Origin of the sequence: Fibrobacter sp. UBA3629 (assembly GCF_002374005.1) — a bacterium.
Lineage (GTDB): Bacteria > Fibrobacterota > Fibrobacteria > Fibrobacterales > Fibrobacteraceae > Fibrobacter.
The window spans coordinates 45,106-102,776 of record NZ_DFLC01000007.1 but is presented as its reverse complement, the minus strand read 5'-3'; the positions used below and the strand labels follow the sequence as shown (position 1 = coordinate 102,776).

General features: G+C 54.6%; 50 protein-coding genes and 1 tRNA gene (1 of these 51 running past the window's edge). 18 read left to right on the top strand and 33 right to left on the bottom strand.

What is annotated here, in order from left to right; translation table 11 throughout:
* The 7 genes from B2310_RS02575 to tyrS form a co-directional block, all read right to left on the bottom strand.
* On the bottom strand, nt 1-2,181 hold the 5' portion of the coding sequence (locus B2310_RS02575) for a tetratricopeptide repeat protein (RefSeq protein ID WP_173381877.1). Its footprint begins 66 nt before the window's first position; only the first 2,181 of its 2,247 coding nucleotides appear in the window; its start codon is at nt 2,179-2,181; its stop codon lies off the left edge, out of view.
* Between the two features lie 11 nt (nt 2,182-2,192).
* Nucleotides 2,193-3,710 (bottom strand): OmpA family protein, encoded by a 1,518-nt coding sequence (locus tag B2310_RS02570; protein WP_290726240.1) that lies wholly within the window; start codon nt 3,708-3,710, stop codon nt 2,193-2,195.
* A 185-nt stretch (nt 3,711-3,895) separates the two neighbouring features.
* Nucleotides 3,896-4,096 (bottom strand): hypothetical protein, encoded by a 201-nt coding sequence (locus B2310_RS02565; RefSeq protein ID WP_173366609.1) that lies wholly within the window; start codon nt 4,094-4,096, stop codon nt 3,896-3,898.
* Between the two features lie 126 nt (nt 4,097-4,222).
* The gene (locus tag B2310_RS02560) at nt 4,223-5,038 is read right to left on the bottom strand and encodes a 1,4-dihydroxy-6-naphthoate synthase (protein ID WP_290728452.1); all 816 of its coding nucleotides are present in this window, start codon (nt 5,036-5,038) and stop codon (nt 4,223-4,225) included.
* A gap of 47 nt (nt 5,039-5,085) precedes the next feature.
* Nucleotides 5,086-5,733, bottom strand: coding sequence for a futalosine hydrolase (gene mqnB / locus B2310_RS02555; protein ID WP_173381880.1), 648 nt, complete (start codon nt 5,731-5,733; stop codon nt 5,086-5,088).
* Nucleotides 5,734-5,744: 11 nt separating this feature from the next.
* The gene (locus tag B2310_RS02550; protein ID WP_173381881.1) at nt 5,745-6,701 is read right to left on the bottom strand and encodes a 1-phosphofructokinase family hexose kinase; all 957 of its coding nucleotides are present in this window, start codon (nt 6,699-6,701) and stop codon (nt 5,745-5,747) included.
* An 8-nt stretch (nt 6,702-6,709) separates the two neighbouring features.
* Complete coding sequence (gene tyrS, locus B2310_RS02545; RefSeq protein WP_290726233.1) at nt 6,710-7,927, bottom strand: tyrosine--tRNA ligase; 1,218 nt, start codon at nt 7,925-7,927, stop codon at nt 6,710-6,712.
* A gap of 250 nt (nt 7,928-8,177) precedes the next feature.
* Here tyrS and B2310_RS02540 point away from each other — a divergent pair, with 250 nt between their 5' ends.
* Entirely contained in the window at nt 8,178-8,804 is a 627-nt protein-coding gene (locus tag B2310_RS02540) for a hypothetical protein (RefSeq protein ID WP_290728450.1), read from the top strand.
* A 17-nt stretch (nt 8,805-8,821) separates the two neighbouring features.
* Here the strand turns inward: B2310_RS02540 and B2310_RS02535 are convergent, their stop codons facing one another.
* The 3 genes from B2310_RS02535 to B2310_RS02525 are packed head-to-tail and all read right to left on the bottom strand — an operon-like array spanning nt 8,822 to nt 11,699.
* The gene (locus B2310_RS02535) at nt 8,822-10,351 is read right to left on the bottom strand and encodes a sigma-54 interaction domain-containing protein (protein ID WP_290728448.1); all 1,530 of its coding nucleotides are present in this window, start codon (nt 10,349-10,351) and stop codon (nt 8,822-8,824) included.
* Nucleotides 10,352-10,363: 12 nt separating this feature from the next.
* Nucleotides 10,364-11,092, bottom strand: coding sequence for a hypothetical protein (locus B2310_RS02530; RefSeq protein ID WP_290728446.1), 729 nt, complete (start codon nt 11,090-11,092; stop codon nt 10,364-10,366).
* Nucleotides 11,093-11,141: 49 nt separating this feature from the next.
* Nucleotides 11,142-11,699: a phospholipase D family protein gene (locus B2310_RS02525; protein ID WP_173382859.1), complete on the bottom strand. Its 558-nt coding sequence runs from the start codon at nt 11,697-11,699 to the stop codon at nt 11,142-11,144.
* 289 nt (nt 11,700-11,988) lie between these two features.
* Here B2310_RS02525 and B2310_RS02520 point away from each other — a divergent pair, with 289 nt between their 5' ends.
* Nucleotides 11,989-13,026 (top strand): PD-(D/E)XK nuclease family transposase, encoded by a 1,038-nt coding sequence (locus tag B2310_RS02520; protein WP_290728444.1) that lies wholly within the window; start codon nt 11,989-11,991, stop codon nt 13,024-13,026.
* 148 nt (nt 13,027-13,174) lie between these two features.
* On the opposite strand, the gene B2310_RS02515 is transcribed toward B2310_RS02520, so the two are convergent.
* Together B2310_RS02515 and rpsU are read right to left on the bottom strand one after the other, a co-directional pair.
* The gene (locus tag B2310_RS02515) at nt 13,175-13,645 is read right to left on the bottom strand and encodes a GatB/YqeY domain-containing protein (protein ID WP_173366552.1); all 471 of its coding nucleotides are present in this window, start codon (nt 13,643-13,645) and stop codon (nt 13,175-13,177) included.
* A 162-nt stretch (nt 13,646-13,807) separates the two neighbouring features.
* Complete coding sequence (gene rpsU / locus B2310_RS02510) at nt 13,808-14,017, bottom strand: 30S ribosomal protein S21 (RefSeq protein WP_173366553.1); 210 nt, start codon at nt 14,015-14,017, stop codon at nt 13,808-13,810.
* Nucleotides 14,018-14,251: 234 nt separating this feature from the next.
* Between rpsU and B2310_RS02505 the strand changes: the two genes are divergently transcribed.
* From B2310_RS02505 to B2310_RS02495, 3 genes are all read left to right on the top strand, one after another.
* Complete coding sequence (locus tag B2310_RS02505) at nt 14,252-15,088, top strand: SPOR domain-containing protein (RefSeq protein WP_173366554.1); 837 nt, start codon at nt 14,252-14,254, stop codon at nt 15,086-15,088.
* 78 nt (nt 15,089-15,166) lie between these two features.
* Nucleotides 15,167-16,480, top strand: coding sequence for a 30S ribosomal protein S12 methylthiotransferase RimO (gene rimO, locus B2310_RS02500; RefSeq protein WP_290728442.1), 1,314 nt, complete (start codon nt 15,167-15,169; stop codon nt 16,478-16,480).
* 66 nt (nt 16,481-16,546) lie between these two features.
* Nucleotides 16,547-16,618 (top strand) — tRNA-Arg (locus B2310_RS02495).
* 58 nt (nt 16,619-16,676) lie between these two features.
* On the opposite strand, the gene B2310_RS02490 is transcribed toward B2310_RS02495, so the two are convergent.
* The 4 genes from B2310_RS02490 to B2310_RS02475 form a co-directional block, all read right to left on the bottom strand.
* Nucleotides 16,677-16,994, bottom strand: a complete 318-nt coding sequence (locus B2310_RS02490) for an AzlD domain-containing protein (RefSeq protein ID WP_072807790.1) — start codon at nt 16,992-16,994, stop codon at nt 16,677-16,679.
* The gene (locus B2310_RS02485) at nt 16,991-17,764 is read right to left on the bottom strand and encodes an AzlC family ABC transporter permease (RefSeq protein WP_290728440.1); all 774 of its coding nucleotides are present in this window, start codon (nt 17,762-17,764) and stop codon (nt 16,991-16,993) included. The genes B2310_RS02490 and B2310_RS02485 overlap by 4 nt, the downstream gene beginning before the upstream one ends.
* Nucleotides 17,765-17,914: 150 nt before the next feature.
* Nucleotides 17,915-21,352, bottom strand: coding sequence for a CIA30 family protein (locus B2310_RS02480; protein ID WP_290728438.1), 3,438 nt, complete (start codon nt 21,350-21,352; stop codon nt 17,915-17,917).
* Between the two features lie 184 nt (nt 21,353-21,536).
* Nucleotides 21,537-21,974, bottom strand: coding sequence for a hypothetical protein (locus tag B2310_RS02475; protein ID WP_072807991.1), 438 nt, complete (start codon nt 21,972-21,974; stop codon nt 21,537-21,539).
* A 97-nt stretch (nt 21,975-22,071) separates the two neighbouring features.
* On the opposite strand from B2310_RS02475, the gene mltG reads away from it, so the two are divergent.
* Nucleotides 22,072-23,082 carry an endolytic transglycosylase MltG gene (mltG, locus tag B2310_RS02470; RefSeq protein ID WP_290726213.1) on the top strand — a complete coding sequence of 337 codons (1,011 nt, stop codon included), beginning with the start codon at nt 22,072-22,074 and terminating at the stop codon, nt 23,080-23,082.
* 18 nt (nt 23,083-23,100) lie between these two features.
* On the opposite strand, the gene B2310_RS02465 is transcribed toward mltG, so the two are convergent.
* From B2310_RS02465 to B2310_RS02430, 8 genes are all read right to left on the bottom strand, one after another.
* Complete coding sequence (locus B2310_RS02465; protein WP_290728435.1) at nt 23,101-25,443, bottom strand: patatin-like phospholipase family protein; 2,343 nt, start codon at nt 25,441-25,443, stop codon at nt 23,101-23,103.
* Nucleotides 25,415-26,419, bottom strand: a complete 1,005-nt coding sequence (locus B2310_RS02460; RefSeq protein ID WP_173365200.1) for an ATPase, T2SS/T4P/T4SS family — start codon at nt 26,417-26,419, stop codon at nt 25,415-25,417. Before B2310_RS02460 ends, B2310_RS02465 begins: the two co-directional genes overlap by 29 nt.
* Nucleotides 26,420-26,431: 12 nt before the next feature.
* A complete protein-coding gene (locus B2310_RS02455) occupies nt 26,432-28,030 on the bottom strand; it encodes a type IV pilus twitching motility protein PilT (protein ID WP_290728433.1) in 1,599 nt (532 codons plus the stop codon).
* Entirely contained in the window at nt 28,027-28,830 is an 804-nt protein-coding gene (locus tag B2310_RS02450; RefSeq protein WP_173365202.1) for an ABC transporter permease, read from the bottom strand. The genes B2310_RS02455 and B2310_RS02450 overlap by 4 nt, the downstream gene beginning before the upstream one ends.
* Nucleotides 28,817-29,728 (bottom strand): ABC transporter ATP-binding protein, encoded by a 912-nt coding sequence (locus B2310_RS02445; protein ID WP_173382566.1) that lies wholly within the window; start codon nt 29,726-29,728, stop codon nt 28,817-28,819. The genes B2310_RS02450 and B2310_RS02445 overlap by 14 nt, the downstream gene beginning before the upstream one ends.
* A 19-nt stretch (nt 29,729-29,747) precedes the next feature.
* On the bottom strand, nt 29,748-30,044 hold the full coding sequence (locus B2310_RS02440) for a hypothetical protein (RefSeq protein WP_173365204.1): 297 nt from the start codon (nt 30,042-30,044) through the stop codon (nt 29,748-29,750).
* Nucleotides 30,045-30,155: 111 nt separating this feature from the next.
* Nucleotides 30,156-31,835 (bottom strand): putative transporter, encoded by a 1,680-nt coding sequence (locus B2310_RS02435; protein ID WP_173365205.1) that lies wholly within the window; start codon nt 31,833-31,835, stop codon nt 30,156-30,158.
* Nucleotides 31,836-31,870: 35 nt separating this feature from the next.
* Nucleotides 31,871-32,425 carry an FISUMP domain-containing protein gene (locus B2310_RS02430; protein WP_290728429.1) on the bottom strand — a complete coding sequence of 185 codons (555 nt, stop codon included), beginning with the start codon at nt 32,423-32,425 and terminating at the stop codon, nt 31,871-31,873.
* A gap of 176 nt (nt 32,426-32,601) precedes the next feature.
* Here B2310_RS02430 and B2310_RS02425 point away from each other — a divergent pair, with 176 nt between their 5' ends.
* Entirely contained in the window at nt 32,602-33,489 is an 888-nt protein-coding gene (locus B2310_RS02425) for a LysR family transcriptional regulator (protein ID WP_290728428.1), read from the top strand.
* 70 nt (nt 33,490-33,559) lie between these two features.
* Nucleotides 33,560-35,221, top strand: a complete 1,662-nt coding sequence (locus tag B2310_RS02420; RefSeq protein WP_290728426.1) for a right-handed parallel beta-helix repeat-containing protein — start codon at nt 33,560-33,562, stop codon at nt 35,219-35,221.
* A 7-nt stretch (nt 35,222-35,228) separates the two neighbouring features.
* On the opposite strand, the gene B2310_RS02415 is transcribed toward B2310_RS02420, so the two are convergent.
* The 9 genes from B2310_RS02415 to B2310_RS02375 all read right to left on the bottom strand — a co-directional run bounded on the left by B2310_RS02415 (nt 35,229) and on the right by B2310_RS02375 (nt 49,569).
* Nucleotides 35,229-37,907, bottom strand: coding sequence for a beta-L-arabinofuranosidase domain-containing protein (locus B2310_RS02415; protein ID WP_290728424.1), 2,679 nt, complete (start codon nt 37,905-37,907; stop codon nt 35,229-35,231).
* A gap of 147 nt (nt 37,908-38,054) precedes the next feature.
* Entirely contained in the window at nt 38,055-39,260 is a 1,206-nt protein-coding gene (locus B2310_RS02410; protein WP_290726194.1) for a hypothetical protein, read from the bottom strand.
* The gene (locus B2310_RS02405) at nt 39,257-40,120 is read right to left on the bottom strand and encodes a DUF4423 domain-containing protein (protein WP_173382563.1); all 864 of its coding nucleotides are present in this window, start codon (nt 40,118-40,120) and stop codon (nt 39,257-39,259) included. The genes B2310_RS02410 and B2310_RS02405 overlap by 4 nt, the downstream gene beginning before the upstream one ends.
* A gap of 157 nt (nt 40,121-40,277) precedes the next feature.
* Nucleotides 40,278-40,457: a hypothetical protein gene (locus tag B2310_RS02400; protein WP_173365212.1), complete on the bottom strand. Its 180-nt coding sequence runs from the start codon at nt 40,455-40,457 to the stop codon at nt 40,278-40,280.
* A 68-nt stretch (nt 40,458-40,525) separates the two neighbouring features.
* Entirely contained in the window at nt 40,526-42,361 is a 1,836-nt protein-coding gene (locus B2310_RS02395) for a carbohydrate-binding protein (protein ID WP_349679637.1), read from the bottom strand.
* Between the two features lie 154 nt (nt 42,362-42,515).
* Nucleotides 42,516-44,027 carry a carbohydrate binding domain-containing protein gene (locus B2310_RS02390; RefSeq protein ID WP_290728422.1) on the bottom strand — a complete coding sequence of 504 codons (1,512 nt, stop codon included), beginning with the start codon at nt 44,025-44,027 and terminating at the stop codon, nt 42,516-42,518.
* Nucleotides 44,028-44,135: 108 nt separating this feature from the next.
* Nucleotides 44,136-46,469 (bottom strand): family 43 glycosylhydrolase, encoded by a 2,334-nt coding sequence (locus B2310_RS02385; RefSeq protein WP_290728420.1) that lies wholly within the window; start codon nt 46,467-46,469, stop codon nt 44,136-44,138.
* Between the two features lie 234 nt (nt 46,470-46,703).
* A complete protein-coding gene (locus tag B2310_RS02380) occupies nt 46,704-48,365 on the bottom strand; it encodes a sialate O-acetylesterase (RefSeq protein ID WP_290728418.1) in 1,662 nt (553 codons plus the stop codon).
* A gap of 184 nt (nt 48,366-48,549) precedes the next feature.
* The gene (locus B2310_RS02375) at nt 48,550-49,569 is read right to left on the bottom strand and encodes a hypothetical protein (RefSeq protein ID WP_290728416.1); all 1,020 of its coding nucleotides are present in this window, start codon (nt 49,567-49,569) and stop codon (nt 48,550-48,552) included.
* A 93-nt stretch (nt 49,570-49,662) separates the two neighbouring features.
* On the opposite strand from B2310_RS02375, the gene hisE reads away from it, so the two are divergent.
* The 10 genes from hisE to B2310_RS02325 all read left to right on the top strand — a co-directional run.
* A complete protein-coding gene (gene hisE, locus B2310_RS02370) occupies nt 49,663-49,923 on the top strand; it encodes a phosphoribosyl-ATP diphosphatase (protein WP_072812962.1) in 261 nt (86 codons plus the stop codon).
* Complete coding sequence (hisG, locus tag B2310_RS02365) at nt 49,920-50,759, top strand: ATP phosphoribosyltransferase (RefSeq protein WP_290726182.1); 840 nt, start codon at nt 49,920-49,922, stop codon at nt 50,757-50,759. The genes hisE and hisG overlap by 4 nt, the downstream gene beginning before the upstream one ends.
* 3 nt (nt 50,760-50,762) lie before the next feature.
* On the top strand, nt 50,763-51,998 hold the full coding sequence (locus B2310_RS02360) for an EAL and HDOD domain-containing protein (protein ID WP_290728414.1): 1,236 nt from the start codon (nt 50,763-50,765) through the stop codon (nt 51,996-51,998).
* Nucleotides 51,988-52,584, top strand: a complete 597-nt coding sequence (gene recR, locus B2310_RS02355; protein ID WP_173366323.1) for a recombination mediator RecR — start codon at nt 51,988-51,990, stop codon at nt 52,582-52,584. Before B2310_RS02360 ends, recR begins: the two co-directional genes overlap by 11 nt.
* On the top strand, nt 52,581-53,210 hold the full coding sequence (yihA, locus tag B2310_RS02350; protein WP_290728412.1) for a ribosome biogenesis GTP-binding protein YihA/YsxC: 630 nt from the start codon (nt 52,581-52,583) through the stop codon (nt 53,208-53,210). Before recR ends, yihA begins: the two co-directional genes overlap by 4 nt.
* A complete protein-coding gene (locus B2310_RS02345) occupies nt 53,197-54,066 on the top strand; it encodes an MlaE family ABC transporter permease (protein WP_290728410.1) in 870 nt (289 codons plus the stop codon). Before yihA ends, B2310_RS02345 begins: the two co-directional genes overlap by 14 nt.
* On the top strand, nt 54,066-54,881 hold the full coding sequence (locus tag B2310_RS02340) for an ABC transporter ATP-binding protein (RefSeq protein ID WP_173382202.1): 816 nt from the start codon (nt 54,066-54,068) through the stop codon (nt 54,879-54,881). The genes B2310_RS02345 and B2310_RS02340 overlap by 1 nt, the downstream gene beginning before the upstream one ends.
* 99 nt (nt 54,882-54,980) lie before the next feature.
* A complete protein-coding gene (pyrC, locus tag B2310_RS02335; RefSeq protein WP_290728408.1) occupies nt 54,981-55,988 on the top strand; it encodes a dihydroorotase in 1,008 nt (335 codons plus the stop codon).
* Nucleotides 55,989-56,123: 135 nt separating this feature from the next.
* Nucleotides 56,124-56,885, top strand: a complete 762-nt coding sequence (locus B2310_RS02330; RefSeq protein WP_290728406.1) for a lysophospholipid acyltransferase family protein — start codon at nt 56,124-56,126, stop codon at nt 56,883-56,885.
* 1 nt (nt 56,886) lies between these two features.
* Nucleotides 56,887-57,671, top strand: a 785-nt coding sequence (locus tag B2310_RS02325) for an RNB domain-containing ribonuclease (RefSeq protein WP_290728404.1), incomplete at its 3' end; no start/stop codon positions are given.

Here is a 57,671-nt window from a genome sequence, read left to right as displayed (position 1 = left end):
CTTGGTCCTCACAGTAGCGAGAGTGAAGCCGGCGTCTTCGAGGATGCGCTTACGGTTAGATTCGAAGCGGTCACTCTGAAGAGCTCTTTGGGTAAATGCTGCATAATCTTCGATAGCCTGGTTCGCCTTGTCGAAAGTCGGACGCAGGGCTTCGCGCTTGCTCTGCACACGCGGAGTCGGCAACTGGCGGGCAAGGTCAAGAGCCTGGACCTGCACGGAGTCGAACTCACCCTGCATGGCATCGTAGGCCTGGCGGGCGCTGTCGCGGGATGCAACAGAGACTGCGGGCTTTTCGGTCTTCTTTTCGGCCTGTTCGAGAGAAGCGGCGGCCTTCTTGTATTCCTTCTTCATGAAGTAGCAGTAACCCTGAACGAGGTAAGCTTCGGACACGAGGAAGGATTCCGGAAGGTTAGAGATGATCCACTGAGCCGGCTTCATCGCTTCATCGGGCTTGTTCACCTTGAGGAAGGACCATGCAATGCCGAGCATCGCTTCGTCATACACCGGGGATCCGGCCTGCACCTGTCCGTACATCTGAGCGGCGGCGGCAATGTCAGCCTTTTCGCCAGAGAAGTAGATGTGGCCGAGCTTCACACGGGCGGCATCCTGCAAATCCTGTTCGGACTGGTTGGAGTACTGCTGCTCGGTAATGTCGCGGAAGCAGTTTTCAGCTTCTTCCCACTTGCCGAGACGGCTGTAGGCGATACCCATGGTGTAACGGGCGTAGAAGTAGTTCGCGTTACCCGGAAGGATGGCGGCGAGCAGGTCAACAGATTCCTGGTAGAGACCCTGTTCGAACTTAATCTGGCCGGCAATGTAGTCAGCGTCAGCCTTCACGTCGCTTTCACCGAACTTCTGGGCGATGTTCTGGTACTTGGCCATGGCTTCGGTATACTTGCCTTCCTTGTAGTCGATGTTCATCAACTGGAAGTGGTACTTGGCCTTCTGGTCACTCTGCGGATAGCGCTTGATAGCGTCTTCGTACACGGACTTTGCAGCCTTGTGCATACGGAGGTTTTCGAAGGACTTCGCCTTGTAGAACGCAGCCTGGTCCACCAAGTGGAATGCCGGGTACTTGGTCTGAACCTTACCGAAAGCATAAGCGGCTTCGAGGAACTGACGGTTCAAGTACAGACGCATTGCAGCGCGGTAGTCGTTTTCAGGCTCGATCTTCAAGCGACGGTAACGTTCTTCACCGATTTTCTCTTCACGGGTATCACCGAAGCGAGAAGTAATCTTCACAGCCCAGATGAAGCCACGGTTCTTCTTGGCATAGAGGTCGTCGTGCGACATTTCGAGGTCAAGAGAGAGGTAACGGAAGATGCTCACGTCCTTGACATTCACCGTTGCTCCAGCGACGAAGTAGCCTTCCTTGGTGAAGCGGCCACGCACGCCCAAGTGCGGAGAGAGGTAATAGGTCAAGGTGAAGCTTGTTTCGAGGTTGAAGCCTTCACCACCTTCCGCGTCGTTGTGGAAGATATCGATGAAGGAGAATTCGATCTTCGCTTCGAGGCTCCTGTTGAGGCCACGATAGAAGAGGGAGACGTTCAGGTTGGCCGGGATGATGTAGGCATCATCGCGGTCGGCACCGAAGAATCCCGGAGTAACGAACGAGAATCCGCCGTCACCGTTCTCGGTGCTAACACCCGGCTGAACGACATTCTGCAAGGCAACACCGATAAGGAGGTAGCCAAGCTTCGAAGAAGCGAGCGGGTTGAAGCTGACACCGACATCGGTACCGACAGTCAACTGCTTCACATCATCGAACTGGTTGATATAGAGCACGGAGAGGTCTACACCCAAGGAGACGAGCTGGAACAAGTTGTAGGCGTAGCCGAACATGAAGGCATATTCGCCATAGGACTTGCCTCCGTCAATGGATGCACCGTTTTCGAAGAAGGAGAAACCGAGCGTATGCTTGTAATCCATCGGGAAAGTCAAGCTCACGTATTCCTGGCTCGCTTCACCGCTGATGGAACTGAAGAATGCCGCACTGAATTCGAGCTGGTCAGTTTCCGCAATGCTTGCCGGGTTCACGTACATGGACGTGTTGCCGCCGAATTCGGCGAACCAGTCGTTCTGCTGATACTTGTGTGGAGCGTAGGTGGCTTCTGCAAACAGAGAGCTCGCAGCCACAGTAAGTCCGAGGACTGACGTTTTGATGAAACTAGTATGCATCATCACCTACTCCTTTACTTGATATCCGTGCGGATGAACTCGATACGACGGTTCTGCGCACGCCCTTCAGGGGTTTTGTTGGAGGCCACCGGCTTGGCATCGCCCATACCTTCGGTCTCAATTCGACTTTCGGAAATGCCGTTTTCAACGAGGAAGTTCTTCACGGCAGCGGCGCGGTCTGCAGAAAGCTGTTTGTTCTTATCCTTGGAACCAACGTTGTCTGTATGGCCGACAATCTTGAATGTAGCTTCGGTAAAGGTTTCCATGATGTCCACCACCTTCATGAGGGAGATGTGGGAATCAGGAGTAATAGTAGCCTTGCCGGATTCGAAGTTCACGCCTTCGAGAACGAACACCTTCTTGGGCGGCTGCGGGACTTCATCCGGGCATCCGTCTTCATCCTTATAGCTGTTCGTAGTTTCAGCCTGTTCGGGGCAGAGGTCAACGCCCTTGCACACATGAGCAAAGTTGGGGAGCAAGCCCTTGGCTTCGACCCACGGATCGCAGAGACCGTCGCGGTCGTTGTCCGCATCCGGGCAGCCGTCGTCATCCTGGTAACCGTCGAAGTCTTCAGCTTCTTCGGGGCAGTTGTCGACGCCCGTGCAGACACTTGCGTATTTATCCGTAACGCCATCTTCGGAAACCCACGGATCGCAGAGGCCATCGGCATCGGTATCCGGGTTACGAGTTTCCTCGACCTGTTCTTCTTCCTTCACGACCTCGACCGTAGTAAGACCGATATCCAGTTTGCCCTTGCCGCGCTTCAGCATCGGCGAGGTGGACTGGCAGTAGTAGTTCGGCTTCGAAGCGGAGTGGTTCATGAACTTCGGATCGAGCGAAACGTTCGTGCGGTTCACCTTGATGAACTGGTTGAACGGGTAGTAGTTCTTGTAGATGTTGTTGTACTCCACCTTCGTCTGGCCGGCGGCCGGGTCGGCGAACACACCGTAGTAGTGGTTTTCCATGAAGATGTTGTTACGGGCAATCACGTTCGTCGGTCCCTTCAGGGCAAGGCCCGAATAGCCGTTGCGGAGCACGACGTTGTGCTCGATGAAGGCGTCGAGGGACTTAGCACCCCAAGCGAGGATGCCGGACCAGCGGTTGCCGAACACCACGTTGTTACGGAGATGCGGGAGCGAAATGAACGCACCGATACCCGTAGCATGGTTGTCCACCACATAGCAGTGGTGAATGTAAGGAGCAGCGTTTTCACAAAGAATACCTTCAAGGCCGTTCCTCACAGTGAAGTGCGACATTTCCGCGCCCGAGGTTCCCATGACAGTCGGACCATTACGGCCACCGTCGATAATAGTTGTCAGCGGATCTTCGCCTTTCAAGACCACACCCATCACCAGAGTGATGTTTTCGTTATAGGTGCCGCGCGCTACCTTGATGGTATCGCCAGCATCGGCGTTGCCGAGAGCATCGCCAATCTTCTGGAATTCGCCAGGCACGTTGATAATCCTTGCCATGGCGGTTCCGGAAAGAAGCAAAGCCCCGGCCGTAATGAAGACCAGTTTCTTTAGGGTCATACTGCTACGTTTCTCCAATCATAGAACACATAAAATCGTTTGTTTTAGGTTTGCCGAATCGACAAATTCAAAAACCCAAGAGGGAATATACCTTCATAACGGGCTTCGGTCAAACGTTTTTTTGCCAAATAGACAAAAAAAAGCCTAAAAATGCGAAGTTAAGCCGTTACGGAAGGCAAGAATCGTCAATTCTCGGGGGGAAGGTTCGACTTTTCCTCCTCCTTCTTCGCGCCCTGGATCGACACGCGGATTTCCTGGCAGGTCTTCTTGATGTCCTGCAGAACCTTGCGCGCACGAGTCCCGGCAGACTTGTTGCCGCGTTCGAACTTTTCGTACTCACGTTTGAAGTTTTCCACTTCGAGATCGAGGTCGTTGACTAAGCTCATAGTTGAACTCCCTAAAAAGATGCTTTTTGGAAAATAAATAAAGTTTTTCGCAAAAATTCGCTATTTTGTAAAAACAATTTTACGTTTACGGATTATTACACGATTTTTTGGCTTGTCAACAGGTTATCAACACTCTGAGGCCGTCCAGAGGCATTCCAAGGCGCGGCGACCGTCCACTCCCACATCCCTGGAGAAGTCGTTGACGAACATCCGAATGTGCGACTCGATGACCTTTTCGTCGGAAATTTGCGCCTTTTCACGGATGAACGGAGTCACAAGCTCAATCCGATTTTGCGCCTCGAGCAGGCTTCGGCGAATTTCGCATTCGACATTCCTTACAACTTCATCTGAAAGCGAGCGGCGAGATACAGCTATTCCAAGCGGAATCGGCGAACCAGTATGCTCTTCCCAGTAAGCACCGAGATCCTGCAGCATGTGAAGTCCGTCACGTTTCCAGGTGAAGCGATGCTCATGAATGGTGACCCCCTGGGCCGCAGACTTGTCTAGCAGCGAGGAATAGACCTCGTTGAAAAGGGCGTAACGCACCTGCGGTGCACACACGCCAGGACGGCCAGACTTGTCGCCATATTCGCGCGAAAACCAGAAGCGGAACAGGAGCGCGGCCGTCGTATTTGCTCCGGGAAGGACAGTTTCCTGTGCAGGGTCGAAGGTGCTGGAGCCCGAAGAGAGCAGGAGCGGGCCACAGCCATACCCGATGGCGCCACCGCACCCGAGGCACACGTAGCGGTCACGAATCTTCGGATAGACCTGTGCGCTTACCTTCGCCACGTCGAGTTCGCCGCGCAACACCATCTCGTTCAGGGTCTGCACATCGGCAAAATGCACGTCCCATTCAAAGGGGGACTTTTCGAGACCACGGACGAGTGCTTCGTAGATGTAGGTGTCGTTGGGACAGGTGGAGATGCCGAGGGAAAGACGCATGGTTAATGGATGATTGATGATAGATGAAGGGAGGTGCGGGAGGCGGGTTAAAGGTTATCCAAGACCTGCTCCTTGAGGGCTTTCAGCGCCTCGGGGATACGCCAGGCGGAAGTGTCGCGGTCGGTAGCGATGTTGCTCACGGCACGGAACTGATAGCCACTCACGCCAAAACGCTTGCATACGGCAAAGCAGGCGGCCCCCTCCATGGTCTCAACATCGGCATCGAAAAGCGCGGAGCGGCGGGAAGCGAGGTAGGCAGTGCCCGTGCAGCAGTTGACGGTGACGCCCGAAACGGAACGGACCGTCGCAAGGGGAAGCGTCAAGAACCGCGGAGAATCTCCCCTATAGGAAACGGTCGCACCGGAAACATCTCCCCAGGGAACAAAATGCCCTTCTCGCGTTTGAACTCCGATATCACCCACGATTTCGGAATCGACGCGGACCACCTCGCCCACCCCGATACCGCGGCCCGGATACGCACCGCAAACGCCCACCTGGACAACTCGGTCATACTTGCCCTGGGAAAGGAACTGAGCAAGGTTCACGGAAAAATCAAGAAGGCCCACCCCGCAGACAGCCAATTCCAAAGCGCTGTTCAGGGGTTGGGGCGTAGACGACGCCACGACGGCCGAAATCTTCGGGAACAGGGCGCTGAATTCTTGCTTGGATGCAAACGCGACGAGGGTCTTGCTCATGGCAGCCCCCGTTACTCGAGTCTTTCCACTTCGGACTTGAGTTCGCCTTCGAGTTCCGCAATCCTTTCGAGCGAAAGCATCCAGGGTTTTTCGACTTCGCAACGAGCGACGGCTACCGCGGTAGATTTCACGAGGCATTCTTCGAAATCAAGCCCCATGCTGTCGGCATAGAGCCAACCCGCAAAGAAGGAATCGCCGGCCCCTACATTGTTCTGGACCTCGATTGTGGTAGGCTGCAGAATCAGTTCCTGGAACTTCTTCTCCACAAGCCTGAACGCATGGACCGGAGATTCCTCGTCGGTCACCACCAGGTTCTTGATGGGGAGGCGTTCCAGGACGGCTGTCGCCGTCATCTTCCAGAACTGCGGACTAGACATCACCTGCGGAATTCCCAGACGCGAAAGAAGCTTGCAATACTCCTGCAAGTTTATCTTCAGCAATTCGACGCCCTTGGCAAGCCATGCATCGACATTCTCGATTGCATCGATGTAAATCTTTTTGCCCGCGAAGTCGAGATTATTTATCAGCGTAACATCAAAGCCCTGCGGGAATGTGCCGCACAAAGCCACGCTCTGCGTCGAATTCCAGTACTCGTTGAGGCTCTGGATAAAGTCGTCATTCTCGGACGGGGTAATAATCGGGGAAGGTTCAATCAGCTCGGTTGAACTGCCCTCGCTCACGATTGTCGTGCAGATGCGGGTCGGCTCCTTGATCCACACGGGAGCCTGGTTGATTCCGCAAGCCGAAATTTCATCGAAAATGCGCGGACCGTATTCCGAGCCCAGGAAGTGCATCATCAGCGGAGAACCACCCAGGAGTTGCAGCACGCGTCCACAGTTGATTCCCTTGCCCGAAGCGTATTCCTCGACTTTCGAGACACGATGGACTTCGCCCAGCGTAAATTTGTCCACAAAGAACAGGCGCTGCCAGGCGGGATTGAGACCGAGAATCAACGTTTCCTGAGGCATAATTCTCCCTAGAAATTCACCTTGTAGAATTTGCGCTTGCCCACCTGGACGACAAGATTATCGCCGCCCTTGATTTCAATCTGGGCCTGCGGGTCTGCAAGCTTTTCGCCGGCAACCTTCACGCCGCCGTTCTGGACCATGCGGCGGGCTTCGCCCTTAGAGGCGAAGGCCTTGATTTCTACAAGCAGGTCGAGCGCTCCGTAGGTGCCGGGAGCCACGCTGCATTCGGCAGCATCGCTCGGGATGGCGTTACCGCTGTGGATTTCGCGTTCCTTCGCGGCGGCGGCCTCGGCGGCCTCCGCACCGTAGTACTGCGTCACGATATCGATGGCGAGGCGGTGCTTGGCATCATTCGGGTTCATCTTGCCTGCGGCAATGTCTGCCATCATCTGCTTGATTTCTGCAAGCGGAATGTTCGTCAGGAGTTCGAACCAGTTCTCGACGATGCTGTCAGCGAGGCTGTAAATCTTGTGGTACATCACGTCGGCGGGTTCGTTGAGGCCCACGTAGTTACCGATGGACTTACTCATCTTGACCTTGCCATCCGTACCGAGCAAAATCGGCATAAAGAGACCGATCTGCGGTTCCATGCCTTCGAAAATCTGGAGGTCACGACCGCGCAACACGTTGAACTTCTGGTCGGTGCCGCCCAATTCCACGTCGCTCTGGATGGCGACGGAATCGTAGCCCTGCATCATCGGGTACATGAATTCGTGCAGGCTGATGGGCGTGTTGGCCGTGTAGCGGTTGTGGAAGTCTTCGCGTTCAAGCATCTGGGCTACAGTGAACTGGCCCATGAGTTCGGTCACCTTGCTGAACGGGAGCTTGGAGAACCATTCGCCGTTGTAGTGGATTTCCACCTGGTCGCGGCGGACGACCTTGAAGAACTGTTCCTGGTATTCCTTCGCGTTCTCGAGCACCTGTTCATGCGTGAGGCGCGGGCGGGCTTTGTTGCGGCCGCTCGGGTCACCAATCTGGGCAGTGTAGTCACCCACAATGAGCACAACCGTGTGTCCCAAGTCCTGGAACTGGCGGAGCTTGCGCATCACGACCGTGTGGCCGAAGTGCACGTCCGGGGCTGTCGGGTCAACACCCATCTTGATACGGAGCGGGACCCCGGTATCGTAGGACTTCTGGAGTTTCTTTTCGAGTTCTTCTTGCGGAACGACGTCGATAACGCCGCGCATCAAAATATCAAGCTGTTCTTTTACAGGACGGAATTGCATAATGTTTCCTTGTTTTTCGGAGGGAAATATAGAATTAGTGCTTGAAATGAATTGTAAACTCATTCAACACAATGCGGTTCTTTATCGCATTATCGGTCTTTTACCGCACAGAAGACCACAAAAAAACAAGTGCCGATGTCATGTATTCGTAGAACACATACTTTTTTTCAAAAAAAACAACAAAAAAAGCCTTGATTTGGGGCAATAGATAGTTATCTTTATTTTATCCAAAAATAATCTAGGAGAATAAATGAAAAACATTTTTTGTATCGTTGCCATTGCGTCCGCACTCAGCTTCGCAGCATCTGAGCCTAAAACCCATGATGGGTTTTTCCTGAGTTTCGCTTTGGGCATGGGATACCAGGCAATCCATTTCGTTGCCGATGATGGGGATGATCTGCATAGCCTCAGCGAATCCGGAGCCGCCACCGACATCGACGTAAAAATAGGCGGACGAATAGCCAACAACACCCTCCTGCATTTGACCCTTGCCGGAACAACGAAAACAGGAACCGTAGGCGACGACGATTACTACGGCGACGACGACATCAAAGCCAACATGTCCCTTCTCGGCTTGGGGGTCACCTATTATTTTGGCGGTAACTTTTTCGCCACTGGTTCTCTCGGAATAAGCCAGTTCCATGCCAATAATGACGTACGGACATTCGAAGCCACTGTCAATGCCAGCGCAAACACTCCTGCGGATGTCAACTCCGGGTTCGGCTTTCAAGTTGGCGGTGGCAAGGAATGGTGGGTCAGTGACAACTGGGGAATCGGAGCATCGGCGGCACTTCTTTTTGGTTTTGCAAATACTGTTTATGATGACAGTGAATCGTCCTTGGGCATAACACTGCGATTAACCGCAACCTGGAACTAAAATTTCCAGCAAAAAATCTATTTTCCAAAACCAGCGAGGTCTATACCGAGCTGGTTTATTTTGTACGTAAGAATGCGCGGAGTCGTGGAAAGACTGCGCGCAGCAGCGGCAACTTTTCCCTTGCTGCTCTTGAGGGCGTCGCAGATGATGTCCTTTTCGTAGGCCTCCACCATGAGTTTCAGGTTTCCGTTCACCGGGGTACCGCTGGTTTCGGCGGTCTGCAGCGTGGTCGGGAAATGGTGCGGATAGATGACGTCCTCGTCAGCAACGAGGACGGCGCGCTCAATACCATTTTCCAGTTCGCGCACGTTTCCGGGCCACGGGTAACTCATGAGCATGTTGATGGTCGTACGTGCAAGGCGGCGCACGTTCTTGCCCACGATGCGGCAGTAATGCTCCACAAAGTGGTCCGCCAAAAGCACGATGTCCGTCTTACGGTTCCTGAGCGGCGGCACGTAAATCGGGAAGATGTGCAGCTGGTAATAGAGGTCTTCACGGAAGGTTCCCTCTTCGACCATCTGCTGCAGGTTCTTGGTGGTGGCCGCAATCACGCGCACGTTCACCTTTTTAGAGATGCGGGCGCCAATGCGTTCCACTTCGCCGTTCTGCAACAGGCGCAAGAGTTTCACCTGAAGGTTCGGCGAGAGTTCGCCCACTTCGTCGAGGAACAGCGTGCCGCCTTCGGCCTGTTCTACGCGGCCGGGCGTCTCGGCGAACACGCCCACAAGGGCGCCACGCACGCTGCCGAACAGTTCGCGGTCAAGAACCGATTCGGGCATGGAGGCGCAATGGACGCGGACGAACGGGCCCATGTTGCGGTCGGAACGGTAATGGATTGCTTCTGCAACGAGCCCCTTGCCCGTACCGACCTCGCCCACGATGAGCGCGGGGAGGGGGCTCTTCGAGACCTGGTCAATCTGCGCATACACGCGCTGCATCTCGCTGGAGCGACCAATGATGTTGTCGGGCTGGAAACGGTCCTTGAGTTCCAATGTCAAGCGCTCGTTTTCGGCCTTCAGGAGTTCATTTTCTTCGCGGGCTTCGCGACGGAGCTTCACTGCCGCCGCAAGCATCTGCGCGATGATTTCAAGCAGGCGGAGCTTTTCGGGAAGTTCGTCTTCGACCGGATTCTGCACGTCGGCACTGAAGGCGCCAATCACCTGGTGCTCCATAATCACGGGCACGCAGAGGAACGCCTTGTCCTCCGTCTTGCCGCGGCCCGTACGGTCCAGGAAGTCCGGGTCCTTCGCCACAGAAGGAATGATAATCGGCTTGCCGGTTTCCACGACACGGCCCGTGATGCCCTCGCCCACCTTGTAGCGGCCCTTGCGCGCCTGACGGCTGCTCAAGCCTTCCGCAATTTCGATGGAGATTTCGCCCGTGTGGCGGTTGTACAGCGTAAGCGTCGCATGTTCCACGCCCATCGTAGATTCCACCACCTCCAAAATCGGATGTGCAACACTCTCGAAATCGAGCGTCTGGTTCAGAATGGAACTGATCTTGTAGAGCAGTTCCAGTTCTTGGATTTTGGATTGCGAGGAGGACATAGGCAGTACAGATTAATAAAGATGGCGATCAAGCTTGCTTAAATCAGCCTTTTCATCCCATTTTTGGCAGGAACTTTCGTTCACTCGGGCATCGCTAATTTCGCATTCAGCAACCTTTTTGCCCCTTTCGGAATATATGGTCCATATTCCGTTATATCGAACAGCGCCTTCAGTATCATTTAGGAAATCACCTCGGTAATCGGCCATCATTTGACCGTTGTCGTAGTATTGCCGCTCATATTTTTTCTCGACATCCATGTCATAAAGGATCTTATCATCAATCCGATGCTTTATCCTCGTGACCCGGCCATTAATATGCCACACATCAAAAACGGCTTTTAGCTTGTTTCTTAGAACGTCATCTTTTTCGCCACCGTAGTTCACATGCGCCAAGTAAACTGTCGCGTTTTCATCATCATCGCGTTTCATGACGGCGTCCATGATATAACCGTTGACCAAATTAAACTTCAGATGCTTCCTATAATCAAATTCGTCTTGTAGAATAAATGTCATTAGGATTTTCCGCACGGCAGGATGCGTTTTTTCTTTGATCTGTTCCAAGCTCATACTGCCGGCACTAACATCATAAGTCGTATCGAGTCCGACATTGTTCTTATATGCATCCGAAAGTTCAGGAGCGAACGTTTTTTGTTCCAGCCGGTTCATTCGGAAGAAGAACCCCATGCAGCCCGTCAGCTGGAACACAAGCATGATCAGCATCAGAAAAAACAATTTACGCATAAAGTACTCCTTAATTTTCCTTAAATATACACAAATACATATATGAAATTTACTTAATCCGGTCGCCGCAGAATTCCTGGCGGCCGCAATTTTTGCAGTGCGAGCCCATCCAGAGCGTGTCGAACTGTTCGATGGCGGGCTGCACAAGTTCGGGGTCGTTGGTGAGGATTCCCGCCTCAAAGTTTCGGCGCAAGCTGCTCTTCATGCCGATGCCCGCACCCGTCAAGTTCGCGGAACCGATGTAAGCGGTTTCCAAATCAAAAATCATCATCTTGAAATGCACCCGCGGGCACATGACGCGTTCGAGGTCGGTCGCCAAAATCTTGAAGCGGTCGAAGTCCTCGCGGAAGTTCGGGCCCGGCTCCTTCGCGTGAATGAGCCGCACGCCAACGCCACGCTTCAGGAGTGCGGCCAGTTGCCCGAGCAGCGGCATCGATTCGCCGTCCTGCTTCACGTAGACATCCTTGATGTCGGCAGTACCGATCCACAACGTCTCGCGGACCTTCGCAATCCGTGCGATGACCTCGGAGTAATGTTCCTCGTTCTGGATGTACTTGGTGAATGTGGGCACGGGAGTAAAGATAACCTTCCTCTTGTTTTTTGTCATGCGTTTTTATATATTCCTCATTGTATTCCGACAACCCGGACGACAGTGGTAAACTTGCGGAACATATCAACGCAAGCGAGTTCCCGGCCCGGATGTTACACCATCTGCGCCTAACGTTTAAAGAAAGCAGGTATAAAGTCGGCAAGCGACGCAGCCGATCACGGGAGTGAGCCTCCTCCTGCAAGGTGACAGACTTCCGCCAAGCAATGGCTTGGCGCACATACAATCACTAACAATCCCATTCTGGGGCAACGCCCCTATTCTGCCGCATATGCGGCAAAGGACTTTTATGTCTATCAATCCCGTCTTTCCCGATTTTGCGGAAGCATCCCGCGAATACTGGGAACAACTGACCTATGAAAAAATCAAAAAACGCACCTACCTGGACCCGCTCTACGACGTGGCATTCAAGGTTTTCCTGAACGACCCCGATGCTCTTGTGAGCTTCTTGAACGGAGTTTTTCACCTGGAGGGCGAAAAGCGAATCGTCTCCGTTACGGTGAAGAACACCGAGGTGAACATCCTTTTCCCGCAGACCAAAACTTTCCGCCTCGACATCCGCGCAACAACGTCCAACGGGTACTGCATTAATGTGGAGATGCAGAAGGCGAAACACAGTCGTTTTATCGAGCGCATCCTTTTGCAGCACAGCGCCTTCATGCTCCAGAGCAAGTACGAATGGGACCAGGATTTCTTTAAGGAATCCGACCAGGACACCCCTAGCGAGGTTCGTGCCCAGCGCTACGACCTCCGTTACGAAATTCCTCCCACCTACGCCATCTGGGTCTGCGATTTTCACTTGGAGCAGCAGGACGGCTACTGCGGCACTTGGGGCATCCGCAACGAGAAGGGGTTGACGCTGACCGACAAAGTTAAGTATATTCTTTATGACCTGACGCAGTTCGACAAGACGGAAGAACAGGTAGAGACCGACGAAGACCGCTGGCTTTGGCTTTTGAAGCACGCCGGCGAATCCGACTCGCTCCCCGACTTCAACGACGATGTAATCGCCCAGGCGATCAAGCGCCTTCTTGTAAAGACTGCTCCGGACAGCATCCTTAAACAGCAGGCAAGAAACATGGTGATGACGGAAGAAGAACTGGACTACCTGGCGGCCCTCAAGGTCCGTGCCCGTGAGGAAGGTCGCGCTGAAGGACGTGCTGAAGGGCGCGAAGAAGGGCGCGAAGAAGGGCGTGCTGAAGGGCGTGCTGAAGGCGAAAAGAACAAGGCTCGGGAAATGGCGAAAGCCATGCTCGATCTTGGAATTCCCGTAGAAAAGGTTATGCAGGTTTCCAAGCTCACTGAAGACGAAATCCGCAAGCTCTAAGCGTCAAACGACAGTTCAAAAAAGGCATGTCAACATAAACGTTGGCATGCCGTATTGCAATATGCAAGGTATGTATTTCATTTTATAAAAAAATACCAACCGCAAGGCTAAACTTGCGATTGGTCACGTAAAATGGACTTTTTTACAGTTATTTCAACGCTTCCTGAACCAAGGCGGATGCGCGCTTGGCGTCGAAGCGGCCCTTGACCTTCGGGGAGAGTTCCTTCATGATCTTGCCCATATCCTTCGGGGAAGAGGCTCCGGTCGCCGCCTTGATTTCGGCGATGAGGGCCTTGACTTCGTCCTCAGTCATTTCGGCAGGCATGTACTTGCGGTAGAGCGCAATGCAGGATTCTTCGGCGGGAATCTTGTCCATGAAACCACCCTTCTTGAGGATTTCGATGGCTTCCTGCTTCTGCTTGACGCTCTTCGCAAGAACGTCGACGCACATCTCGTCGGTGATGGTTTCTTCAATCTGGGCCGGAGTGGCACCAGACTTCATGGCTTCGTTCTTGATGTCGGAATGGAGGGTACGGAGCGTTCCGAGAGTTTCGGCGTCGTGCGCCTTCATGGCGGCCTTGATATCGTCCTTAATCTTTGTCAGCAATGCACTGCTCATGTTTTACCCCGAGCGGATAACGCCCCGCTCCTGGCGTCGTGGTTAAAGTTCTAAAAACACGCAACGAGCCACCGGTCATGGACCGACGACTCATCACTCAAATCAAAAACCTTCAAAAACCCTGGACTGCAGCCAAGACACCTTGGCCTAGCCGGACGCCTACTAGTAGAGGCGCTTGCGGTTCTGGTCAGCGATTTCCTTCAAGCGCTTGCGGCGGGCAGCCGTTTCGACGCGCTTCTTTTCTTCAGAAGGCTTTTCGAAGCGCTGACGCTTCTTGACATCGGAAATGATGCCATTCTTTTCGCAGGACTTGGTGAAACGCTTGAGAGCGCGTTCAAAAGGTTCGTTGGACTTAACAATTACGCCGATCACGATAATCCTTTGGTTGAATTAGATATTCGTTTTTTGGATAGCCAAATATATTTAACTCGCGGGATTTCGTCAAGGGTAACTTCAAAACAGAAGTTTCAGTCGCATATTTGCGAAATTAGGGTTTTTTTTCGTTATTTTCTTATTTATAACTTGCGGTTCCTCAAAGACTTATATATATTTTTACCAGAAAGCCCCTACTTTTAGGTTTTTTACATCGTTTTTGGGAGATTCCGAATGAAATCAGCATGGTCGTACCCACTTTGTGCCGCCGTCATCGCAGGCGCGCTCTTTGTTGGTTGCAGCAAAGAGGAACAGGAAATCGTTCCGGACATGAAACAAGCCGCACCGGCAGCCACAGAAAAGGCCCCCGCTGCCGCCGAACAAGCAGACGAGCCGGAATTGGTACCCATCCAGTCCCTTTCCCAAGGATCCAAGTCAGAACCCGCTGTTGAAGAAAAGTCAAAAACCGCGCCGGCACCGACCGCTACAGGCGACATCCAGCCGCAAAGTGAAGGTCCGTTTGTAATCCAGGTGAGCATCCAGCCCTCGAAGAAGGGCGCTGACGGCATCGTCAAGAAGCTTGCCGAACAGAACATCAAGGCCTACGTCGCCGAAGTGGAAAACCCGGGCGAACTCGAAGGTACCTACTACCGCGTTCGCGTCGGATTCTTTGCAACCTACGCCAATGCCCAGGAATACGGCAAGCAGGTGCTTTCGGCCCTGAACTTCCAATGGTGGGTCGACAACAGCAAGAATGACGAAGTTGGCAATCCGGCCGGCGATTCCGACAACAGCGGCGAATCCAGTTCGTACTACGCTCCTCCGCAGGACAACCAGCCCGAACCGGCCCCGGCACCTGAACCTGAACCGGCTCCCGCGCCTGCGCCCGCACCGGAACCTGAACCTGCGCCTGCACCGGAACCGGAACCTGCGCCCGCACCCGAGCCTGAACCGGCACCCGCTCCCGCACCAGAACCCGCTCCTGCACCGGAGCCTGCACCCGCTCCCGCTCCGGCACCCGCAGCCCCGCCTGCCCCACCTGCCGAAGACTTCGTGGACGACTGGGAATAAGCGGTTCGCGCAATCTTTACGAAAAGAGCTCCTCCGGGGCTCTTTTTTTTGCAGGACCTATTTTCTAAATTTGCAAACATGCCTACAAAGAAGCCCAAAGTTTTCGTTGTCCATTTAGGATGCGCCAAGAACCAGGTCGACGCGGAGAACCTCGTCGGCGAAATGCTGCACGCAGGGTTCGCGACTTGTGATTCCGCAGCCAAGGCGGACTACATCCTGGTGAACACGTGCGGGTTCATCGAGGCCGCGAAGGAAGAATCCATCAACGCGATTCTCGCACAAATTAAAGGCAAGAAGGCAAGGCAGAAACTGATTGTATCGGGCTGCCTCTCGGGCCGCTACGGCGAGGAGCTCGTGAAGGAACTGCCCGAGGTGGACTACTGGGTAGGCACGTACAAGCCGGGCGAACTCCTGAAGAAGATGGGAATCGTCGCCCCGCAAAGTTGCGATGCAGAGAACCTCCCGCGCATGAACCTCGGCGGGTTCAAACACCACGCCTATCTGAAAATTGCGGAAGGCTGCAACCGCCGTTGCGCCTACTGCGCAATCCCGCTCATCCGCGGGAAGCAGGTTTCGCGCAGCATCGAAGACATTGTCGAAGAAGCAAAAGAACTTGAAAAACAGGGCGTGCAGGAAATTACTCTCATCGCGCAAGACACAACATACTTCGGGCGCGAGAAGGGCAAGAAGGGCGGCACCTTGGCCGGCCTGCTCCGCGCGATTCTCGACAACACGAACATCCCGTGGATACGCACGCTCTACTGGTACCCGATGTTCGTGGACGACGAACTTTTAGACCTGATGGCGAACGAACCGCGCCTCGTGAAGTACGTGGACATGCCTATCCAGCACGCCAGCGATAACGTGCTCAAGAACATGAAGCGCAACTACCGCAAGAAGGAACTCGTCGATATATTGCATAAGATTCGCGAGCGCATTCCGGGAGTGACTCTCCGCACGACCGTGCTTGTCGGGTTCCCCGGCGAGACGCACGAGGACTTTGAAGAGCTGATGGAACTGCTAGAAGACATCCAGTTCGACCACCTGGGCGGATTCGTGTTCAGCCCCGAGGAAGGCACTCCCGTGATGAACATGGACCTGCCTGCCGTTGACGAGAGCGAGGCTCGCGCAAGGCTCGATGCCGTGACCGACCTGCAGGAAGAAATCGACGCGGAACACGCTGAATCGATGATTGGGAAAAAGGTACGCATCATCATCGACCAGGTGGCGGAAGAAAGCGAATACCATTTTTACGGGCGCACCGAAGGCAACTCGATGGAGAACGACGACATCGTGAAGGTGCTCGAGGGCGACGCCGACGTGGGCGAATTCCACGACGCGCTGGTAGTGGACGCAGAACCGCACGAGCTGATTGTCAAAATTCTGGACTGAATAATTACTATATTTGCAGGCACAATACCGGATGGATTCCGCGCACTGCGGAATTACATTGGCCGGGCCCGTGTATCACAATGGATAGTGTCCCTCCCTCCGAAGGAGGTTATTCCGGTTCGATTCCGGACATGGGTATTAAAGCGCTCCGCACAGGGCGCTTTTTTTTATTTGCAATTCGTTTGTCGTTTATAGTTTATAGCAACAGCATGATGCCGTCGACACCGAGCACCGTAACGCAGGCGACAACGGCAACCCCCACGAGGCCGCGCCCGAGAAGCGACGCGATGACTGCGGCAACGAGCGCGCACGCTCCCGAAAGCACACTGTTCGTGGAATAGAAGATGGCAGGTACCGTCATCGCGGCAAGCACCGTGTATGGAACGTACGCGAGGAAGGAACGCCAGAAGCGGCTCTTGATTTTCCCCTTCAGGAGAACGAACGGGACAGCACGCAATAGGTAGGTGACACCCGCCATCACGAGCAGGAAGAAGCAGTAATCCCTCAGGTTCATGCGCTCTCCTTACTTTGTCCGCATTCCCCCGCGGGTTGCGCGCCGGAAGGTTGCGCAACATTTTGGTCATCGGTCGAATCGTCATCGTCCTTTACCGGGAAGAAGGCTGCACCGAGGAGCGAGGCGATCAGCGCGCAGATAATAATCGCGAACCCGACAGTCACGCCACTGAGCGCAGGCACGTACCTGAACGCGCAACTGCAGGCAATTGCAATCAGGACGGCGATAAGCGTGGGTCGATGCGCCTTCATCTGCGGGACCACGATTGCGACAAACATGCCGTACAGCGCCACCCCGAGGGCGTTCGTCACTACCGCAGGGAGGATCTCGCCACAGACCGCCCCGCAGAGCGTACCCGAGGACCACCCGATGTAGGGGAGCACCATGAGGCCCGCAAAATACCGCGCCGTCACAGGTTCCGTCTGGCTTACCGCAAGCGCGTAGATTTCGTCCGTAATGCCCGTTGCCAACAGCAGGCGCTTGCCCGTACCGAAGCTGGGAGCCACCTTCTGCGACAGGGAAATCGCCATCAGGCTGTAGCGCAGGTTGATAAAGAAAGTCGCAATCGCCATCTCGATGAACGTGCCCGCGGCATCGGCCATAATCTGGAGACCCGCAAACTGGCCCGCCGAGGTGAGGTTCGTCATCGAGATGAACGTGACCAGCGGCCAGCTCAAAAGCTTGGAGCCTGCGATGCCGAACGAGAACGACACCGCGAAGTACCCGAGGCCTATCGGAAGGCCGTCCTGGACGCCTTTAGAAAACTTCATGGCGACAAATATAGAAAAATTCTATAGGAAATCTATGCAAATATGCAAATTTACGCATTTTATAAGAAGGCGTAAAAACAAGGGAAGGCTTTGCCTTCCCTACTACGTGGATTATTTGCGTGGGCAGCTATCGGTGCAATATTTTCCTTGTTACTTCACCACAATGCGGCGGACCAGCGTGCTGGAGCCCGCGCGGAGACGTACGACGAAGCTGCCTTGACGGAGCATTTCGAGATTCACAGAGCCCTTCACATGCGCGAAGGTCGCCACCGGAGAGCCCTGCATGTCGAATACTTCTACCGACATGTCGCTTGCGCCCGAGACATGAAGCGTACGGCCGGCAACAGCCATTGAAAGCGGGTTTGATACGCGCGACATGGCGACTGTCGTGCCTTCGCTGGAAGAGGATTCAGGCTCGGCACTCGAGGATGTCAAAGGATTTTCACTCGAGGACGAAACCGGAGACTCGCTGGAAGAAGAAAGCGCCGAGCTTGAGCTGCTCGTCACGGAGGAACTGCTTTCGGGGGCAGTCACGACAAACGTAATCTCGTACTTCTGCCCGTTAACCGTCACGGTTTCTACAGCCGTACCTACCGGGAAGCCCTCGTGCACGGTGCCTTCAACGGTCACCACTTCACCAGATTCCTTGAAATTAAAGAACCAGATATTCCATGTATCGCGATTGAACGACCGCACATTGCTGAACGTGATGGTTTCAAACGCTTCGCCGCGAGCAACAGTCTGCTTCAGGCTACCCGTCACAACAACCTGGTTCGCATCGCTCGAAGAAGATTCGGCAGAACTGGAAGACGATTCTTCCGAACTGCTGGACTCAATTTCTACGCCCGAAGAAGACGCTTCGCTACTGCTCGATTCAATCGACGAACTGGACGAAGCGACACTTGAACTGCTTTCTTCAGAAGAGCAGCTTTCGATGCTAGACGACGATTCAGCGGAACTCGAGCTTTCCTCACTGCTAGAAGATGCGATAGAGCTGGAAGACCGTCCTACTACCGTAATCTTGCCCGTTGCAGAAGTATTGTTGTCGAGACCGGTCACCGCTATCGTATAGTCATACACATAGTCGGTCAACGAATCGGCTACAATACCCGAAATCGTATACGTCTTCGCATTGTCATCCTTCGTTCCTTTTAGGCCAGCAGGTATTCCCGACAAAGTAATCTGTTTCATATTCTCGTACCTGTAGACAATCGGTTCGATGGCATCGCCCGCAGTCACCGTCTGCGTAGAATTCCCGCTAACAAGCTCGATCAAGGTCACCAACGGCTTATGCTTCACCGTAATCTTCGCGGAGGCAGTCGCATTGTTGTCCGGACCGTACACCGTCACCGTTGCCGTGTATTCCTTATCGGAAAGACTTTCGTCCACAGCGCCGGCAATCGTCAGCGTTTTCGCGCTCTTGTCCTGAAGCATCGAGAATGTTCCCTGCGGAATCCCCGTCACCTTTGCTGAATCCATATTGGCATAGCTGAGCACGATAGGCTTGATAGAATCACCAGCGGTCACCGTCTGCGTCGAGTTGTTCGTCACAGAAACCGTCGTCGTTACCGGCTTGTGCTTCACGGTTATCTTGCCCGTAGCGGTCGCAGTCGAGTCGGCTCCCACCGCGGTAACCGTATAAGAGTATTCCTTGTCGCTCAAAGAATCGGCGACCGTTCCCCAAATCGTGAAGGTCGTATTGCTCTTGCTTACCACGCCGTTCAATCCGGCGGGAAGCCCGGCAACGCTGATATTCGTGACATTCTTGATGCCGTAGACGATAGACTCGATGGAATAGCCCGCAGTCACCGTCTGGTCTGCTTTCCCGCTCGTAAGCTGGAGCACCATCTGGACCTTGGAGGAACTCGAGGACATGCTGGAAGAAGAAGCTACGCTCGAGCTGCTCATCACGGAAGAACTGCTGGATGTCGGAGACGGTACAGGCTTAAACGCCAAACCGGAGCAGCGCACGTCATCGACATACAGGTAGTTCATGCTCGGCTGCGTACCCTTGATCTCCCAGGTGAACTTGGCGACACGCTTCTTGGAAAGCGTCACCGGCTTGGCCCAGGCTTCCTGCGACAGCATGTTCCAGGGAATCGTTACCGTCGTCCATGAGCCCGATGCGGCCTTTGTTATCTGGTGGTAGCCGTAATCCGTCACGTCGGTATCTTCGGCCTTAAAGTTGTGCGCGGCACCCTTGTACCTGTAGCTGATTTCGTTACAGGCCGAAAGGTCGTAGGCGGTCTGCGATTCGTTCAGGGCCACGCCGAGCGCCACATACGGGTCGTATGGGTTGTCGCCCTGCGAAAGCTTCACGCCGGTCACTCCCGCCACGTACTTGGTAGAATTGCCTGCCGTAGAGCCCGAGAAGACCACATTGTAGCCGTCGTTCCTGCCGAGGCCATTGGAAATCGTCGATGCTCCCTTATCGCCTGCATCGGTATAGGCGTACCATTCGCCACCGGTAAAAGCAAAGCCGTCACCGTCTTCCAGGTCGTCGATGTAGTCGGTGTAGCCCGCAGGCAGCGAGCTGGAAGAACTGGCAATGGAGCTGCTGGAGGTCGGCGACGTAGAACAGGCGGCATAGGATTTGGGAAGGAATGCAAAAATCGAATCGTTCACCCACTTGCCACTTGTCGAATAGTTCCACGCACTCCCGCTAAAGTACGATGCAACCTCGTTCTTGTTCGAAACAGACCAATTCGCACCTGAAAGTTTGTTATCCCTCATCCACTTGTACCAGTCGCTGCTGCGATTGCTGTACATCGTCCCATTGCCGCCCGGACCAGAGTTGCCCCATTCCGTCACGAACACGGAAAGGCCGCTATTCATCGCCGATACGGCATTTGCGCCTTCGCGATTGGTCTCATGCTGGCCAGCCTCATCGATACCCGCGTAGAAGTGGAACGTGTAGGCCACATTCTTGTCGTTAATCGGGCTGCTCGCGGCCTCGTTCGGATACTGGTCATAGCTGCGGTTGCCGACGACAATAAGGTTGTCGGAGTACATGCGGATAGTGTCGATTACCGCTTCGGCATACTGCTTGATGGTTCCCCAGGACTGCGACGTCGGCTCGTTGAAAATTTCAAAGATGACGTTATCGTACTTGCCCCACGTCGACGCCATATAGCCGAAGAACTTCTTCGCGTTACCCGTATTCTCGTTCGCCTTGTGGCTATGGTAGTCGATAATCACATAGATGTCGTTATCGATGGCGGCCTGCACCACCGTGTTCATCAGGCCCTGGTAGTGGCTTTCATTTGAGAAATAGTTGCCAGAGCCCCAGCTTTCATCCACACCCATCGGCGCACGGATAACCTGGATGTTCTGCTTCTGCACAAGCCCAGACACGATTTCGGATGTCCAAAAAGGCGAACCCACGTCGCTCGAGATGCTCCAGAAAAGGCTCATGCCCTGCACAACAACTTCATTACCGCTAGTGACGCCCTTGCAGGAACCGTAAATCCGGCCCGGGCCATTGCCAACCTTGCCTGCCTGGAGTTGCCCATACTGGCTCACAGGACCAATGCGTCCGAAGGATAATCCCGCCAACAAGGCGACCATCAGCAAAGCGATTTTTTTCATACCACACATCCTTTTTTCTGGTTTCTCCACCCCACCCTAAATTTAGATTCTGCAGCCCCAAAATCCACGTGACAAAAAACACAGCGCAAACATTGCCGTTTACCTCAGTAAACGCGTCCCTGCCAACAGAAACAAAAAACCCCGCTTAATGCGGGGCGTAAATCCGTTCGAAACGCTGCAACGATTAGTTTTCGTTGTTGTGCATTTCCATGGTTTCGCGGTCCATCGTGTGCTGCAGGTATTCCTTGAAGTCACGGTCGATGTTCACACCGTCAAAGTCCATGTCGTCGTTTTCCAACACGAACACGGCGCTCGGGTTATCGAGCCAGCCCACCACGTCCACGCCATCGAGTTTCATGGACTTGTCGCCGGCGAGAGCTGCAACGTATTCGACCTTGGACTTGGGCACCCAGCCCTGGCCGCAGCTACCCTTGACCAGGACATCGGTATCGCCGTCCTTGACGATGGTAAGTTCGTCATTGAACCCGGCAGTGCAGACTACGTTTCCACCACCCTTTTCCTTGGTGAGTTCAATATCACCGAGCTTGGATTTGACCTTATTGGGAGCAGCGAAGGCTGCAGCGACCATCAAACCAAGTGCCATTACGAAAAGCTTTTTCATATCGTTCCTCAAAAACAAGGTAAAATATTCAACAATGCATAAGGAATATACCTTTTATTTTTGCAATTGGTCACAATTTCTTTTAAATTTTTACATCATGAAGAAGATTTTTGCCATTTTTTGCGTTTTTTTAGCCCTCGCCTGTGCCTTTTTCGCCTTCCAGATGAAAAATCGGCTGGCCGAGACCTCCAAAAACGGCGAAACCGTGCTCATAAATATACCCAAGGGGAGTTCCGCCGGGCACGTTTTCGGCATCCTCCGCGAGAAGGGAATCTGGGACGACGAACTGGCCTACAAGGTCTGGTGCAAGCTTAACCCGCCCTCCCCGAAGGCCGGCTGGTTCGAGATACCCCCGCACCAGACCCTCGACGAAATTGCAGGCATCATCGGGAGCGGCAAGACCGCGGTACGCCGGGTGACCATACCCGAAGGTCGGGCCTCGTGGGAGATCCCCGCCTATCTCAAGAAGGCGTTCCCGGACCTGAACGAAAAACGCTGGAACGAACTCGTCCAGGACCCGAAGTTCGCCCGAAGCCTCGGAGTCGATGCGAACTCGCTGGAAGGCTACCTGCTCCCGGACACCTACCCCTTCCCCATCGACGCGGACGAGGAGACGATACTCAAGCAGATGGTGGCAGCGAACCTGAAGGTGCGCGACCAGTTCATGCCCGACTCGGCTAGTTCCATGTGGAAGACGCTCGGCAGCTGGCACAAGGTGCTTACACTGGCAAGCGTAGTCGAGGAGGAGACGGGCATTCCCGATGAGCGCCCGCTTATCGCCGGAGTATTCCACAACCGACTGAGGATTGGCATGCCGCTCGGGGCAGACCCGACGGTGCGGTTCATCTTCAGGAACCTGACCGGGCCCATCTACAAGAGCCAGCTCAACAGCGACAGCCCGTACAACACCCGCAAGTTCAAGGGGCTCATGCCGGGCCCGATATCGAACCCCGGGCGCAAGGCGATACAGGCGACACTACACCCCGACAAGACCGAGGCTCTTTACTTTGTCGCAAAGGATGACGGGAGCATGACGCACTTCTTCAGCAAGACGCTCTCCGAACACAACAAGTACAAGGACGTGGCGGCAAAGAACCGCGGCGAATAGAACGGCGGAATCTAAATCCTAGAACAGGTCGTATTCGCCGATTCGGATAAAGTAGCTATAGTTGTCGAAATCCGCGAGATCGCCGAAGGTTTCGCTATCCACGACACGAGACATTCCTGCATAAATCTTAACGGACTTGTAGGCCAAGCGCAGGGCCGGTTCAAAGACGAACCTGTGCTTTCCGAAAGTCGCGGTCGGATTTTCCTCGAAATCATGGACATAGGCAAAATTAAGCCAGAGTCCGGAGCCCCTGTAATGCAAGCCTCCCTGCAGGCGAACCAACCCATAATGGTGCGACACCAAATCCGGATTAATCCATTCCATGCTCCAGGGCGTCGCCGCGATGCGGGGGCGGATACAGTTGTCGAGGGGTTCAATTTCGAAGGATTCCGGATATACGTAACCGTAACCATGCTTATGGTACTTGTTCATCGCGAAGGCGGCAAGCGCATTCAATGTCACGAAGGGCTTGGGCGAAATGGCATACTGCGCATCGAAATACGAAGTGATGAATGTCGGGATAATCTCGTCGAATCCGAAGTCGTAGCCGATGGACGTAAGGCCAATATCGCCATGGAAGGCAAAGCCGTTTTCCGAGAACCAGACCCGTCCATCGCCCGAGACATATTCATAGCGCAGTTTCTGCGACGCAGGATACATCTCGAATTCCCCGCCCGGATAGTAGCGGCGTTCAAGTTCGTAGACGCGATCCGCAAAAAGGAAATCCGCAGAAACCTTCTGGTGCTTGTCAAACCTGTAGAACATGGATGCAAAGATATCGCTCTTCTTTTCGGAACGGATCCTGTAATATCCGGGAACGTCTTCGGCAAAGGTTTTTAACGGCTGGAGTTTCTGCCAGGTATACCCGACTTCCATTCCCCAATCCAAACTCCAGAGCCGGCCGATTTGAGCCTTCGGGGCAAAGCCATAGGAGGTTCCGCCCCAAAAACCGGAAAACATCAGTTGGATTTCCATCTGATCCACATGATAAAAATCGATTTCGGCATAGGCATTCGGACCGATGACATTCGACCCGAACCCGCCAACAGCCACATCGAAAGTCGGCCTGATTTCGGCATCCACTAGGACATCCCCATCAAGCTGCATGTCGAAAGCCACGGAATCAATCGCAGGGAACCGCAAAAGGCTGTATGCAAAATTTCTCGGAGCGACAATTCCCGTATCGCTTTCGCTCCAGTAGGATTTCACGGGGGAATGCGTCTCGGCGGACAGGCTATCGAACGAGGGTTTGAACTTGAACCACGGAATGGACGCCACGTGAGCCGAACCGTAGTCGCCTCGGCGCATGCCGATGTGAGCCATCTGAGAGAGTTTCGATTCGAGCGCAGAGAATCCCGCCTGGATCCAGCCGTTGCGCGAAGTATCCGACACCGTATGCGGACGCACTACGATTCCGGGCTGCGACCCAAGATTTTTTAGAGTATTCAACGCAATCGCCTTCTGCGGTCCCGAGACACGAAGTTCTCCGCGGAGAGGGGCCGCAACCGCAATAATCGCCATTTCGTCGGGAGAATCTTCCGCAGGGAGCGCAAGGTAAGGGCAAAAGTCTCCCGGCATTTCGCTTCCCTTCACAGGCAAGCTCCCCATGACTTCCTTGAACGAACTTCCGAGCGAGCCGTCACAACCCAAAACGGAAAACGGGATTCTGTATTTTCCGCTATGGCGCAAAATCGATTCCTGAAGGCGGAGATAGGAAAGAGACGACTGCACGTTACCCGAATCGGGGACAAGCAATTTCTGTCGCCTGTGAACATTTCCCGAGGAATCGACATAGAACGAAAACCGTTCGCGAAGAGCCGGCATGCCGGACTCCGAAACAGGAAGCCTGTAGCGGGGCTCCCCGGCAAAACCCTCTTTAGAAGAAAGTATTCTCGAGAAATCCTCGTCGCGCAAAATCCGCTGGATGTCATCCAGCGAGACGCCCTTCGTCCAGAGGTATCCGACAAAGGCTCCCCACGAAGTCCCTACAACGGAATCTACAGGCACAGAATAAGCTTCAACCGCATAAAGCACGCCGAGGTGGAACCACGGAGAATTCTCCCCGCCTCCCAAATAAAGAACGGACTTTATCTGGCGAGAGGAAACCGCGGAATCCTTTTCCGGCTCGGGATTCCGATTTTGAACCGAATCGGGAACCGTGCTCAGGGCTTCAAGGGTCGCAGCGGCATCCGCGAGCGAATCGACATTCCCGGGCGATTCCGGCAACTGCCCTGACAGTGTATCAGCAACCAGAGCCTGCGTGGAATCCGTAGCTTGGGCGGGCAGCAGCGAAAAAGCGGCAAGGGCCGCCGTGCAAACGGTTCTAAACAACCTAGCCGAGAAGCGCGACGTTAGAGACATACCTCTCCGCGACATCGCGGGCAATGTACCCCGCCTTCACAAGTTCGGCCAAGCAATCATCCATCAGAAGCATCCCCTCCGAACCCGAAGCGGCGATAATCGATGAAAGCTTGAAAAATTCGCCGCTACGGATAAGCGTAGCAACCTTCTGCGTATTGAACAACACTTCCCAGGCAGACACCGGAGTTCCATCGGAAGCACCGGGAAGCAGCCGTTGTACAACAATTGCCTTGAGATAGGCGGCAAGCATCGTGCGGCAAAGGTCACGCTCCGTGGAGGGGACCATCGAAAGTAGGGCATCCATCACTCCGGCAGAATTGCCCGCTGTCACGTTGCACACGACAAGCGCACCCGCTTCTGCGGCACGCAACATCGGCAACAGGTTTTCGCCGCTGAAATCGCCAAGCCATATAAGATCGCAACCACTGCGGAGCGCCTGCGAAATACGGTCGGCCACCGAGCCCGAGGAATCACGCAGGACAAGGCTACCGCCCATATTCACGGGAATTTCTTCGAAGCCATTCAGAAGGCTTGCACGCAACACCCGGGACTCGCAAAGAGAGCTCACATAGGCCGTCGCGGTCGTCGTCTTGCCCGAGCATGCCGGCCCTGCAAACACGACCAATCCCGAACTTAGCGCCAAAAGGCTCGAGGCAGACTGCGGGGCGCCCAAGGAATCAAAAGACGGACATTCCGCAATCAGCGGGCGAAACACGGCTGCGTTTCCGAGGGCCGCACGGAAAAACCGGACGCGCCACTTGCATCCAGCCCACGGGCCGCAAACCATGAAACCCGTATCGCCTTCCATTGCGCCCAGGAACTCGCGAAGAGAACCGAATTCCACCTCGGGAGCATCGGGAACAACGCCCACCTTGCCAGCAAGGCGAACAGCGGGAGCGGCACCTTCTGTCACAATCAGCTCACTTGCGCCAATGTTGACAACATAATCTAAAATCGGTTCGATTTCTGTAGCCATAACACAATCTCCTTAAGCCGGCTTATACGCCGCAAAACGGCGGCTATCGTAGGCACGCTTCCATGCCTCTGCGCCATCGATATAGCCCGATTCTACACACATCTGCAAAGAATCATCGAGCGTAATACCCTGGTCCTTTTGGCTGCTAATCGCCTGCGCCAGCTGAGAAAGGTCTCCCTTGCGGATCATGTTCGCCACCGTAGACGTGACACGCATCGCCTCGCACGCAAGCACGAGTCCCTGATTTTGCACCACCGGCACCAAATGTTGCACGATAACTCCCTTCAGCTGGTCGGCAAGCGTGCAGGCAAAGGAATTCCTCCGCGATTCAGGGACAGAGACGAGCAGCTTGGATAGCAGGGCGTGAATGTTGTTTCCGCCCGTTACCGCAAACACGAGTACGCCCGCGTTGGCTGCCTGAAGAAGCAGATCCAGCTCCTCCATCGATTCCAGATGGTCAAAACAGATGACATCCGCACCATCGCGAAGAGCAAGCTCAATACCCGCGACGCCCGTCTTCACATGGAGACCGACTTCCTTCTGAGCAAGTGCTCCGTTCGGATTCTTGAGCAGGCGTTCTATGGGGCGTTCTACCGTATGGATATAGCACGGGCGCCTTTCCGCAATCATCTCGGCAAAAGTCGCAATCGTCGTAGACCGCCCACTTGTCGAAGGCCCCGCAATCAGGACCAGACCACTCGGCAAGTCAGCAAAAGACTGGCAGAACTGCGGAAGGAACAAATTATCGAACGACACCGCTTCGTTCTGGATTACGCGGATGGACACGCTCGGATTCACATCATCCCACGTAACCGAAATCCTGCCACGGCCAACGCCCGGAAGACCGAACGTCTTGCTAAAATTCTTGCCGGCAACCACCTGGTACCCATCGGCGAAACCGGAGGAAGCCTCCGTAAGGAACTCCGTCACGCGCGTCTTGTCGAGCGACTGTTCCGTCACCGGGAACAACGAACCGGACTGGCGCATCATCACCTGACGGCCCGCGAAGAGGAAAATGTCCGTGGCGCCGAACTTGCGCGCATACGCCATCACCTTCTTGAGGCTCATCGTTGTAAGCAGAGTCTCGGGCGCCGACACTTCGCTTCCTTCGCCTGAAACAACCGCAAAGCGCGACGGCAGCTCTCCATCTTCGCCCTCAGCCGCCATAGCCTCGGCTTCTGTCAAGATTCCGATGTTCGAGATACTCGTCGATTCGAGGCCCGATACCTTCTCGACCACCATATTCGAAGAAGACGATTCGCCGTAGATATTATTGCCCTCGATCTGCAGGGCGGGCTCTTCTGGAGCAGATTCCGGAGCGACAGGAGCAGCCGGTTTCGCGACAGCCGACGCCGCAGGTTTCACCGGAGGTACGGGAGCCGCAGGTGCAGCGTGCGTGGGTTTTGCCGGAGCCGCAGCCGCATTTTTTGCTTCCAGGTTCTTCACGAAAGCAAGGACCTTCTCATACATCGCCTGTTGCAAGAGCCCCGCATTCACGAGCACCTGGCCGATATCGACCTGGTCGTTCGCTTCGGCCCAATGAGCATCAACCTGTTCCTGCGTCACCACCTTGTTGTGAACGAGGACCTTTGCCATATACTGGTTTCTCATAAGAAATCCCTCCGGCTGAACCACCAGCTAGCGATTGCGAGGAACAGCCCCACATAGCCAACCGCATATACAGTGTTCCAGAACAAATACAGATCCGGGAGTGCAAGCCCATGCACCACGTAACTCGTCACGTTGTAACGATAGAGTCCCGGGAAAACCGCGTGAATCACGACAGCCGCCTTTTCGAAGAGCGCCGTCGAGGCATCTCCCATCTCGCCCATGCGGCTCGCAAAGCGCACCTGTTCCAGGAGCTGGTTGCTCAAGTGGCCTGCGAAATACACGCCAAGCGTAAAGAGCGCCGAAAGTACCGTACTGCTGAAGCTACTGAACAGGAGCGCCACTGCGATCACCACCGCCATCTCGCAGAAGATGAGGTAGATGGCAAGGAGCAGGCTTGCTGTGGGCTCCGCGTTCGTGAGGAACAGCATCACATAGTAGATAACGGTCAGCAAAGTGAGATGAACCGCCACCACCGCCAGAAGACCGAAGTACTTGCCCACGATAAACGTCACGCGGCTAATCGGCTTCGAAAGCAGCGTGAGCACCGTGCGCCGCTGGATTTCCTTTTGCACGAGGCTGATGCCCACGAATATCGAAATCAGGAGGCCCGAAAGGCTCATCACCGAAAGCGTCGTGGACTTGATCACGTAGGCGCGGTCGAACACCGACCATTCACCGAGCACGATACTGAAAAGCGTAAGCGCAATCGCGAGGAACACGATGTTGTAAAGGATCTTGTCGCGTATGGATTCGCGGAACGTATTGTGCGCAATGATTGCAATATGCTTAAGCGTCTGCACGGGCAATTTCCTCCGTCAAAATGTCTTCGAGGCTCGGACGCTTGTGGTCCATCTTTTCGACCGCAATCCCGTTCGCAAGGCAGAAGGCAAGCAGGCGGTCGCGGGCGCTATCGTCTTCGCACACAAATTCTTCGGGGTGTCCCGTAAGCGAGACTCCCTGCGGCAGGTCGCTCTCGAGAATCGCCTTACGGGTGCGCACGTGGTATTCCACCCCGCACGACTCGGTAATCTCGTCGACCGTACCTTCGCGCACAATCTTGCCATCCACGATCATCGCGACCTTGTGGCTAATGCTTTCCACGTCGCTCAGCAGGTGGCTCGAATAGAAAATGGTCACCCCGTCACGGTTCAGCTGCTGTATGGCCTCGCGCACGTCGCGGCGGCCCATCGGGTCGAGCCCGCTCATCGGCTCGTCGAGAATCAAGAGTTTCGGCTTGCCGAGAATCGCCTGTGCAATGCCCACGCGCTGCATCATGCCCTTGGAGTAAGAACGCAGGCGGCGATCAATCCAGTCCTTGTTCGCGTGCAAGAGGTCGAGCGCCCAGGCGATGCGCTTGTCAAGTTCTGCGCCATCGAGTCCGACGAGCGTTCCGTAAAAGCGCAAGAGTTCGCGGCCCGTGAGGTAATCATAAAAATAGGGCTGCTCCGGAGAATAGCCGATAAAGCGGCGGCTCTTCACATCGCGGGGGCTGATTCCGTTCACGAGCACTTTGCCCGAATCGAAATTCAAAAGACCCGTCAGCACCTTGATGGTCGTGGACTTGCCGGCCCCGTTCGGCCCGATAAAGCCGTAGACCTGGCCAGGTTCCACGCTGAAGCTCACGTCCTTGAGCGCAGGCTTCGGTTTCATCAAGAACCCGCTGCGGTAGGTCTTGTGCAAATGTTCTATCTGTATCATCAAATCACCCATAATTCACCTATGCGTCCTGACCACCGTCCTGGTCCTGTCCTCTGGCGGAACTCTGGAAGGCCCGCTGTTCGGCTTCCGCGATTTCTTCGCGGCGACGGTCGGCACGGCGCTTCTTGTTCACAAAGAAGTAAATCAGCGCACCCACAAAATACACACCGATACCCGAATAGAAGATCGGGTTGATGGACATTCCCTCAAGACCGGGGAATACGTTCAGAATCAGGTCGTGCCCGAACAGGCTCAGGAGAACGAGCACAAATCCAAGCGCACGAAGCACAAAAGTCACGATAACTAGTTTTTGCATATATACCTCAAAAACCGCACCTCGCGGTGCAGCGCCTTTTTCGTGAAAAATACACAATTATCGTAAACAAGGAAACCCGTCCCTTGCGAAACGGGTCGAAATAAGGTCTTATCAAGCGGCGAGGAGCAGAATCGCAAGCACCTGACCGCTTAGAATGCGCAACAGCATGGTCAACGGATAGACGGACGCATAGCCGATATTTACAGCCTCGCTGTCCGCCTGGCTGTTCGCGAAAGCAAGTGCCGGGGGGTCGGTCGTGGCTCCAGCAAGCACACCGCAGAGCGAAAGGTAGTTCACCTTGAACACAAGATGCCCGACGCACGCCATTACCGCGAGCGGAAGGAACGTGATAAGGGCAGCAAGCCCCATGTAATAGAGGCCATCACCGTTCAACAGCACATCGAAGAACCGGATACCCGCATTGAGACCCACGCAGCTGAGGAACAAAGTCAGGCCAAATTCGCGGAGCATGAGGTTCGCGCTGTTCGCCATGAAGAAATTCAGGGGACCAATCTTGCGTTTGCGGCTCAGGAGGATTGCAACAACAAGCGGACCACCCGCAAGGCCGAGTTTCAATGGCGTAGGCATTCCCGGAATCGCAAGCGGGATGCTCCCGACAATGACGCCAAGGAATATTCCAAGGAACGCCGGTAAAATTTCGGGATGGTCCAGCGCCGTGAGAGAATTGCCCAGTTCCTTCGCAACAGCCTCGATACCTTCGGCGGAACCGACAATCATTAACTTATCTGCAAACTTGATGCGCAAGTCGAGGCGACCCGTAAATTTGATACCCCCGCGGGTCACACGGCTCACATTCACGCCGTAGCGTTCGGCAAGAGCAAGCGAACCGATAGTACGCCCGAGAACCTTCTTGTTCGTCACGAGAATCGTCTTCACCTGAATCGGTTTTGCCGGATCCGATGCGAACTTGGTGATGGGAGTTTCAAGGCGCCGGCCGATAATCTTTTCCATGGCAGCGACCGCTTCCGGCATTCCCACAATATGCATCTTGTCGCCACGCTCTATCACCGTTTTCCCGTTCGGGGTAAAGATATTCTCGCCTCGCAGCAAGCGCGTCACCACGACGCCGCTCGAAATCAAGTCCGGAATTTCCTTCAGCTGTATTCCGAACAAATTCTGGTTATCGACTGTGAGGCTGCACGATACTATTTCCTTGCTATTCGCGGCGATATCGGCGGTATAGCGTTCGGCAGCCTTGTTCGGGTCCTGCCTGAAAATGACGCGCATCAGAATCATCACCAAGATGATGCCGATGACGCCAAAGGGATAGGCAACCGCGTAACCAATTCCCGTAAGAGAGGTATCCACCCCGGCCGCAGCAAATGCAGAATTCGCAGCACCGAGCGACGGCGTATTCGTCACGGCACCGCAGAGCATCCCGATAAGCACAGGGACGTTGTCATGCATGCCGGTAAAGAAGTAGAGGCAAAGAGTCACAAGCACGCCGAGCAGCACAATTCCGACCGAAAGCACGTTCAGCACGAGACCATGACGTCGGATGGAATCCATGAACCCGGGCCCCACCTGCATGCCGATGGTGTAGACGAACAGGATCAGGCCGAATTCCTGAATGAAATGGAGCACGTTTCCTTCTACGCGGAGCCCGAGATGCCCGAGGAGGATACCGACAAAGAGCGCCCCCGCACCGCCAAGGCTAATTCCCTTGACCTTGATTTTTCCGACCATGAGGCCGATAGCGGCGGTAAACGCGATTACTACAACTTGCTGCCCTACCGAAGGCTTTGTAAATAGGTCTATTAACCAGGTCATTGGGAACTCGCGGTTGATGGTTTGTTATGCGAAGATTAGTTTTTTACGCAGCGGACAGAAGCAAAGATGTTCTTGTTGAAGTGCTCGTAGGCGACACCCGAATCGGTAGCACGCACCATGTATGCCCTGGAATCATCATAGGCTTCGGCCGTCCAGAAGCTAGCACTTGCGTCCTTGTCGGCGAACTTGCCATCATAGTATTCGAAGCCCGCGAACTGCATGTTGAAAACATCCGCCTTCTTGAGATCATCCACAGACGCATCGCCAAATCCATCCTTGAACTCCTGCTGAGTCGGCAGTCGCCAGCCAACAGGGCATACAGACCCCGAAGCCGCCTTCCAGGTGTAAAGGCGGCCCATGGACACGCAGTTGTCGTGATTGTTGTCGTAGCAGACGCTGGAGTCTGGGCTATAGACATCTAGGTTTTCTGCCATCCAGGTCTTTCCTCCCCTGTCAATAGTGGCATAGGTCTTTTCGGGGCATGCGAGGGTGTGCCTGTCTGCGCTATAGGTGCAATCTCGATTGTCCTGGCAGGCGCTCATGGCGATAGCGATGCATGCAATGGCTGTGACGGCAATCAGTTTTTTCATGATACAACTCCTTATGTTGTTACCGCATGGAGGCGGATGTTACCGCCCGAAGGCGGGTTTTATTGTTTTCGGGCTCAAAATTAGAATAGACAATTCATATTGTCTAATAGATTATTTATATTTAATTCATCAAATTTTTTGATGAATCGACAAGAAGACCTCCAAAGGACCGAATTATGGAACTTACGCACATCCGCTACTTTCTGGAAGTCGCACGCACCGAACACGTGACGCAGAGCGCAAAGACACTATGCATCGTGCAACCGGCACTCACCCACGCCCTTCACAAACTCGAAGACGAAATCGGCGTGAAACTTTTCAGGACGCAAGGAAGAAACATCAAGCTCACCGAAGCAGGGGAATACTTTTACCGGAAAGTCAAGCCCCTCTACGACGACATCGAGGCGCTTCCCGCACAGCTCCGCGCATTGGCGAACGAAGACGCCCTCACCATAAATCTAAATGTCCTCGCCGCTTCGACACTCGTTACCAACGCCGTGATCCTCTACAAAAAAAGCAATCCCGACCTGAGATTCAATCTCGTGCAGAACGAAGAGACAACCCTATACGATATCTGCGTACGCACCTACGCAAAAGCCCCCGCCATCACGAAAGAAGCAAACCAAAACGAGGAAAATTTCATCTGCACCGAAAAAATATACCTCGCCGTCCCCAACACGGCCGAATACCGCAAGCGCGACAGCATCTCGCTGCGTGAACTCTCCGGGACAAACTTCATCGGGCTCTATGGTTCAAAGCAACTACGAAATATCTGCAACGAATACTGCGAACGCGTCGGATTCAAGACACACATCATTTTCGAAAGCGACAATGCGCTTGCCGTAAAAGACGCAATCGCAGGCGGAATCGGCGTGGGATTCTGGCCAGAGTTCTCGTGGGGGCACGTAAACAACCGCCGCATTCGCCTGCTCCGGATAACCGATGCAGAATTCAAGCGAGACATCGTCATTACGATACGCCGAAACAAGCAGGACAACACCCGTTGCGATAAATTTTTCCGATTTTTAACCGGACATATCGCAAAGAGCAGAAGACGCCCGTAGAATAGTATATATTTAGATGCATAGGGATTCGCATCGGAGTTCAGGCGGACTCAAAAAAAGGAAGCGAAACATGCGCTCGAAAAAAGTGAACAGTTACGCATTTGCATTCGCGCTCGCATTCGCGGCGGCTCAGGCGTTCGGTGCCGTGTATTATGTGGCGACCGACGGAAGCGACAGTGCGGCGGGCACAAAGGACAAACCCTTCGCGACGCTCAACAAGGCGAACAAGGTGGTGCACGCGGGCGATACCGTGTGGATTCGCGGTGGCATCTATGACCTGCGCGATACGGTCTTTTTCGAGCGGTACAGGATGACCGCGGCAATCGTCCTTACTGCAAGTGGCGAGAGCGACGATAAACGCATCCATTACCTGGCCTACCCGGGCGAGCGTCCGATTTTTGACGGTGCGAACCTCCCCGTGGCCGCAGGCACGGACCATAGCGACGGCACGCCCGAGGGAGCGATGTACACGTCGCCCATCGTGATTTCGGCGAAGTATCTGCACTTGAAGGGTTTTGATGTCCGTAACACGCCCATGAAGCACAATTCCAATTCCGGCGTTTTCCTCTATGCGAGCAAGCATATCTTTTTGGAAAATATGGACAGCCACCATAATGCGGGCCCCGGATTCTTCGCGAACGACGGCGCACCGGATGGCGGCGGGCACATCTTCTTGAATTGCGATGCACACGACAACTACGACCCCTTGGGCTGGCAGGGCGATGGCGAAAATGCCGACGGCTTCGGCGCGCATTACCAGAAGCCGGGCGAGGGCGATACCACGAAGTTCATCGGATGCCGCGCCTGGTGGAACAGCGACGACGGTTTCGACTTCATCAACCAGGAATTCCCCGTGGTGCTGGAGAACTGCTACGCCATGGGGAACGGCTACAGCGATTACGGGCTAGGTAACCCGAAGAACGGCAACGGGCACGGCATCAAGATGGGCGAAAGCACCCTCGGCGGCGGGCGGCATACCATCAAGTTCTGCGCCGCCTGGAAAAACAAGGCGACGGGCTTTTACGCGAATTACACCGGTGTGGGCAGCAAGTGGCTCAACAACACGTCGTACATGAACAAGGACCGCGAATTTGCCATGGCATCGACGCTCTTCGATTCCGAAGGGAACCGCATTGCCGAGGTGGCACCCCTCACCGGCGACAACGCGCACGTGCTCAAGAACAACATCGCCTTCCCGAACAAGAATTCTCAAGTCGGGGAGTGCTGGGAGTATATACCGAGCCAGAACATCGACCATTACGTGGAATGCCCCGCCGGCGAGAACAACACCTGGAACCTGAAACTCGACCTGACGGTCGACGATTTTGAAAGTCTTGACGACCCGAGCATGACCGTGACCGGCAAGGACCTCTCGACCATCGCGGGAATCTTGGGCCCGCGCAACGCCGACGGAAGTTTGCCCGACGTGGGCTTCTTGAAACTCAAGAAGGGGAGCCGCGCCATCGACAAGGGCGAAGATCTCGGATTCCCGTTTGTGGGCGAAGCACCTGACTTGGGTGCTTTCGAATACGGGATGAGTTCCTCCAGCACCGCGGAAAGTGCCGCCTCCATCGCCATGCCCCGCGAAGACCATTCGCCCGCATTGCGCACCGGCCGCAGCGCCGCGCTCATTTTCGACTTACAGGGCCGTCTCATCAGCACGATGAAAGCCCCCGGCGCCTACCTCGTGCAGGAAGGTTCGACCCTGCGCAAGGTAATCATCAAGCAGTGAGGTTTCCTCACTTTTCCTTCCGGAAAATCGTAGAAGCGTAGCTATAGCCGTCACGCTGGATTTTTAGGATATACATGCCGCTTTTCATGTCGGAGATGCCAATACTGAAGGTACTCTGCCCTGCAGGGAGCGCCTCGGATTTTACGAGACGGCCATCCATCGAATAGATCCTTGCAGCAAATCCCTGAGAAAGCGCTGTTCCGGAAGCAATCTGCAATTCTCCACCCATCACGCGCGCTTTCAGGTCGGGGCGGACAGATTTTTTCGCAGCAATAGACACCGGTTCGGGCTTCGGTTTGTTGCGGAGCAGTCGCACGCCGTAAATGCCGCCCACCATGCCGGAACTAGCCGTAAACGAGACGCGCACAATCTTCTTCCCCTTCACCATATTGTCCGGAATCGGGTAAGTCACGTTCACGAACTCGTTCTTGTTCCAGCGATTCGAAATCGTCTCGGTCACGAGTTTCTCGTCGTCGATATTGATATCGAATATGCGGGTGCAGCCCTCGTTGCCCCAGTAGCGCACCATCAGGCTTAGGGAATCCTCGCTGTTGGTTTCGAACTCGTAGCTAATCAGGCCGCCGTCGCCACCGCTGCACTTGCCCGCATCGCGGTAGAACTCGCCGTTAGCCGTTCCCGACGTAGAATTCTCGATTTTCATCTTGTGGTCCACTTCAGGCTGCTGCTCGCCAGGCGCCACCTTGTCGACCGTCTTCTCGTCGAGCGCCAAAGCCTCTTCCTGTTCCTTTTTCAAACGCTCCAGAACAGAGGGGTCGGTAAGCACCATCCAGTACATCATATAGCGGGCATCGTGCACTTCGTAGAAAGGTTCCAGCAATAGGTTTGCATCTTTCTTGGCAGCAAACAGGTAGGGCGCCTTGAAGTGCAGCGGCTCTCCCTTCACGGGTTCCACTTTCGAGGGGATGTCTTCTTTTTTACTCGCAAGCATGGGCGCCTGATCTAAAGATTCAAGCGCTCCCGATGCGATATGACTCCAGCGTCCGTCATCGGCCACAAGGCCGTTCAGATTCGCCGTCCCCGTCTTTGCGGAGAGAACAATCGGACCATGCAAAAGAGCCACGTAGTCAGAGACATTCGGAAGGTCTTCCACATGCGTGTACATCGGGAACAGCACCTCGACTACGTCACCGGATTTCCAGGATTTGCCCGCAGACACATAGCTCGACGGGTCGGATTTCTTGACCACGGTATCGCCGTTCACAATCACCTTGAAAGCGTCTTCCTTCACCCAATACGGATGGCGAATTTTCATGTCGAAGCTGCCGCTACCCGTAATGGTAAACTTCGCACTTTCGCCCTTCGGGAATGCCGTTTCCTGCTTGATGGTCACCTTCTTGTCTTTCCAGTTCAGAAGCGATGCCGAGAACAAGTTCACGTAGAGATTGTCCGCGTCTTTCGTATAAATAAACTGGCTGTACTTGGCCGGGTTTTCCATGCCCGAGCCCACGCAGCACCACATGGCAGCATTCACCTTCGAGTAGACGCGGTAATGGCGCGGACGTGCCGGCGTAAAATAAACGTATCCGCCGTGTTTCGGGTGAATAGTCGAAAGGATATGATTGAATAGAGCGCGTTCGTAGAAATCCGCCTGCTTGGCATCGTGATCCATGCTGAACAGGCGTTCTGTCAACTTGAGCATGTTGTAGGTATTGCAGGATTCCGGTCCTTCGCGTTCTTCCACATACTTCTTGTGGTTGTCAAGCGCCGGGAAATGTTCCGAAATGCTATTGCCGCCAATCGCGATGCTACGCCTGTTCACGACGCGGTCCCAAAAATACTCGGAGCCCTTCACATAAGTCTGGTCTCCCGTGAGTTCGGCAACGCGGGCAAAACCAACCACCTTCGGCACCTGCGTGTTCGCATGCACATTCGTGAGGTTGTCGTTATTTGCGGCCATCGCGTTCAAAAGCCACTTGTGCGACCAGCGCTTGGCTTCGTTCAAGTACTTCGCATTCTTGGTAAGCGCGTAGGCGTCGGCATAGACCTCGGCCATGCCGCCGTGTTCCGTACCGAGCATCGATTCCATCTTGGAGTCGTTGAGCCCACCCGTAATGGTAAGGCCCCAGTCGCAAAGCGCCAGGAACATCGTCTTCGCCTGTTCGTAGCCTGCATAGATGTAGGCATCACGCAGGCCCGCATAGAGCTTGTGGATGTTGTACCAGGGTACCCAATAGCCGTTCTGCGCGCCCGCATTCCCGCCCTTCATGCTGAGCCACATCTTTTTGCCGTTGGGCACGCCGCTGATGTAGCCCTTGAAATCGTTATCCCTAGAATTATAGTCCTGGATGGTCTTGAGTTCGCTCAAAATGTATTCCAGACGCTCCTTCACCTGCTCGTCGCCACTTTCGGCATAGTGCATCGCGAGGGCGCTCAAGTAATGTCCAAGCACGTGCCCGTCAAGCCCCGCCCAGTTCGAAAACTTGGACGCTTTCGGCTTCATTCCCGCCTCTTCGTAGAACGGGGCTATCAGCTTATCGACATCGTAGCTCAGGAGAGTTTCCACATTCAGGTCCTGGCGTTCCTTGAGTGGACCGTCAAGCAGCTGCACGTCGCCCAGAGCGAACATGTCGGGGTAAAGCAGGTCTTGTGAAAAGCCCTGTGTAAAGAAGCCGCACATTGCAGCGAATGTAATGAAGGCAAGCCGCCTCGTCTTGAAACCAAACATCTTATACCATCCTTTCCCTATATCCAGACAACCAATCAAAAATTAAATCCATACCCTATGGATTTCACCCCCTCCAATCCTTTTTCTTTTGACAAAATTTCAAAAATGCGTAAAAAAATTCCCGGTGTAAAACCGGGAAAAACGAAGTCAGGGACGAAAATCGCTAGGCTTTACGCCATAAAGCACTATGTCATCTATCCAGAATTCCGTATCGTCGTAGGCGGCAATCGAAATGGTTGTCACCGCCTTGCTGATGACATCCCAACCGAGATTTCCATATAGGTCATCGCGGGGTTTAAAATTTGACGGTTTTATGCAGACCCGTTTCCATTCATCGTCTGTCGCAAGCGTGTCATACGCCAAGGTTTTTCCTTCTGTGTTCAAACTTCCCAAGGTTTCAAGGGCAATCGAGATGACCCCGGTTCCACGGGCATAGAAGACAATGGAATCAATAGCAGACAGGTCGCACGGAGATTCCTCCTTGCAAACCCAGATTCCATAGAACGACCAGTTGCCGTGCTTTGCCGAAGATTCCCAGTGGATGGCGTTCCCTTCGCGACCCGCTCCGGCTTCCACGATAAATTCCGCAATATCCTCGCGAGTCTCGGGCACAGTCGCCACTTCGGGGGTTACCTTCACGCTCGTATCCGTAGCGGACATGTAGCCCGCATCGCTGATACCGAGTTCCTTGATAACAAACTGCGCATCCGCATATTCGAAGTCCAGGACCTTGACAGAATCCGGTTCAAACGCGCAGACATTCGCGCGAATCTCCTCGGCGGCAACAACTTTCGCCGAATGTTCAACAACGCTATCGCCCACAATGACGCGCAGGCCGTATTCGGATGGCGGAAGCGAATCCATCTCGTAGAAGCCCTCGCTATCGGTCTTTACAAGGCGATCCGTTCCATACACCTGAACCCATGCGTAATCGACGTCTTCGGGCAAATACACTTTTCCCCGCAGGTTTCCCGTCTTTTCCATGACGAAACGAACGGAATCCCCGTCCTGCACATCTTCCGCAGAAATCTTCCTAAACAGGCCTTCTCCCCTATCCACAATTTCGAGGGTCGCCACATCGACCGCAAGGCTACCGATACGGATACAGCCCAAGGAATCCGTCACATATTCATTGAAAAATTCCGCCTTCGCAGAATCCGCATCTACGCTCCGGACAAAATCGGCGGAACGCATACGCGCCACCACGTTTGCCGCCGGCAACGAATCTTCACGAACAACTTGAATCAAGAAGGCGTTTTCCGTTTCAACGGTACTGATTCCGGCAATATCCTTTTCATTGGAACACGCCCAGAACGCAAAGAAAACAGCAAGGAGTAAAAGCAGCCTTTTCATCTTTTCACCCCCACCTTTTTAGACTGCGAGCCCCTGGGCTCCTTAGAAATCTCGGCAACCGGATAAAAGGCGAACACGAATTGCATGGCGCGACTGGCTTCCTTCACTTCGGCAACTCTCTTTTGCACCTGGCGCCTGAATTCGAGGGTCATTTCATTCAAGTCATCAAAGCACTCGTCGTCCACGCCCACCAGCAACGAAGAAATATTCCGCTTTGCAGGTTCCACGGCTATCAGGGCATTCTGGGCGAGCGCCAGGAGCTGGTTCTGGTAACTGCGGATGGCCGCGGTCTTCGTGGCTGACCCCGCCGATGTAAAGTTTGCCGTTGTCGCCGCATAGCGTTCCGGGGCCAAGGGCGTAATCAGTTTCAAGTCCTTGAGTACCGCGATGGCCTCGCGTACCTGGTCCTCAGAAACGGTGGGAGAAATCTGCTTGACCAAGCGGGGAACTTCGGCATGGCCTCCGTTCATCTCGATCAGCGCACGCACCACGGGAATCCACCACTTGCTCAAGAACAGGTATTCGCTCGCGCTGAACTTGCGCAAGTCCACATCCTGTAGCGAAAGCGCCATCTTATAGAGCTTTTCCTTCTTCGACTGCGATTTCGCCTTGGCCGCCGCCACCAGGATCTCAAAAATTTCGGCATTTCGCCCTTTCAGGTCCAACAGGTCCTTCGCCAGGGGAATGCTATGGTTCGGCAGGTGAAGTTCCTTGTTCAACACGCGAAAGATCTGGCTCGTCTCAAGCCCCAGCTTCTGACCCATCATCTTGTAGGAATACAGCGGCATCTCCAGCTTGCGCTGGGTATAGTAATTCTTGAGCAGGTCCCTGTAATCACTGATTTCGTTGATGTTCAACATAGGCGCATTCTCGAAAAGACATTCATCCCATTTATAAAATAATCTCTCCACCACCGCCAGGAGCACCTATACTGAAATTTCCTTTGAAAAAATGTCAAAAACGCCCTTTTTTAGCCATTTCGGGCACAGGAATCATTCTTTTTGCTCGCCGATAAGGTCAGTTTCCTTTCCATACACAGCGGACAAATGCTTTTTCGCGCGGCATCCGCTTGGCATACGCCTGCATTTCTTCTTCAATCATCTGTACCGCATCGTCATTTCCCCTTTTGGCGAATTGATCACGGGAGCTTTTGGCATTGTCATATTTCTTTTTCGCGTCAAAGTCCACCTTTTCCATCGTCAAGTAATAGCAAAAACGCCCCGCCATTACTGGCGGGGTGTATTTGGGGGTTAGGAGGAGATTTTTTAGCGGAGGCGGTGACCCGTCAGGTCGAAGCGATTGCCGTTCTTCTCGATGAAGAGCGTGTTGCCCTTCTTGACGAGGCGAGGCGCAGAGGCATCACCACGAATGGCAGGCATCACCTGACGGATTGCATCCGTGCCCGGTTCGGTGCTTCCCGGTTCGCTGAACTTGATCCAGTCGATATCCATCCAGTCGCCGGTAACGGTAAAGCGGAGGATGTGTTCGCCCTCGGTCAAGTCCACCTTGGCTTCGACCGTATTGTATTCGTCGTAGTTTTCTTCACCCGAAGTTGCCGCAGGCACGGCAATTTCTTCAGTGATGTCCTTGCCGTCCATGGAGAGCTTGAAGCTAGAAGTGTTGTTCGCAGAAGCCACAGAAGCGTTCATCGTGTAAGTTCCCGTCTTAGCAACCTTCACGGTGTATTCGAGCCATTCGCCCGCCTGGTTGTAGCCCACGATGATGCCAGACGCCTTCTTGTAAAGGTCCACGCCGGTACCCGGACGGTAGTCGCTATCGCCGTGGTTTTCGGTATCGTTTTCGTTGTAGGTGGTGTTGCCCTGACCTACGCCGTTAATGTCGAAATCTTCCACTTCGATTTTACCCGGAATGGCGAGAGCCTCGCCCTTGAACGGCTTACGAGGAACCGGTTTGAGAACCAATCGGAGGAGCGCCGAGCCGTGAGCCGGAAGCTCGATAGAAACGTGAGAAACCGGGCCCAAGTCCTTCTTTTTCCAGGCATCGCGGACTTCCACTTCACCTTCTACGCCAATGTCTGCAAAGTTGCATTCAACGGTCTGGGTAGATGTATTGTTGTTGAGAAGCGCCACGGCAATGTCGCCATTCTTCAAGGGCTTGGTCCAAATCTGCTTGCCATTCTTGTCGGAGACGCGATGGCCCTGAACGCCAAGAGAATCCTGGTTGATGGCAATCATGTCCTTGTTCAGGTACAGGTCCTTCGTTTCGCTACTCATGTTGCGCACGTCAGAACTGATCATGATGGGAGCCGCCATGATGGACCACATCGTCATCTGGGAGCGCTGTTCCTCGTAAGAGAGGCCCCTGTTGCCCACTTCGAGCATGTCCGGGTCATTCCAGTGGCCGGGCTTTGCAATCTGCCAATACTTGTTGTTCGCATCGATGATTTCGTAGACGCCGCGGTACCAGGAGGTAGAAATCCATTCGGGACCGATATCGAAAGTGGTGCGCCAGAGGTTGGCAATCTTGGGCATCCAATCCTTGTATTCCCACATGCAAATGCTGAACACAATATCGCGTCCGGAATTGCGGAGTGCGTTGGACATGGCAGTGTAATCTTTTTCCTGGGTTCTCGGATCGGAATCGCAGTTGTCGTACTTCCAGTAGTCCACACCCCATTCGGCGAGCTTCTTGGCATCCTGTTCTTCGTGACCATTGGAACCGCTTTGGCTATCCCAGTTGCTGTTGTAATGGTGGCAGGTGCGTTTACCGCGATCGCCGTAAAGACCAAATTTCAGGCCCTTGCTATGCACATAATCGGCAATAGCCTTCATGCCGCTCGGGAAAGTCTTCGGGTTGTTCTGGAGGTTGCCCTGGGCATCGCGCTTGGTATCCATCCAGTTGTCGTCGAGGTTCAGGTAAATGTAGCCAGCGTCCTTCAAGCCGGAATTGACCATCGCATCGGCAATTTCTTGAATCTGCTTCTCGTTGATGTTTTCGTGGAACACGTTCCAGCTGTTCCACCCCAGCGGTGGCGTAAGCACCAGGCTATCCGGATGCGCGAAGGCCTGAGAGGCCATACCCAAAAAGGCAAGGGCACAAGCCCCGCCGAGCGAGCATTTCTTTAAACCAAACATCTTCATCACTCCACAATTGAATTGTTGATTTAAAAATACTCCCCAAAAGGCATAAAATACACATTCAAAAGGAAGACGCCATTGATTATTTGTCAATGGCGCGCTATGGATTCTATCGCCCCCTTCGGGGTCTCCAGAATGACAGCGATTTCAGCGTTTTTTAGCGGGAAACGGGCACCAGGAGCGATTTTTCACCCTTCAGGCCGCGTAGGAGATAGACTCCCTTCGTATAGCCCGCGCGTAGGAGTGTTTCGGCCTCGGTCGCATCGTGCATTTCGATAGTCCCGAGCCTGTGGCCGCGCAAGTCGAACACGGCATACGCAGCCGGCTGTTCGCGCACAAACTGCACCCCGCGCAGGGCGGTCGTTCCCGTATCGGCAGGGGCTTCCGTCTTCGCGATTTTCACGTTGTCGAGCGTAAGCGTGCCGGTGGCGGCGCCCGCATTGAAGCTCAGGCGGCTGTTCGTATCGGTCGCGGCCGTCATCTGGAACTTGAACGTAAATGTCTTCGAGGTGGTGCCGAGTTCAAAGTTCTGCTTTTCCTTGAGGTAAGATGCCCATGGGTCGTTGTGCTGTTCCACGTTCACCTCGAGCGTACGGGAGGCCCCCGCGCTCGCGTCAAAACTGATTTCGTACCACTGCCCCTTTTCAAGGTGCAGGTCGTGCTGGATAAGCTGCACCTGGTAATTCTCGGTACCGATGGCAGAAATATCGAGTTGGTACTTGCCGCTCTTGACCTCGCCCGTCGCCTGCGCGTCACCGTGCACCTGCAGGTCCCAAGCCACGGAGGTGGAATCGAAGCCACCGTTAAAGATGCTGTCGCGGTTCGTGGGCACCACAATCGCAGGGGGCGGAGGCGTGATGCTTGAGCCATCGAGCGAATAGTTCTTCACGAAGTTCCAGATTTCCACGCTCGTATTGACGCTCACGGCCTCGTCCATGGAATACCAGTGGCCCTTGCCGTCAATCGTCAGCAGGCGAACTTCGACGCCATCGGTGCAGCCGCTCCAGATTTCGAGCGATGCGGCAGAACCCGGCTTAGTCGAGGGATACGGCTTGATCTTTTGCGAATTGCTGGAGCACTTCTGCGCATTGACCCAGCCCTTGAGGGTATTCACGGTGCTGTTGTAGTTCACCACGTCGTCGGTGGTACCGTGCGTATGCATAATCGGCATGGCGCGCTTGGGCGAGTTTACACCGCCGCCACCCGAAACAGGCGCGATGGCCGCAATCTGGTCGCCCATCTTGTTTGCCACGTGATAGCTCATCATGCCTCCCATCGAGAAGCCCGAAACGTACACGCGGTTCTTGTCGATACCGTACTTGCTATACATCTCGTTGATAATGGCCTTGATAAAGTTGAGGTCCTTGTTGCCGGAGATATCCCAGGCCTTGTTTTCGCCATTGGGGAACACCACCACGAAGCGCGCGGTATCGGCAATGGATTCCCACTTCGCAGCGTTCTTTTGGTAGGGCGCATCCTGGTTCATGCCGTGCATCTGGATGATGAGCGGGCGGTTCTTCTCGATGCCCGAAGGCGCATACACAAGCATGCTACGGCTCTTGCCGTCTACCGTTATGTTATCTGCAAGCGCCGGAACCGAGAAAACAGTCGCGGCAATCAATGCAAAAGCAGAAATCGCCTTCGCAGGGATAAATCTTTTTCCAAACATCTCTTCTCCTTTTTTGAGAGACATACTACACCATATCTAAAGATATATCGAACAGTCCCCCGCGGGATGCCGCAGGGGAAATAAAGCATTGACAATTTGTTCAAGAAATTACTTCGTTACCATCACGCGGCGCGTAAGGCCATTTCGGTTTTTAATCAGGTAAACACCCTGTTCAGAAACCATCGCGCGGACCTTGGACTGGGCCTCGTATGTGCTGACTGCATCAACCGCGCCAACGAACGTGCCGTTCAGACTGAACACGCGATAGGTCTGCGAGCCCTGCACATTGTAGCGGACTGTCTTTGCAAAGTCCGTTCCAATGGGTTCCGGATCCGTTGCATCCTTGCCCTTCACGAACGTGAAGTAGTCAATATCGAGCCAAGAACCTACAACCGTAAAGCGGAGCACGTGTTCGCCCGCAGGGAGCGTCACGTTGGCCTGCACCTTATTATAATCATCGTAGTTTTCTTCGCCGGAACTTGCCGCAGGCACCGCAATTTCTTCGGTAATGTCCTTGCCATCCAGAGAGAGTTTGAAGCTCGAGGTGTTGCCTGCCGCAGCGACAGCCGCAAACATGGTGTAATCGCCCGCTTCCGTCACGTTCACGGTGTATTCGAGCCAGTCACCTTCGCTGTTGTAGCCCACAATAATTCCAGTCGCCTTCTCGTAGAGGTCAACGCCGGTGCCCTTGCGGTAATCGCTATCGCCGTGGTTCTCGGAATCGCCATCATAGTAAGAGGTACCATCCTTGCCCTTACCCGGAACATCGAAGTTTTCGGCTTCGATCTTGCCCGGGAGAGCAACGGCGGGACAGTTTTCACCGGCGGCACAGAACGGAGTCTGCGGGACAGGTTCAGAACCTGCGCCATCGAGGTAGATTTCATCATTCGCGTCAACACCGACCTTGAACCAGTCAAAGTCCGCATAGCCACCGGCCTGCTTGGTTGCAAAGTTGAAGAGGCCCCAACGCACGCCCACGAACATGTGGAGGTCGTAATTGAGTTTCACGTCGCTACCAATCTTTGTCCAGGTATTGCCATCGGTGCTGTAATAGAAGTATGCGGTACCGCGGTCAATCGGCAGGTCGAAATCGATACGCAGGTAAACCTTGGAACCCGAAATCGCCTTGCTATCCTTCAAGCTTTCTCCGTCCTTGTTTCCGGTGTACATCACCACCTTGTAGCTGCCGCCATCTTTAGCAAGCGCCACAAAGCCCTTGTCATCTTGCAGGGCAACGAGGCCGGCCATATCGCCATCCTTCATGCCGGTACCGTCGACAAGCGTACGGCCAGAACTCTTGGGGCCAAAGGAACGCTGGGTCAGGGTGTTCTTCGCATTCACCACGCGGCTATCGGTGCGGCTCGTAGTAATGCGGTAGAATCCCGGATTTGCAGACAAACTCCAGTTCTTGTTATCGGGATTGTGGTTGAACTGCCATTCAAGAGCAAGTTCGCTGGATTCAAAATCATCGCTGGTGACCATGCCATAGCCCGGGAGCGGGGATTCCGGCAGGTCAATCGTGGAGGGAGCCTTGCTTCCGCTGGTCGGAACCGGCCAGCCGTCCTTCCATTCCATCGGGACCAGGTGCGACATACGGCCGACCGGGCCGGAATCGCGGAACAGGAGGGCATACCACTTGCCATCGGGAGTATCAAAGATGCCACCCTGCGCAACACCGTTATCGGAGAGGAAATACCTTCCGCTAAATCCGGAGAGCAGGCTCTTGGAACGGTAAACGATTTCGCTACGGCTCTTGCCCGCCGGCCAGGAAATCGTGAACAGGTAGTATTCGCCGTTCACCTTTTCCATGTGCGAGCCTTCCTGCTGCACGTAGTAGTTGCTGGTGCCGGTCACCTGGTTGATGCTAACACCGCCGAGCTTGCCGCTCTTGCCGCCGGCCTTTACACCGCTTGCGTCGTCGTTCAACTGCACGTAGCTAATCTGGTCGCCACTGCCGTAGAACACCCAAACGGTGCCGTCGTCATCGAAGAAGAGGGACGGATCGTGATAGAACGGGAGCTGGACTTCGCTCCACTGGCCGCTTTCCACATCGGCGGTCTTGTACAAATGCGTCTTGCCTGTCGTGTAGGACGGAGTCAACACGTAAAAAAATCCCTTGTGGTAACGGATGCTCGAAGCCCAAGAGCCCTTACCGTAGGCGTCCTTGCCGCCATTCAAGTTCTGCTGGTCGTTGTTGGTGAGCGTCTGGTAGGCATAGCCCACCGTGCGCCACTGGGCCAAATCCGTGCTCTTGAAGACGGGCACGCCAGGCGCAAAGTGCATGGTCGTCGTCACCATGTAGTAAGCGTCGTCAACGCGGACAATCGAGGGGTCCGGGCTATCGACGTACATAATCGGGTTATTGACCGTAACGGCAAAGGAAATGCCGGTAAAAGCAGCAGCAGCGAGGGCTGCGCGAGCCAGAAGTTTGAAACATCCCATACAGAAACTCCTTATAACCCTAAAATTACCCTCTAAAAAGGCTTTTTTATATGCTTCCGATATGTTTTCCATTGATATTTTGTCAATAGGAGACTAGGGAGGGGCGCGCAAAAAAGCCCCGGCGTTTGCCGGGGCCCGATATGTGATTAGGAGAAAGTCTATCCGTAGATGAAGCCGAGAGTGACGGCAATAGCCATAAAAAAGACTATTTGTTTGACAATTACGAGTTCGCCTTTATTCATACCGTACCACCTTTTGCATCTTCTGGTTTTTTGTTCCTGGATTGGAAACTACAAAATAAACACCCTTCGGGGCAATGTCGGACATCACATTATTCTTCATTTTTTCGACCGCCTCGCGCATATTACGAGCCTTTATGACAGAGATCACGCGCCCCTGCAGGTCCATTATCGCAAAACTGCTTTCGGCTTCGGTCATCAAGTTCAGGGGCAGCGCAAGACCGTCAGTACCAGCCGACACCGCCTTGAATTCCACGTAGTCGATATCAATCCAGTCGTTGGTTATTTCAATTTTCAGTTCGTGCTCGCCCGCCTTAAGCGAAGCCTTGCCACCACTTACAACTTCGAACGCATCAAAGCCTTTCCCGGTATTGGCCATCTCGGTACCGATAGGCTGGTCGTCCATATAAAGCGTCAAGCTACCGGTTCCGTTCTCACCCGCCACGTTGGCAGAAATCTCGTATTCACCATCGGCAGCCACGTTCACGGTGTACTTGAGCCACTCGCCCTTCTGGCAGTACCCCACGACAATGCCCATGTTCGGCTGGTAGATATCCACGTCGTCCTTGCGGAGCTTGCCGCCCTCGTTACCCTTGTTCAGGTCGTAATAGGCCTTATTCGCACCACCCTTGTTGTAGTTTTCGGCCTGCACCTTGCCCGGGATTTCGATCGGGTCGGTGTAGGGTCCATATTCTTCGGGCGGTTCGTCAGGAACCGTAGACTGGCTCGGGTCCACCAGGTTTACCGGCGGGGCATCCGGGTCAATCGTCTTGTCGATAAGCTTGAGCATCTCGGAGCAGTAGCGCCTGCCGAGCTCAATCACGCCCGCGCGCCCAAAGTGGTACGGGTCCTTGCCGTTACCCTGCAAACCTTTTGAGGATGCAAGCCCGAACTTCTTGAAGTTGTTCTTGAGTTGCGCAATTCCGCCATTCTTGCTTCCGCAGCAGTTGTTGCCTTCCTGGAGGAGTTCGCCGGCAACGAACGGAACCTCGTTCTCGTCGAGGTCGAGCGCGTCGATAATATCCTTGTAAGTCTTGTAGACGGTGCGGCGCCAGTTGTCGTCGGTGCCGTCGCTTTCGCCCTGGTGGAAAATGAAGCCCTTGATGACGCCCACTTCCTTAGCCTTCTTGGCGAGTTCCAGAATGCGTCCCGGAGGGTTGTTGTCGTAATCCTTGGGCCAACCCCAGCTCATAATGTCCTTGCCGTCGCCCTTGAAGTAGCTTTCGTACTGGTCCTTGTCGAAGGCACGAATGCTCACCGCACCGATAGCGACCGGGATAATGCCCACGGTTACGCCCGGCAGGGAATCCACCATCGCGCGGCCGAAGTAGTCCGCCGGGGAGAGGTTCTCGAAGGGGTGGAACATCGGGGGGATAGCCGTGTACCATTCGCCAGTCTTGATAGACTGATTCGTCTTGCCGCTACGCTGGCTCGCGTTTGCGTTATGCGAGGCGAGCATCAGGAACTTGTCCTTGTACTTGTCCTGGTCTTCGGAAGGAACGATATCGCCGTTACCCGCCATGTTGGACTGCCCGTAGGCAATATAAATATGGAAATTAGGGTTCGGGGCCGCATTGGCAAGCGTCGTAAGCATCAGGATTCCCCCCACCAGCCATAGCACGATGGTCAAAATCTCCGAAAACTTCTTCACATCCATAACACACTCCTTTGTCTTCCATAAAATTATTTTCCACAAACAGGAATATTCCTGCAAAACAACCCTTTTTCATGGACAAAAAGTCAATAAGAGTGTGTAAAAAAATGTACAAAACAGCCTTTTTTGTAAAAAAACGGGCACTTTTATCCAATTTTGCATTAAACGGCAGCAAAATTGCAAGGATTCACTTTAGTATCAGTACTGGCGTCTCTATCGGGAGTTTTCCCCGCTCCGCTTCTTCCAGCGGGGCCCTGATGCGGTCAAAGAACGCCTTGAGCGCCTGTGGGTTTGCACTTTCCCATATGCCGCTCGCACCGACGCCCGACAGGAGGTCATGCTTTTCGAAAGTTCCGTAGTCACTTCCGATTACATGCAGCCTAAACGTTTTTACGGAATCCTGGTAGAACGAGATCGTCGCCCTGGAGATGCACAGGCACCCACCGGAAAAGGATTCCCGCTTGGGCGTGCGTAACAGCGAAAGGAGTTCCTGCAACTGGCTGGAATCGAGTTCAACATTCCCATGTTTCTGCAATTCTTGGGCAACAACGTCAATTGTCTTTTTCTTATTCTTGCGCGTAACGTTCTTCGGTAAGGCAATTCCTGTAAAACTGACTATCGCGTGTTCTGAATCTTTCAGCAAATCGTAAAGGGGCTTCCCGACTGCCGTATCGCGGTCAAGAATCATTCCGTTCAGCGCAAAGTCAGGATCCTCCGACACATCGGCCGACCCTATGGGGCATGGCCGGAACTTCACGCCCTGGTTCCGCAAAAAGGCGTTTACCTTCCGCATCGTCACAGGCTTTTCGGGTTCCCACACGCCGATATCGTCACCGACACGCCCGATTTTGTCGGCAACACGCAGTTCCGCTACAGACAAAGTATCATGAAAGAGCTGTACACGCACACCCGTCGCGCATTCCGTATGGAAGGTATCGAGAAGCGTTTCCTTCGCATCGGCAAGGCGCAGCAACTGAACGAAGTTCTGGTAGGCACGACCGCTAATCACCTTGCCCTTCGCATGGTCACCAAGACCTACCGGCGTCACGAGCATCATGTTCGCGCTGTCGAGCACATCGAAAAGCGGCCTGGTCTCGTGCGATGTTCCTTCCCCGCCATCGCGGCAGCAGAACACCACAAAGGCAACTGCCACAGTCACGCAAGCCAAAACCGCAACACAGACAATTTTCTTCTTTCTCTTCTGCACATGCAAAATATAACTTGATTTTCGGCCCGTGCGGCCTTCGCAGCACTTCTAAAAAACTATCTTTTACTGAGTAAAAACATAAAGAGGTCTATCATGACGTTCGAAGAAATGTACGCACTGGCGTGCCAGCGCAAAAAGGAAATGCCCGAAGGCAAGGGAACCACGGAACTCTTCAAGAAGGGTCCGCACGCCATCGGCAAGAAGCTCGTGGAAGAAGCCGCCGAAAGCTGGCAGGCCGCCCGCTTCGAAAGCCGCGACGCGCAGTGTCTCGAACTTTCCCAGGTGCTCTACTACGTGGCCGTGATGATGGCCGAAAAGGGCTTAACTCTCGAAGAGGTGTACGCTAAACTATGATCAAGGTAGCTCTCCCGAACAAGGGCATGCTTTTCGAACCCACGCAGGAACTCCTGAAGGCCTGCGGCTACAAGGCATCCAAGCCCTACAAGACTCTGACTCAGCTCGACACGAAGAACGGCATCGAATTCTTCTTCCTCCGCCCCAGCGATATCCCGATGTACGTGGGTCGCGGCATCATCGACGCAGGCATCACCGGCATCGACTTCAACGCCGAAGCGAAGAGCCCCGCGGTGAAGGTTCTGGACCTCCCCTTCGGCGCTTCCAAGATGTGCGCCGCCGTCCCGAACGACAGCCCGGTGCAGAGCCTCGACGAACTGAAGGACAAGACCATCGCCACCAGTTTCCCGAACATCGTGGAAAGCTTCTACAAGAAGCCGATGGATTTCGTGGTGCTTGAAGGCGCCGTTGAAATTTCCGTGAGCCTCGGCGTGGCAGACGCGATTGTGGACGTGGTGGAAACCGGCACGACCCTCAAGCAGGCCGGGCTTCGCATCGTGGGCGACCCGCTGTTCCGCAGCAACGCCGCCCTGTTCTGCAACCCGCAGAAGACGGAACTCGAAGAAGTCAATACGCTCATCCGCCGCATCGAGGGCAAGCTCGTCGCCCAGTCGTACATGATGATCGAGTACGACTGCCCCGCAGAACTGCTCCAGAAAGCATGCGAACTCACGCCCGGGCTCGACGCCCCGACCGTGACCAAGCTGCACGGCCGCGAGTGGTACTCCGTGAAGGCGATGGTCCCGCAAGAAGAGGCGAACGCCATCATGGACAAGCTCTGGGACGCAGGCGCCCGCAGCATCCTCCTGTTCGGTATCAAGAGCGCGCGCATCTAGACCATGGAATCTCTCGCATACCTAGCACGCCAGCCCATCCTCGACCGCGATGGGAAAATATTCGCCTATGAGCTCCTGTTCCGCGATTCGCCCACGAGCGACACCGCAGTCATCGCAAGCGACGTCCTCGCGACCGCCCAGGTCCTCGAAAACGTGCTCAACAACATCGGGCTCCCGAAGCTCATCGGCGACCACAAGGCGTTCGTGAACTGCAGCCGGGAGATGCTGCTCGACAACCTGTTCGGGCTGTTGAACCCTCGCTGCTTTGTGCTCGAAGTTCTCGAAGACGTGGAAGTCGACGACGCCCTGGTAAAAGCCGTTGAGCGCTACAAGGCCCGCGGCTTCGAAATCGCGCTCGATGACTTCATCTACAACGAGCAGTTCCTTGCCCGCTGCCAGCCACTGTTCCCCTATGTCAACTACGTAAAGATGGACATCGTCGAGAACAGCGAGGATGCGCTAGCCGAAGCCGCCAGGTTCTTCAAGGCCAAAAACATCAAGGTCCTCGCCGAGAAGGTCGAGACCAAGGCTTGTTTCAAGAAGTGCCTCGCCGACGGATACGACTACTTCCAGGGGTTCTTCTTCGCAAAGCCCGAGCTCGTGACGGGCCGAAAGATCGACGCGACCTCCGCCGCGATTCTCCGCATACTGCTTTTGCTCCGCACGCATCCGACCCTCGACAAGCTCTGCGAATGTTTTTCCGAGAACGGCAACGTGGCCGCGAACCTGCTTCGCTTCGTGAACTCGGACGCCCAGTTCAGGAGCCACAGCATCGCGAACGTGCGCGACGCCATCATCTGGATCGGCATGAGGAACATTCAGGAATGGCTGATGCTCATGCTCTACGCGCGACCCGAGATGGGCATGACGCCTCAGAGTTCGCCCCTGTTCCAGAACGCGAGCCACCGCGCGAAGTTCCTGGAACTCCTCGCACGCGTGGTCCGCGGCACCGACGACGACCTGCCCGCAAAGGCCTTCATGGTCGGTCTCATCAGCCGCATGGATGCTCTCCTCGGCGCACCGCTCGAGTCCATCCTCACCGATTCGCCTGCCGACGAAGAAATGCGGATAGCGCTATTGCAGCGTTCCGGACGTCTCGGGGAACTCCTCCGACTAGCAGATGCCGTGGAACAGGACGACCAGGCCGCCATCGTCGCGCTCCTCAAGGAACTGAACATTTCCGCAGCACTCCTCAACCGTTGCGTCAATGACGCATACACGTGGGCCCATGAGCGTTGAACCGGAAAGCCTCGAGGCGCTCATCGCCGAATTCGCAGGCCTTCCCGGGATAGGCCAAAAGACGGCACGCCGTCTCGCCTATCACGTACTGACACGGCCCAAAAGCGACATCGAGCGCTTCGCGGGCAACCTCACGAACGCCATCGAGAAAGTCCATCCCTGTCCCAAGTGCCACGCCTTTACCGACGAGGAGCAATGTCCCATCTGCAGTGAACGGCAGGGCGCGAAGGCCATGTGCGTCGTGGAAAAGAGTTCCGACATCCTGCCCTTCGAACGCTCCGGCATCTTCAAGGGCCTCTACTTCGTGCTCGGGAATGTCATCTCCCCGCTCGACGGGATTGGCCCCGAGCAGCTGCACCTTTCGCAGCTGGTCCAGCGGATCAAGGACGAAGGCATCGAAGAGCTCGTCCTCGCGCTCGGGTCTAGCCCCGAAGCCGACAGCACCGCCCTCATGATAGACCGCATGCTTGCCGGATCAAGCGTCAAGCGAACCCGGCTTGCCCGTGGAATCCCAATGGGTTCCGACCTCGAATTCGTCGACGAAATCACCATGCTCCGAGCCTTCGAAGGGAGGGTAAGCCTGTGAACCCGGTAAAGTTCGGCGATTTCACCGTCACGTCCGCGGAATTCGTGAAGGCGGCGGTAAACCTCAAGGGCCTCCCCGAAGAAAGACTCCCGATGGTAGCCTTCCTCGGACGCTCCAATGTGGGCAAGTCATCGCTCATGAACGCCCTCATGGGGCAAAAAAAGCTGGTCAAGGTCAGTTCTACCCCCGGAAAGACCCGCGAAATCAATTTCTTCAAAGTCAACAACCAGTTTTTTCTTGTAGATTTACCTGGTGTAGGCTTTGCCAAGGTGAGCAACGCGAAGCGCGACCAGATGTCCGAATTTATCCGCGAGTACGTGGAAAAGTGCAAGGACCTGCGCGGGCTTGTGTACCTGGTGGACATACGCCACGGAGGCTCCCCCACCGACATCGATACGGTGGAGAGCATCCGTAACACGGGCTGCCCGGTGCTGGTAATCGCCAGCAAGCGGGACAAGGTGAACCAGTCGGAACTGGCGAAAGGGCTGAGGCAGATTCAGGAACGTCTCTCCCTACCCGAAAAGCCCCTGTGCGTAAGTGCCGTCAAGGGCCACGGGATTGCAACGCTCTGGCAAGACATACTGAGTGCGATAAACGGGACGAACATAGTAGATGGAAACAAATAAGGACGAACAGCTAACCGTCATCGGCAAGATGTTCCACTCGCTGGGACTCTTCCTGCTGCGCAAGACTGCGGGGCAGCAGGTTGCCTTGTTCATCCGTGCGTTCATGTCCCTCTTTTCCAGGAGCCGCAGCTTCAAGACCGACTCGAAGAACATCATCCTGCAGACCTTCTTCACCGGTGTCGAAATATTCCCCATCCTGTTTGTCGTCGCAACCCTTTTTGGAACCGTCGTCATTGTCGAAGTCATTACCATGATGGGCAAGGTCGGATTCTCGGACGTGGTCGGCGGCCTCATGGTCGTCGTCATCATTCGTGAACTCGGGCCTATCCTCACGGCATTCCTGATTGCAGGCCGTAGCGGTTCGTCGCTCACTACCTACATCGGCGGCATGGTCATCAACTCCGAGGTCGACGCACTCGCATCCATGGGCGTAGACCCCATCCGTTATCTTGTAATGCCGGGACTCATCGGCGGCGCCGTTGCAACCTTCATCATGACCATAGTCTTCAGCGCAAGCGCTATCTGTGCCGGATTCCTGATGACGAAGATTGCCATCGCCATCACAGGCAACGCCATCAACCTGCAGCTCACATGGGACTACCTGTCGACCGAAATCCTCAACGCCATGACATTCATGGATTTCATCTTCATCGTCATCAAGCCGCTCGTTTTCGGAAGTATCATTACCACCAACGCCTGCTACCAGGCAATGAACATTCCCCGTGACATCCGCCAGGTGCCCAAAGCCACCGGCAAGTCCGTCATCAAGTCGTTCTTCTACATTGTCTGCGCCGACGTATTCCTTTCCCTGTTCTATTTCATCGACTATTTCAACGAGATTTCGAAGATAATCTGATGTTTGACGAGGCCCTCAGAATTGACAACCTGCACCTGTCCTACCGGGGACTGATCGGGACGGCTTTTTCCAAGCCAAGGGCGCTCGGCTTTTTCGAATCCGGCATCCAGCCCGGCGAAGAGGAACTGATTTCTGGTGCAAACCTCGTCCTCAAGAAAGGCGAAACGTTGTGCATCGGCGGCGGCTCCGGACAGGGCAAAAGCGCGCTTCTCCGCGTCATCGCAGGACTTGCCCGCCCGAACCTTGGGAAACTCTACTATTTCGGGGAATACATCCCGCCCGAGAGACTTACGGCCCTCGAAGTGGCAAAACGCCAGGTCGGGTTCGTATTCCAGAACGGCGCCCTCATTTCGAACCTCCGCGTCCGAGACAACATCGCCCTTCCGTTACGTTATCACAAAGTCGGCACCCCGACGGAAATCGAAGACAAGATTAACATGGCCATGGACCTCATGCGCGTCCGCGACTGCGCCGGCATGTTCCCGCACCAGTTGAGCGTCGGCATGCAGAAGCGTGTCGCAATCGCCCGCAGCTGGGCCATGGGCCCGCAGCTCTTGCTCATGGACGAACCGACTGCAGGCCTCGACAACTACAACCGCCGAAACCTGCTGCCGTTGATCGACAACATGCGAACCCTGTTCAAGACGTCCATCATCATTGTCACCCACGACTTGATGGTAGCAAAGGAACTAGGCTGCAAGATAACCTTCCTTGCCCAAAAGACATTGACCGAGCCCCATTCCTTCGACACGTGGCTTCACGGGGACACCGAAATTACAAAAGAACTCTTCCGCGACCTTCGCGCAAGCGGGTAAAGCCGCTACGCGGCAATGTGGAGTGTGGAATGCCAAATGAATAATTAGCCATCACACATTACACACTACACATTACACATTTTACAAAAGGATTTCAAAATGTTTCTCCCCCTTCCCGACGATTTTCACGCGCACCTGCGCCAGGGCGAACTCATGCCCGGATACGTGCGCGACCTCGTGCAGCAATTCGGACGCGCCATCATCATGCCGAACACCGTTCCCGCGATGACAAGCGCGAAGGCGATAAGCGATTACAAGAAGCAAATTCTCGAAGCCGCGAAGGACGTGCGCCCCGACTTTGAACCGCTCATGACTTTCAAACTGAACCCGAACTACACGGAACAGAACTTGAAGGACATGATGGCGGTGGGCGTTATCGCGGGGAAGTACTACCCCGCAGGCGTCACCACGAACAGTGCCGATGGCATCAGCGACTTCGAAGCGGTTTTCCCAGTAGTTGCGATGATGGAAAAGCTCGGGCTCGTGCTGTGCGTACACGGCGAAGAACCGGGCGAATTCTGCCTGGACCGCGAACCTGCGTTTATCAAGCGCGTCGAGACGCTTGCGGCAAAGTTCCCGAAGTTGAAAATCGTCTTTGAGCACCTGAGTTCCGCAAAGTCGGTCGAAGCCGTCAAGAAGCTCCCCGCAAATGTGGCGGCGACATTCACGGTTCACCACCTGATGATGACTCTCGACGACGTCGTCGGAGACGCGCTCAGGCCGCACCACTTCTGCAAGCCGCTTCCGAAGCGACCAGAAGACCGTGCCGCCATCCGCGAGGCAGCCTTCAGCGGCAACCCGAAGTTTTTCCTCGGCACGGACTCCGCCCCGCACCAGCAGGGCAAAAAGGAATGCCCTTGCGGTGCGGCGGGCGTCTACAGCGCACCTGTCGCCGTCCCGCTCCTGGTACAGGAATTCGAACGCGCAGGCCACCTCGACAAACTCGCCAATTTCATCGGCGGCTTCGGCGCCGATTTCTACGGAATCCCGCGAACCACAAAGCAGATTGAAGTCGTGAAAGAATCGTGGACCGTTCCTGAAGTAGTCAACGGAGTCGTCCCCCTCGCCGCCGGCCAGACGCTCGACTGGAAAATAAAGTCGCACTAACAGAATCGACCGAGTTTGGAGACAGCCCTTTTAGGGGCTGTCTTTTTGCTTATATCGCATTAAATTTTGAATTTAATGTTTCGCTCGCCTTAAAAAATATACATTATGGAAGGATTTACCAACCTACAGGTTTTTATGGGATTCGTTCGCGCTATTCTTTACTACCTCACCATATTCACCGGGATGATCATTCTCGGAACGCCCTATATCATCTACAAGAGTATCTGCGGACGCAAATCCGAAATCACGAACGTCTGCAGTTTCTATTTCAAGAATGTCATCTTCAAGTTGTTCGGAATCAAGATTGTCGTTGAAGGCAAGGAGAACATTCCCAAGGAAAGGGGATTCATCATCGTCGCGAACCACGCGAGTTTTCTCGATATCAACGTCATCTGGCCCGCACTCGGCAACACCGCCTTCATCGCGAAAGCCGCCCTCTGGAAAGCCCCGGTATTCGGCTGGGTACTCAACAGCATCGGCTGCATTCCCGTGCACAAGAACCCGCGCATGAATGCCGGCATGGGCAAACTCGTCCGGAAGCGCCTCGATGACAAGTACAACATCGCCGTGTTCCCCGAAGGCCACCGCAGCGAGGACGGCCGCATGTTCAAGTTCCAGAACGGCATCTTCCGTATGGCCAAGGACAACAAGCTTCCCCTGCTGCCCATAACGCTCATCGGCACCAACGAATGCCTCCCGAAGGTGAAGTGGACCATGAATCCGGGCGTAGTCCGCATTGTCGTCCACCCGCTCCAGACACCCGAAAGTTTCGAGAACACACCCATGAACGACTTGCGAGACGAGATGCACGACCTAATCGAATCCGCATTGCCGTACAAGCAGCAAGAAATTGCCCAAAAGAATTTAGACGCCGATACCGGCGCAAAGGAGGCCTAAAATGGCACAGCATTTACCTAGTGAAGATCAGATTATTGCCATTCTGCGCGACGAACCGATGGTCGGTAGCCGCCTGCGCAGCGCACTCGGGCTGCCCAAAAAGCAGAAGATGGCTTTCAAGCAGCTGCTCGCCGACATGGTGGACCGAGGCCTCTTGAAGCGCACCAGCCACAAGGAATACCAGCTGGGAGACGGGGAAACCGTCGAGGAAAAGCGCGAGAAGCGCGTGAAGAAGATTGCGGAACAGTACCCCGAAGACAACCGCCGCCTGGGCGCACGTAGCCGCCGCCAGACGGGCAAGGAAAACGAGACCCGCGTGAAGCGCGGCATTCTGCACCAGACGGGCGAAGAAGAATGGGAAGTGCACGAACTCGAGACCGGCAAGGTATACGAGATGTGCCACCGCAGGCAGGCCCCGGGCAAGGAAGGCGAGACCATCAGCTTTACGCTGTACCCGCACCCGAAACTCAAGCACAGCTACTTGGCAAAGGTCGACCGCACCGCCGAAGCCATGAACATCAGCTGGGACGAAGTCAAAACCAAGTTCATGGAAGACGCGAACTTGCCCAAAGACTTCAGCCCCGCTATCAAGAAGTATGTGGACAGCGTCAAGGAGCCGTGCGGCAAGGACTTCAAGGGCCGCGTGGATTACAGGCAGCTCACGATTCTCTGTATCGACCCCGAAGGCGCCATGGACCACGACGACGCCATTAGCGTGGAACGCACCCCCAAGGGCTACAGGCTGGGCGTGCACATTGCCGACGTGAGCTACTACGTACCCGAAGG

What these genes read in the sequence shown, in the direction of transcription:
- B2310_RS02395 (WP_349679637.1), bottom strand. Translation starts at nt 42,361, where the DNA reads ATGAAGATGTTTGGTTTAAAGAAATGCTCGCTCGGCGGGGCTTGTGCC.
- B2310_RS02385 (WP_290728420.1), bottom strand. Translation starts at nt 46,469, where the DNA reads ATGGGATGTTTCAAACTTCTGGCTCGCGCAGCCCTCGCTGCTGCTGCT.
- B2310_RS02440 (WP_173365204.1), bottom strand. Translation starts at nt 30,044, where the DNA reads ATGCAAAAACTAGTTATCGTGACTTTTGTGCTTCGTGCGCTTGGATTT.
- B2310_RS02330 (WP_290728406.1), top strand. Translation starts at nt 56,124, where the DNA reads ATGGGATTCGTTCGCGCTATTCTTTACTACCTCACCATATTCACCGGG.
- B2310_RS02435 (WP_173365205.1), bottom strand. Translation starts at nt 31,835, where the DNA reads ATGACCTGGTTAATAGACCTATTTACAAAGCCTTCGGTAGGGCAGCAA.
- tyrS (WP_290726233.1), bottom strand. Translation starts at nt 7,927, where the DNA reads ATGCAATTCCGTCCTGTAAAAGAACAGCTTGATATTTTGATGCGCGGC.
- B2310_RS02480 (WP_290728438.1), bottom strand. Translation starts at nt 21,352, where the DNA reads ATGAAAAAAATCGCTTTGCTGATGGTCGCCTTGTTGGCGGGATTATCC.
- B2310_RS02550 (WP_173381881.1), bottom strand. Translation starts at nt 6,701, where the DNA reads ATGCCTCAGGAAACGTTGATTCTCGGTCTCAATCCCGCCTGGCAGCGC.
- B2310_RS02455 (WP_290728433.1), bottom strand. Translation starts at nt 28,030, where the DNA reads ATGAGAAACCAGTATATGGCAAAGGTCCTCGTTCACAACAAGGTGGTG.
- B2310_RS02560 (WP_290728452.1), bottom strand. Translation starts at nt 5,038, where the DNA reads ATGCGTCTTTCCCTCGGCATCTCCACCTGTCCCAACGACACCTACATC.
- B2310_RS02380 (WP_290728418.1), bottom strand. Translation starts at nt 48,365, where the DNA reads ATGGATGTGAAGAAGTTTTCGGAGATTTTGACCATCGTGCTATGGCTG.
- B2310_RS02565 (WP_173366609.1), bottom strand. Translation starts at nt 4,096, where the DNA reads ATGAGCTTAGTCAACGACCTCGATCTCGAAGTGGAAAACTTCAAACGT.
- B2310_RS02570 (WP_290726240.1), bottom strand. Translation starts at nt 3,710, where the DNA reads ATGACCCTAAAGAAACTGGTCTTCATTACGGCCGGGGCTTTGCTTCTT.
- B2310_RS02490 (WP_072807790.1), bottom strand. Translation starts at nt 16,994, where the DNA reads ATGAACCTGAGGGATTACTGCTTCTTCCTGCTCGTGATGGCGGGTGTC.
- rimO (WP_290728442.1), top strand. Translation starts at nt 15,167, where the DNA reads ATGCCTACAAAGAAGCCCAAAGTTTTCGTTGTCCATTTAGGATGCGCC.
- B2310_RS02465 (WP_290728435.1), bottom strand. Translation starts at nt 25,443, where the DNA reads ATGTCTCTAACGTCGCGCTTCTCGGCTAGGTTGTTTAGAACCGTTTGC.
- B2310_RS02485 (WP_290728440.1), bottom strand. Translation starts at nt 17,764, where the DNA reads ATGAAGTTTTCTAAAGGCGTCCAGGACGGCCTTCCGATAGGCCTCGGG.
- B2310_RS02515 (WP_173366552.1), bottom strand. Translation starts at nt 13,645, where the DNA reads ATGAGCAGTGCATTGCTGACAAAGATTAAGGACGATATCAAGGCCGCC.
- B2310_RS02405 (WP_173382563.1), bottom strand. Translation starts at nt 40,120, where the DNA reads ATGTTGAACATCAACGAAATCAGTGATTACAGGGACCTGCTCAAGAAT.
- B2310_RS02415 (WP_290728424.1), bottom strand. Translation starts at nt 37,907, where the DNA reads ATGTTTGGTTTCAAGACGAGGCGGCTTGCCTTCATTACATTCGCTGCA.
- B2310_RS02525 (WP_173382859.1), bottom strand. Translation starts at nt 11,699, where the DNA reads ATGACAAAAAACAAGAGGAAGGTTATCTTTACTCCCGTGCCCACATTC.
- B2310_RS02340 (WP_173382202.1), top strand. Translation starts at nt 54,066, where the DNA reads ATGTTTGACGAGGCCCTCAGAATTGACAACCTGCACCTGTCCTACCGG.
- pyrC (WP_290728408.1), top strand. Translation starts at nt 54,981, where the DNA reads ATGTTTCTCCCCCTTCCCGACGATTTTCACGCGCACCTGCGCCAGGGC.
- B2310_RS02475 (WP_072807991.1), bottom strand. Translation starts at nt 21,974, where the DNA reads ATGAAAAAGCTTTTCGTAATGGCACTTGGTTTGATGGTCGCTGCAGCC.
- B2310_RS02400 (WP_173365212.1), bottom strand. Translation starts at nt 40,457, where the DNA reads ATGGAAAAGGTGGACTTTGACGCGAAAAAGAAATATGACAATGCCAAA.
- B2310_RS02360 (WP_290728414.1), top strand. Translation starts at nt 50,763, where the DNA reads ATGGAATCTCTCGCATACCTAGCACGCCAGCCCATCCTCGACCGCGAT.
- B2310_RS02425 (WP_290728428.1), top strand. Translation starts at nt 32,602, where the DNA reads ATGGAACTTACGCACATCCGCTACTTTCTGGAAGTCGCACGCACCGAA.
- B2310_RS02460 (WP_173365200.1), bottom strand. Translation starts at nt 26,419, where the DNA reads ATGGCTACAGAAATCGAACCGATTTTAGATTATGTTGTCAACATTGGC.
- B2310_RS02390 (WP_290728422.1), bottom strand. Translation starts at nt 44,027, where the DNA reads ATGTTTGGAAAAAGATTTATCCCTGCGAAGGCGATTTCTGCTTTTGCA.
- B2310_RS02445 (WP_173382566.1), bottom strand. Translation starts at nt 29,728, where the DNA reads ATGATACAGATAGAACATTTGCACAAGACCTACCGCAGCGGGTTCTTG.
- recR (WP_173366323.1), top strand. Translation starts at nt 51,988, where the DNA reads ATGAGCGTTGAACCGGAAAGCCTCGAGGCGCTCATCGCCGAATTCGCA.
- hisE (WP_072812962.1), top strand. Translation starts at nt 49,663, where the DNA reads ATGACGTTCGAAGAAATGTACGCACTGGCGTGCCAGCGCAAAAAGGAA.
- hisG (WP_290726182.1), top strand. Translation starts at nt 49,920, where the DNA reads ATGATCAAGGTAGCTCTCCCGAACAAGGGCATGCTTTTCGAACCCACG.
- mltG (WP_290726213.1), top strand. Translation starts at nt 22,072, where the DNA reads ATGAAGAAGATTTTTGCCATTTTTTGCGTTTTTTTAGCCCTCGCCTGT.
- B2310_RS02505 (WP_173366554.1), top strand. Translation starts at nt 14,252, where the DNA reads ATGAAATCAGCATGGTCGTACCCACTTTGTGCCGCCGTCATCGCAGGC.
- mqnB (WP_173381880.1), bottom strand. Translation starts at nt 5,733, where the DNA reads ATGAGCAAGACCCTCGTCGCGTTTGCATCCAAGCAAGAATTCAGCGCC.
- B2310_RS02420 (WP_290728426.1), top strand. Translation starts at nt 33,560, where the DNA reads ATGCGCTCGAAAAAAGTGAACAGTTACGCATTTGCATTCGCGCTCGCA.
- B2310_RS02535 (WP_290728448.1), bottom strand. Translation starts at nt 10,351, where the DNA reads ATGTCCTCCTCGCAATCCAAAATCCAAGAACTGGAACTGCTCTACAAG.
- B2310_RS02430 (WP_290728429.1), bottom strand. Translation starts at nt 32,425, where the DNA reads ATGAAAAAACTGATTGCCGTCACAGCCATTGCATGCATCGCTATCGCC.
- B2310_RS02540 (WP_290728450.1), top strand. Translation starts at nt 8,178, where the DNA reads ATGAAAAACATTTTTTGTATCGTTGCCATTGCGTCCGCACTCAGCTTC.
- B2310_RS02520 (WP_290728444.1), top strand. Translation starts at nt 11,989, where the DNA reads ATGTCTATCAATCCCGTCTTTCCCGATTTTGCGGAAGCATCCCGCGAA.
- B2310_RS02410 (WP_290726194.1), bottom strand. Translation starts at nt 39,260, where the DNA reads ATGAAAAGGCTGCTTTTACTCCTTGCTGTTTTCTTTGCGTTCTGGGCG.
- B2310_RS02530 (WP_290728446.1), bottom strand. Translation starts at nt 11,092, where the DNA reads ATGCGTAAATTGTTTTTTCTGATGCTGATCATGCTTGTGTTCCAGCTG.
- B2310_RS02345 (WP_290728410.1), top strand. Translation starts at nt 53,197, where the DNA reads ATGGAAACAAATAAGGACGAACAGCTAACCGTCATCGGCAAGATGTTC.